The organism is Amycolatopsis sp. PSD-21 (assembly GCF_055561455.1).
Genome location: NZ_CM145712.1, coordinates 8199043 through 8255909, shown reverse-complemented (window position 1 = coordinate 8255909; position 56867 = coordinate 8199043). Strand labels below are relative to the sequence as shown.

Genomic DNA, 56867 nt, shown 5'->3' with positions numbered 1-56867 from the left:
TTGGCGAACACCTGATGGCCGCCGAGTACGTCCGCGCACAGCTCGCGGATGACCTCGATCGATTTCTCGTCGCTCTCGCCCGGTGCCAGCGAGGTCGTGGCGATCTCGCCGAACGCGCGCTCCCAGACGTCCTCGTGCAGTTCGAGGATGAACGTGCTCGCGGTGTCGCTGTACGGATAGCCGTGGATCTGCATGATCCCGTGCGGGGTTTCGAGGACGTAGAACTTGAAGGCGTCGAACACGAGATCCGTGCCGAGCCAGATGTACTTGCAGCGCCGGGTCTGGAGGCTCGGCCGGAAGCTCTCGGCGAGCGCGTTCCGGGTCGGGGAGTTGACGCCGTCCGCCGCGACGACGAGGTCGTACTCGGCGCTCGCTTCGGCCGCGCTCGGCGCCTCGGTGCGGAAACGCACGTCCACGCCGAGCTCCGCGCAGCGTTCCTGGAGGATGCCGAGCAGCCGTTTTCGGCTCATCGCGGCGAACCCGTGCCCGCCCGAGGTGTGCACCGTGCCGCGGAAGTGGACGTCTATGTCGTCCCAGCGCGCGAACTCGCGGCGCATGGCGGAGTGGATCACCGGATCGGCGTGTTCGATCCCGCCGAGCGTCTCGTCGGAGAACACCACCCCGAAGCCGAAGGTGTCGTCGGGCGCGTTGCGCTCCCAGACGGTGATCTCGTGATCGGGATGGAGCTGTTTCGCCAGCGTGGCGAAGTAGAGCCCCGCCGGGCCGCCGCCTAACACCGCGATACGCACGTCGCTCAGGGTATGTCGCGGTATGTACGACCGTCAACGATACGGGATATGGTGACCCGTATGGAGCGCATCAACCCGCCCGGGCTCGGCCGTCCCTCCGGCTTCTCGCACGCGGTCGCCGCGACCGGGAGATTCGTCTTCCTCGCCGGTCAGACGGCGTTGGACGAGGAGAACCGCATCGTCGGCGACGGCGTGGTCGAGCAGTTCGAACGCGCGCTGTCCAATCTGCTCACCGCGTTGCGCGCGGCGGGCGGGAAACCGTCGGACCTGTGCAGCGTGACCATCTACATCGTCGACATGGACGACTACCGTGCCCACGCGCGCGAGATCGGCGCGGTGTGGAAACGGCTGGCCGGGAGCGAGTACCCCGCGATGGCGGGGATCGGCGTCAGCCGGCTGTGGGACGCGGAGGCGCTGGTGGAGGTGCAGGGCTTCGCGGTGGTCTAGGGCAGCGTGCGCGAGACGTGGGCGGCCGCGGCCTCGCCCAGCCGCGCGTGCAGCGTGAAGAACAGGTCCGCCGCCCGGATCCCCGCCCAGCCCGGCGGCAGCAGTTCGGCGGGCAGGCCGGGGTCGAGGTAGGGCAGCCGCCGCCAGTCGGTCAGCACGCGGACGTAGTCGGCGAACGCTTCGGCCTCGTCCGTGGTCTTGCGCCGCTGCCAGCGCCGGAGCGCGGCGGCGTGTTCGTCGAGGAAGGCGGTGTACAGCGACTCGAGCTGGTCGAGGTCCCACCAGTCACGGATCTTCTCCCGCACGTCGCCGAACGCGAGGTGCTCGGCGTGGAAGAGATCGGCGTACCCCTCGAGTTCGAGCCGTCGCAGCATGTCGGAGGTCGCGTCCCGCAGATGCGCGGGCGCGATCCAGACCCCGGACGACGCCGTCCCGAAGCCGAGCCGGGCGAGCTGCGTGCGAAGAACGTGCCTTTTGTGCCGTTCGGCTTCCGGGACGGAGAACACCGCGAGCAGCCAGCCGTCGCCGGGGGTGGCGCGTTCGCGGCGGAAGATCCGCTCGTCGCCCTCGCGCAGGATCGCCAGCGCGGTTTCGGAAAGTTCGTAGCCCGCGGCCCCGTTCCGGCGTACCGCGGAAAGGATGCCGCGTCGTTTCAGCCGGGAGATCGACGACCGGACCGCCGGTTCCTCGACGTCCACACCGGCCAGCAGGTCGATCAGGGAACGGACGGAGAGCCAGCCGCCCTCGCCTCGTGAGTAGAGGCCGTACACGGTCACGATGAGCTGGCGCGGTTGCGCCGTCCGCCCCGCGCCGTCGACTTCGGTTGCCTCCGACACGGCCGTCACCCGGTCACCATAACAACGACGATGAGCTCACGTTTCGGCCGTGACCGAAGCGTTCCGCACTTAGCGTCACGGTATGGACGATCCACTGATCGAAGCCCCTGTCCCGCCGGTGCCCCAGGACGTCGAACCCGGAGGAGTCCGGTGGTTGCGGGCGAACGTCGCCCGGTTCAGCCGCCCGGAGGACCACCCGCGGCGGCGGGCGCTGGTGCTCGCCGAGCTCGCGCCGATGGGATCCCTGCGGGACAAGGCTTTCGCGCTCGCGAGCGAGATGCGGGACGGCCCGGTCGAACGCACCTTGTGGACGGTTCCGGTGGCCGTGCTGGCCGCCGAACTCGGCCTGCCGGACGTTTCCCGCGACGTCGCGACGGTTTCCGGCGCCTACCATCCGCACACGGAGATCGGGGCCGACGCCGAGGAGGCCGTGCGGCGGCTGATCGAAGCCTGCGGCGAAGTCGACGAGCGGACGGCCGCGCGGATCGGGCTCCTCGTGCAGGCCTGTGACGCCACGGCCAAGCTGCTCGGCAAGGCGCTGGCCGCCCACCTGCCCGGTGAGGACGTCGAGGATCTGCTCGACCGGGTCCTGCGTGACGATCCACCGGTCCGGGTCACCCGGCGGTGGTCCGGCGGCGAAGTGGTCGAGGTGGACCTGGCGGAACGTCCGTTCGGAGCAGGGCCCAAGCGGTGCCCCGGGGAAACGCAGGCGCGGCAAGTGGCCGCGGGAATTCTCGACGCCCTCCTGTGCTAAGACTTACCCCGGTCATCTGGAACTGGGGAGTCTTTCGATGCTGTATTTCAATGGTTTCTTCGGCGTTCTCACGCTCGGTCTGTGGATCTTCTGCATCGTCGACGTGATCACCACGGACGAGGGATCGTGCCGCAACATGCCCAAGGGGATGTGGCTGCTGCTGGTGCTGCTCGTCCCGCTGATCGGCTCGATCGTCTGGCTGGTCGCCGGGCGCCCGCAGCATGCCGCCCGCGCCCCGCGCGGCCGCTTCGAACGGGAGACGCCGTCGTTCCCGGAGTACGACCGGCCGGGCCGCTTCGCCGCGACGAGCGCCGCGGACGACGAAGAATTCCTGCGCAAGTGCCGGGAGCGCGCCGAAGAACAGCGCCGCAAGGCCCGTGAAGGCTGAGTAGCCTCGGTAACGAGAAGATCGACACTGGAGGAAGAGTTGTCCGAAGCGCTCGACTGGAACAAGAACATCATCAAGGAGTTCCGCGAGAACGAGGGGAAGGTGGGCGGCCCGTTCGAGGGCGGCTCGCTGCTGCTCCTCACCACCATCGGGGCGAAGAGCGGCGAGCCTCGCACGTCGCCGCTCGCGTACGCGGAGGAGGACGGCAAGTACGTCGTCGCCGCGTCGTACGCCGGGGCGGACAAGAACCCGGCCTGGTACCACAACATCCTGGCGAACCCGAAGGTCACCATCGAGGTCGGCACGGAGAAGTTCGACGCGACCGCGACCGTCGTGCTCGAAGACCGCGCCGAGCGTGACCGGCTGTACGCGAAGATGGTCAGCCTGATGCCGGGCTTCGCCGACTACGAGAAGAAGACCGACCGGGTGATCCCGATCGTCACCATCTCGCGCTGACCCACCCCGCATCCAGTCCTCTGGATGCGGTACTTGCACGCGCGACTACCGCATCCAGAGGACGAAACGCGGAAGGTCAGCGGGCTCCGGCTTCGACGGCTTCCGGGCGCTTGAGTTCGGCCTCGGCCGCACGCAGCGCCTTGCGCTCCTGCCGGCGCGCGATCAGCTTCTTGCCGACGAGGATCATGGGCTGCTCGACCCAGCGGTGGATCAGGTCCGCGATCGCGAGCCCGACCGCGAACACGGTCAGCGCGCTGATCATCCGGTGCTGGCCCAGCGGCGGGATCGCCTCGACCACCACGAAGTGCACCGGGCCCTGCAGCAGGTAGAGCGAGTACGAGCGCTCACCGACGAACCGCATCACCTTCGTGGCCAGCAGCCACCGCAGCGGCCCCGGGGACACGAGCACGACCAGCAGCAGCGCGGAGAGGAGGCCGTAGGCGATCAGCAGCCCGAGGTTGCTGCCGCTCTCCCGCCACAGGCTTTCCATGTTGACGTGCAGCACGGCGAACGCGCCGAACACCGGGATCGCCGCGAGCGGATGGGTCAGCGGTTTGACCACCGCGTAGGACCGGCGGTAGTGCATCGCGACCGCCAGCACGCAGCCGATCAGCAGGATCGCGTAGTGCACGGTCGACTCGTAGATCGGCACGTTCGGCCCGGGGACCCAGCCGCCGGTGACCCCCACCAGCCCGGCCATCACGGCGAACGCGGCGAAGGCCAGCGCGAGCTTGCGCCAGGCCGCGGCCAGCCCGACCGCGCCTGCGACCACCAGCAGGAACGGCCAGACGAGGTAGAACTTCTCCTCGATGCCGAGCGTCCACGAGCCGCTGAAGAAGTTGTCCGCGCCGTTCGGCTTGCTGCCGGGCAGGAACTCGTTGAAGAAGGTCAGGTAGTACTTCAGCGCGTGCGGGAACTCGCGGGTGAAGAACTCGCCGCGCAGCCAGACGAACACGATGATCCCGCCGAGGATCACCAGGTACGGCGGCAGGATGCGGAACACGCGCCGCAGGTAGAAGGCCGAAAGCGAGATCCGGCCGGTCCGGTCCTGTTCACGCAGCAGCAGCGTCGTGATCAGGAAACCGGACAGCACGAAGAAGATGTAGACACCGACCCAGCCGGACAGCCAGCTCCACTTCGGACCGGCGAAGTGGAAGAGGATCACGATCGTGGCCGCGATCGCGCGCAGGCCGTCGAGCGCGGGGAACCGGCGCATGGCGAGGAACTCGTCATGGTCCAAAGTGCGCACAGTGCCCCCTAATGGCGGTATCGGCCCGGAAGTATACGGGTGCCGTTCACTGCGCCTTCGCCCCGTGTCGAGGCCTGCTACCTGCGATTTTCGGAGATCACCCAGCGTCACGCGCCGGTTCGACGTTATGCGTCAGCCGGAACCGGTTCGCCGGATCGACGGCCGCCTTGACCTCGGCGAGCCGCCGCAGATCGGCCGGGGAGTACACCTTGGACGCTTCCTCGCCCGCCCCGCTCTCGCCGTAGACGAAGGTCAGCAGTTTGCCGGTCGACCAGGGCTTCAGCGCGTCGAACAGCTTCGCGTGCGCGCTCCGGATCTCGGCGATCGAAGCGTCGTCCACCACGGACAGCGCCCGGACGGTGAAGCTCGCGTCACGGTCCCAGCCGACGCCAGGGTGCTCGGGTGCGTCGGACAGCGCGCCGCCGAGCAGGTCCAGCAGGAGGACGGTCGGCACCGGGGCGTCCGGGCCGGCGTGTTCGAGGATCGCGTCGAGCATCGTGTCGTTGAGCTCGGACACGGTGGCGTTGTCGGCGCGGTAGCCGTGCGGGAAGGGCGGCTCGTTCGCGATCTTGCCCGATTCGGTGAACGGGATCTCGGCGAGCGTGTCACCCAGCAGCGGGGCGGCGGCACGCAGCGGGGCGACGAGGCGCTCGCCCTCCGCGGCGTCACCGAGATAGGCGACCCGGATCTGCGCGACGTGCTGCCCGCGCAGCGGCTCGGGCACCATCGGCAGATCCGGCATCGGAACCATGCCCAGCGACGACGTCATCCCGCGCGGCATCTCGGCCGCCCAGTCCCGCCAGGCGCGGAGCACCGCGGCCAGCGATTCGGTGCCGAACTGCAGGCTGCCGCCGTACAGCCGGGTGACCGGGACGAGGCGGAACTCCAGCGCGGTGACGATCCCGAAGTTGTCACGCCCGCCGCGCAGCGCCCAGAACAGGTCGCTTTCGGTGTCCGGGGTGGCGCGGCGGAGTTCGCCGTCGGCGGTGACGACCTCGATCGCGGTCACCTGGTCGGCGGCCAGACCGTACTTGCGGCCGATCAGGCTGAACCCGCCGCCGAGGGTGTAGCCGACGACGCCGACGCCGGGGAAGGAGCCGCTCAGCGGCGCGAGCCCGTGCTTCGCGGCCGCCTCGATGACCGCACCCCAGCGCACGCCCGCGTCGACCCGTGCGACACCGTCTTCGATCCGGATCCCGGTCATCCGGTGAGTGGTGACGAGGACGCCACCCTCGAAGGGGACGCCCACGCCGTGCCCCGTCGAGTGGACGGCGATCGGGAGGTCGTGCTCGACGGCGTGACGGACGGCCTCGACGACGTCGGCGGCCGACGCGGCGGGCACGATGACGTCGGGACGGCGGGGCACTGCGGTCTGGAAACCGGCGAGTTCGTTGTCGTAATCCGGGTCGCCGGAGCGGAGCATCGTGGTCATGCCACCAGCGTGAGCCCGATTCGGGCAGAAGTCCAAGATCTGGTTTGTCTGGTAACTAGAATCATCGGTTATGGAACTGCGTCAGCTCGAATACTTCGTCGCGGTGGCCGAGGAAGCGAACTTCACCCGCGCCGCCGAGCGGCTGCACGTGGCGCAGCCCGGGGTCAGCGCCCAGATCCGCCGTCTCGAACGCGAACTCGGGCAGCCGTTGCTCGACCGGTCGGCCAGAGCGGTCCGGCTCACCGAGGTCGGCGCCGCCGCGCTCCCGCACGCGCGGGCCGCGCTCGCCGCCGTCGCCGGGGTGCGGCAGGCGGTCGACGATCTCACCGGCCTGGTCCGCGGCCAGGTCGCGATGGGCATGGTGTCCTCGCGGGGCCCGGTCAACCTGCCGGATCTGCTCGCGCGCTTCCACGAGCGTCACCCGGCGGTCGACATCACGCTCGCCGAGGCGACCTCCGACGTCCTGCTCGCGGGGGTCGCCGACGGCCGGTTCGACGTCGCGCTGATCGGGGTCTCCGGCGAGCCGCCGCCGGGGATCGGCCTGGAGGTCGTCCTCGACGAGCCGCTCGTCGCCGTCTCCGGACCGGAGGATCCGCTCACCGGGCAGGCCACGATCACGCTGTCGGAGCTGGAAAGCCGTTCCCTGGTGAGTCTGCCGAAGGGCACCGGCATGCGCGCGATCGTCGACGCGGCGTTCCTCGCCGACGGCGCCCAGCCGCGGGTGACGCTGGAGGCGGGCGACCCGAACGTCGTCGCCGAACTGGTCGGACGCGGGCTCGGCGTCGCCGTGGTGCCGATGTCGCTGGCGACGCACTACACGGAACTGCACGCCATGGAGATCACGCGGCCCGCCGGCCTGCGGGCGAAACTGGCGCTGGCCTGGCGGACGGAGGGGCCGGTCAGCCCCGCCGCCCGCGTGTTCATCAGTCAGGCACGGGCGTTGCTCGGGCTGTGAGCCGCCACAGCGAGGTGATCTCCTTCGGGTCGGCGCGCGGATGCCTCGGCCGGATTTCCTCCCTGCCGACGACTTCGAGGCCGGACCGCTCGAACGCGGTGAGGAGTTCTCCGCGCGTGCGCAGGTCCAGCAGTTCGGCGAGGTCGGACAGGATCAGCCACGCCTCCCCGCCGGGTTCGAGATGCCGGGGCAGCCGGTCGAGGAACGCCTTGAGCATCCGGCTTCCCGGGTCGTAGACGGCGCGTTCGAGCGGGGTGTGCGCCCTGGCGGGCAGCCACGGCGGATTGCAGACGACCAGCGGCGCGCGTCCGGGCGGGAACACGTCCGTTTCGAGGGTTTCGATTCCGGTGAAACCCAGGCGCTCGAAGTTCTCCCGCGCGCAGGCGAGCGCGCGCGGCTCGTTGTCCGTCGCCACCACGTGTTCGACTCCCCGGTGCGCGAGGACCGCGGCGAGCACGCCGGTGCCGGTGCCGATGTCGAACGCCAGTTCCTTGGCGGGCAAGGGAGTTCGCGCCACCAGGTCGACGTACTCGCCGCGGACGGGGGAGAAGACCCCGTGATGCGGATGGATTTTCGCGCCGAGTGCCGGGATTTCGACGCCCTTCAGCCGCCATTCGTGCGCGCCGATGACGCCCAGCAGCTCACGCAAGGAAACCAGCGACGGGGTTTCGGAAGGTCCGAAGACCTCGGCGCAGGCCTCGCGCACGTCCGGCCCGCGGCGCAACGGCAGGACGTGGCCGGGGTCCAGCGGGACCAGCAGCCTGCCGAGGATCCGCGCCCGGCGCGCCCGATGGTTCCGCTGGTCCCGGAAGGGTTTCCCGGCCGCGATACCGCAGCGCCGGGACATCGCGGCGAGAAGGTTCCGCGCGCCGGGGAAGTCGCCGTGCCAGGCGAGCCCGGTGCCTGCCGCGGCGAGCCGGAACGCCTCGTCGGCGGTGACGCGATCGTCGATCGTCACGACGGTGCGGGGCATGTTCGTGCCGACGGTGGTCAGCCAGCGCCGACCACCGTCCATTATGGACTGGGGGTTCATGTTTCCGTTCCTGTTTTCGCCCGCGGCGAAGAGACCCCGCGGGCTTCGTGGGGGTGTTGTCAGGAACGGCGGTTAGTGGACCACCGCGGCATGAACCGGTGTCGACACGAAGCCGAGTCTAGCGGAACGACGCGGCGTGCTCGGCCGCCCAGACCTCGAAGTCCAGCCCCGGCCTGCCGGTGACGTCCTGGACGGTGGAGGTGACCTCGCCCGGTTTCGTCACCAGCCCACGGAAGCCGCCCAGCATCGTGTCGACGATGAAGTTCGGCATCTTGGTGAGCAACTCGGCGCGTGCCTCGTCGAGCGGGATCTCCTCCCAGCGCGCCGGACGGCCCGCGGCGTCGCCGATGATCCGGACCTGCTCGGCCTGCGTCATCGGGCGGGTGCCGGTGAGCACGTACTTCGCCCCCGCGTGGCCGTCGCCGGTCAGCGCTTCGACGGCCACCGCGGCGATGTCCTTCTCGTGGATCAGCGGCATCGACGCCTCGCCGTACGCGCCGCGGACGACGCCGTCCGCGCGGATCGACGGCGCCCAGCCGAGGGTATTGGCCGCGAATCCGTGCGGCCGCAGGAAAGTCCAGTCCAGCCCCGCGGCCTCGATCGCCTCCTCGACCGTGCGATGCCAAGCACCGATGGCGTTGTCCTGCTCCGTCAGGGAATCGTCGACGGCGCCCGAGGACAGGAACACCACGCGCTTCACCCGTTCCCCGAGCAGCGACACCGTGGGCACCAGCGCCTCGGCGGAACCGTTGAGCATCAGGAACACCGTGTCGACGCCGTCGAGCGCCGGTGCGATCGTTTCCGGTTTCGCCAGGTCACCGCGGACGCCATCGGCCGGCGGGTTCCGGCTCAGCGGCCGGACCGGGACGTCTCGCGCCCGCAATTGGCCGACTACTTGCGAGCCGACGTTGCCCGTCGCGCCGGCGACCAGGATCGGCTTCATGCCGCCACCGCCGAGAAGACCGGGCGGTACCGCTTGACCGACCCGCCCGACATCCCCGGGTAGGTCTGCACCTTCTTCCACACATCCGTCGTCCCGATCCCGTCGGCGCCGGGGGCCGCGAGCGCGGCGCGGTGTGCGTCCGCGCTGGCCCATTCGGCGTAGTTCAGCACCCTCCTCCCGTCGGTGCTCACGTGGAAGAACCCCGAGATCCCGCCTTCGGGACGCGCGGGTTCGGACGCCAGTGCTTCGAAGACGAGGTCGATCCAGTCGCGTTGCCGCCGCTCGTCGGGCCCTTCGAACTCGACCGAGACGATCACGAGGCAGCCAGGCGCGCCCTCGCCGCGCTGTCCGCGGTAGAGGCGGAAGACCGGCGCGCCGTCCAGCCCCTGGATGGCGTCTTCGCTGGTCCACTGCTCGTAGGTGAAGGCGCCGTCGTGATCGATGCCTTCGTACGCGGTGAAGGAAACGAGTCCTTCGTGGCTCTTGAAGGCCGCCCGCGCCGCGTCGGCGTCCGGCCATTCCCGCGCCACCACGACCGTCGCCCCGTCCGGTGTCGGCCAATGTCCCTTGTGGATGGTCATTTCGGAGGTCCCCTGTGCTGTCATGGCTCCAGCATGAAACTTAAACAAGGGTTCAAGTCAAGCTAGGATCGTGACCATGTCCGAACTGCCGTCCGAACTCACCATCGGCGAGCTGTCCCGGCGCAGCGGCGTCGCCACCTCCGCCCTGCGGTTCTACGAACGCCAGGGCCTCATCAGCAGCAGGCGGACCAGCGGGAACCAGCGCCGCTACCCCCGCAGCGCGCTTCGTCTCGTCGCGTTCATCCGCGCGTCGCACCATCTCGGCATCCCGCTGGAGGTGATCGGCGGCGTGCTCGACTTCCTGCCGGAGGGCGCCGCGCCGGACCAGGCGTTCTGGCAGCGGGCTTCCCAGTGCTGGAGCGCCGAGCTGAACAAGCGCATCGAGCAGCTGGAATGCATGCGGGACCGGTTCACCGAATGCATCGGCTGCGGCTGCCTGTCCTTCGAGCAGTGCGTGCTGGTGAACCCCGGTGACGTCCTCGCCGCCAAGGGGCCCGGCCCGGCGCGGCTGATCACGGACTGACCGCGGCCAGTTTCCGTTCCAGCAGCCGCCGTTCGGCGCTGTTCTCCGCTCGCGCGATCGCGGCTTCGTAGGCCCGCGCCGATTCTTCCGGCCGGTCGAGGCGGTGCAGCAGATCCGCGCGGATGGCGTGGTACAGGTGGTATTCCGCCAGTTCGAGGCCGTCGATCACGGCGAGGGCCGCTTCGGGGCCGTCCACTTCGGCGACCGCGACGGCCCGGTTGAGCGCGACGATCGGCGTCGGATTCGCCGCCAGCAGCAGGTCGTACAGCTGGACGATCTGCGACCAGTCCGTGCTCGCCGCGTCGGCGGCGTCGCTGTGGACGGCGTTGATCGCCGCCTGGATCTGGTACGGCCCCGGCTGGTTCCGCCGCAGGCAGGCACGGACCAGCGCCTGCCCTTCGGTGATCAGCTCGCGGTCCCACCGCGACCGGTCCTGCTCCGCCAGCAGCACGACCTCGCCGTCCGCACCGGTGCGGGCCGCGCGGCGCGACTCGGTGAGCAGCATCAGCGCCAGCAGCCCGGTGGCCTCCGGTTCGTCGGGCATGAGGGCGGTCAGCAGCCTGCCGAGCCGGATCGCTTCCGCGCACAGGTCTTCCCGCACCAGCCGATCGCCCGACGTGGCCGTGTACCCCTCGTTGAACACGAGGTAGATCACGGCGAGCACCGAACGCAGCCGGTCCGGCAGGTCGGCGTCGTCCGGGACGCGGTACGGGATCTTCGCGGCGCGGATCTTGCCCTTCGCCCGGACCAGCCGCTGCGCCATCGTCGTTTCGGGGACGAAGAACGCGTGCGCGATCTCGCCGGTGGTCAGCCCGCCCAGCAGTTTCAGCGTCAGCGCGACCTGCGCGGTGATGGCCAGCGCGGGGTGGCAGCAGGTGAAGATCAGCCGTAAGCGGTCGTCACGCACGGGACCCTCCTCCACCGGTTCGTCGCTCGCGCTGATCAGCGCGGCCTGGGCGTGCTTGTCGTCGCGCGCGGCTTCCCGGCGCAACCGGTCGATGGCCTTGTTGCGGGCGGTCGTGATGATCCAGCCCGCGGGGCTGGGCGGTGGACCGCTGGACGGCCAGCGGTCCACCGCCTCGGCGAAGGCGTCCTGGACGGCTTCCTCGGCGATGTCGATGCTGCCGAAGACCCGGACCAGCACGGCCACGGCGCGGCCGTACTCCTCGGTGAAAACGCGTCCGATTTCCTCGGTGGTCACACGCACGAAGGACCTTCGTCGCCCTGGAACGGCCGGACCTCGACCGGAAGGTAGGTGATCTCGGTGACCCGCTTGGCCCATTCGAGCGCGGCGTCCAGATCCGGCGCCTCGAGGATGGTGAAACCGCCGAGATGTTCCTTGCCCTCTACGTACGGGCCGTCGGTCATCGCGATCTCGCCGTTCTCCTTGGCCCGCAGCACGGTCGCCGTGGTCGGCGGGTGGAGACCGCCGGCGAAGACCCAGACACCCGCGGCCTTCATCTCGTCGTCGAGCGCCTGGATCTTGCGCGCGATCGGCTCCAGGAACTCCGGCGGCGGAACGGGACCGTCGGGCTGGTACAGGCTGATCAGGTACTGGGTCATGGCGTCCTCCTGAAGTCGGAGCGGCTTGTCATCACCTACACGAAGAGCGTCCCGCCGATTCGACAGCCGGCGGGAATTATTTTTCGTGGCCACATCGTCGCAGGTCGAGCCGGGATCCCTGGGTGAGACAGGCCGCGATCCGGTGGACCTGCTGGCCGTAGCTGCGGCCCTTCAACGCCTTCACGGTCCCGTTCCGGCCGACCTCGCACGGGTTGCCTTCGGTGCAGCGCTCGCCGTCACGGTTGTGGGTGTTGTTGATGCCCATGACCGTGTTCCCGTCGCGGGACAGCAGCACGGAACCGGAGTAGCCGGGCCCGCTCACGCAGGTGTCGCTCGGGGCGTAGCGAACCGCGTCGTCCTGCTGGTATCCCGCCTCTCGCAGGTGCGGCACCACGGCCTCCACGGTGCAGCTCGGCCTGCTGCTGGAGTAGGCCATGAGGAGCCGGTCTCCGGCGCGCATCGGGGTGGTGGTCAGCCGGAAGACCTTCGCGCCTTCCCTCGCCAGCTGCGCGTAGGTCTTGTCCAGCCGGTAGAGCGCGATGTCGGTGCCGGTCATCGTCGCGTAGACCAGCCGGGTGGCGCGGGCACTGGTCTTCGGATAGCCCTCCCGGTCGGCGATGGTGACCGGACGGGGCAGATCGGCGGGCCGGTCGACCAGGGCCTTCCCCGGTGCGGGCCGCCCGCTCGGCACGCAGTGGCCGTTGGTCAGGGCCAGCGCCGGGTCTTCGGGACGCGCGGTGGCGGCACGCACCACCGCGCCCTTGCACTCGCCCACCGCGGCCGTGCCCTCCACGTTCGGGACCGGGGTGTCCGGGGGAACGTCGGTGCCGGTCACGATGCCGTTGATCCAAGCGGCGTTCTTCGAGACGTCGGTGTACATGTCGGGGAAGTCGGCGCCCCTGATGCCGGGGCCGATGACCGTTCCGGCCAGCGCCCAGCCGTCGCCCGAACGGATCAACGCGGGTCCGCCGGAGTCCGTCGTGCCCGGGCCGACGGGCGGCTCGGCGCGGCCGACGCACAACGGCAGGGTGTGCCCGTCGTCGTCCCAGCACCGGTCGAGCGGCACGATCTCGGTGTCCGCTTCACGCAGCTTGCTCGGAAAACACTTCGGGTCCTTGAAGTCGTCGCAACCGGTCGCGGCCGCGCCCCAGCCGAGGATGCGGACCGGGGTGCCGTCGGCGGGAGTGGCGCCGGCGAGCCGGATGGGCTTGGCGCGCACGGGGTTTCGCAGATGCAGGACCGCGATGTCCTCGCCGGCCGGGTTGTAGGAGTTGTGGCGCCGGTAGAACTTGTCGACCTCGGTGACTTCGCCGCCGGTGGTGGTGTCCAGCGAACCGACGCGGACCTTCCAGCCGCGGGGGACCCCGGCCGTCGAACCGGTCGGGGTGTTGGCGCAATGCCCGGCCGTGACCGCCCATTGGGGCGCGATGAGCACCGCCCCGCACCGGTGTCCGTCCGGGCGGGGCGAGTCGTACTGGAGCGAGACCATGAAGTCGTAGGGCCTGGTGGACTCGGTGCCGCCGATGACGGCCGACGCGGGGGCCGCGGTAGCCGTCATCAAGGCCAGCGCGAGCGCGAGGGATCGGATTCGCATACGGATCACGCTGGCCGGTCGGTGTCCGCGGAACTCGATGAGCGCGTAACAGTTCCGTGCCCGCCTTGATCGGTACTGCTGACTGGTACTGCCGGACCCAGGCTGAACAGACCGTGCCAGCTCCTGGGAAAGCCCGGTTTTCTGGACTCGTCACCTCGTGAACGAGTCCACTTAGGAGAAACGCAAATGACGAACTCGCACGCGAACAGGGTCGCCGTCGTCACCGGAGCGTCCAGCGGGATCGGCGAGGCGGCCGCTCGGCGGCTCGCCGCCTCCGGTGCTTCGGTCGCGCTGATCGCCCGCCGGGCGGACCGGCTGGAAACGCTGGCCAAGGAGATCGAGGCCGACGGCGGTACCGCGCTCGTGCTCGCCGTCGACGTCGCCGACGCCGCGGCGATGCGGGCCGCGGCGGCCGAGGTCGAAGCGAAACTGGGCCGCGCGGACCTCCTGTTCAACAACGCCGGCGTGATGCTGGCCGCGCCGATCGACGAACTCGCCACCGAGGACTGGCAGCGCATGATCGACGTCAACCTGACGGGCCTGATGAACGCGATCGGCGCGTTCGTCCCGCATCTCGTCGCTTCGGCGGACGAGAAGGGCGTCGCGGACCTGGTGAACACCTCGTCCATCGGCGCGCAGGCCGTCTTCCCGTCCTTCGCCGTGTACGTCGCCTCGAAGGCCTACGTGACGCACCTGTCGAAGAACCTTCGCGCCGACCTCGGGCCGAAGGGCGTTCGGGTCGCGGCGATCGAGCCGGGCCTGGTCGAGACCGAACTGCAGGGTCACGTCACCGACGCCGGCGCTCTGCGGTGGCTGGACGGCGTGCGCGAGTCGCTGACCTGGCTGAAGCCCGAGGACATCGCCGAGACCGTGGCGTTCCTGACCTCGCTCCCGGCGCGGGTGAACCTGCAGCAGGTCACCGTGATGCCCACGGCGCAGGTCTGATCAGGGAAAAAGGATCCTGGCGATCGCGCGGGCGGCGGTGTCCGGATCCTCCTGAAGCTCGGCGCGCAGCGCGCCGGTGAGCCACAGGTTCGCGAAGCCGTGCATCAGCGACCACGCGGCGACGCCGGCCATCGCGTCGTCGCTGACCGATGCCGCGCCGCTGGTCAGCAGGGCTCCGGCGCGGTCACGGGCGGCGGTGAGCGCCGTGTCGTCCTCGCGGTGGAGTTCGGGGCGGAACATCACCTCGAAATGCGCGCGATGCTCGATCGCGAAGCGCACGTACGCCACCCCGACCTCGACGAAATCCCGATCGCTCTCGGCCGCGAGCGCGTCCGCGAGCAGGTCGAACCCCTCGGCCGCCAGCGCGGTCAGCACCCCGGCCTTGTCGCCGAAATGGTGCACCGGCCCGGCATGCGAGACCCCCGCGCGCCGGGCGAGGTCGCGGAGGCTGATCCCCGCCGGGCCGTGTTCGGTGATGGCCGCGACGGCGGCGTCGAGCACGGCCCGGCGGAGGTCGCCGTGGTGGTACGGACTCATGCCGATGAATCTAGCCATTGACAAGATGGCCCGCAACAGCGCATCTTGTCAGTGGAAAGATTCACTTGGTCGGAAGGCATGGTCATGGATCCCGGTCTCGCACCCGTACTGATGCTGATCGCCGTCACGGCGACGTTGTTCCTGCTGGGCGTCTTCGGCGTCCAGCGATTCAAGCCCTGGCCCGTCGCGGTGCGCGGCGGCGTTGCGGCACTGTTCGTCACCACCGGCCTCGCGCATTTCATCGGCATGCGCGAGGAACTCGTCGCGATGGTTCCGCCCGCGCTGCCCGCGCCCGGACTGCTGGTGACCGTCACCGGCGTCCTCGAACTCGCGGGCGCCGCGGGCGTTCTGTGGTCGCGGACGGCGCCGTGGGCGTCCGCCGGGCTGACGCTGTTGTTGCTGGGGATGTTCCCGGCGAACGTGTACAAGGCGCTGCACGGGCCGGTGACTTCGACGATGGACGAACTGGTGCCGCGCAGCCTGATGCAGGTGGTCTTCCTCGCCGCGACGGTATCGCTGGTGGTGTATTACGCGCGTACTCCGGACAGACCCTTTGCCCAAAGGAGACCTTAAGTCTTTCCCAAGTTCGGGCCCCGCTCGCGGAAACGGCACTACCCTCTGAGAATGAAGATCTCATTGTGGATCGGATTCTGTGGGCTGTGCATCCTCGCCGGGCACATGCTTCTCGGTGCGGTCGGTGTCGTGCTGCTGATGAGCTGTCTCCCGGCGGGGCGCGAACACGAATCCGGTGACAGAAAAGGGAAAACGTCCGCGCGGCTGGCCTGAACTCAGCCCAGCGCGCTCACGAAGGCGAGCGCGCCGAGAAGCGGAACGGCGATCGCCGTGAACAGCATCGTCCGGCGGCTCGGTTTGGGACTTTCCAGTAATGCCCGGATACCGGCCGGAACCAACGCGACACAAAGTCCGGCGGTGCCGATGATCGACACGAATTCGGTACCTTTCAGAACGCCGAGCGGCAGAAGCCCCATCGTCGCCATCCCGATCGACCCGGCGACGCCCAGCACTTTCGCCCGATAGGCGGCGAAAGCGAGCACGTACCAGCCGAACATGATCGTGAACGACAGAAAACTGAACAGATGCAGGTCCTGATACGACTCGCTGACCACGCTCTCGGCGAACCCGGCGCCGCGGCGTTCGGCGAGTCCCAGTGCCGCCTGGTCGATCCCCGCGTGGAAGGTGCGCTCGAAAAGTCCAAAAAGGACGAACAGGCCGCCCCAGGCGGCCAGCGCGGGTTTCGTACGGCCGATCTTCGTGGCGAGCGCGACGATCGCGGGCCACAGCAGGACATTGCCCGCGAGGAAACACGTGTACGCGGCGGTCATCAGCGTCGGATGCACGCTCATCGCTTTGAGCTGGCTCGGGAAGAAGAAGTCGAAGGGCGACCTGAGCAGCGTTCCGGTGAGCAGCAGGACCGGGCCGAGGACCATCGAGACCGCGGCGACGCGGCGGCCGGGGAAGACGTAGTCGGTTTCCATACCCGGTGAGCCTGCCGCGCTTGGTGGTGGTGCGGATCGGATCAGGGGCCGGTCTTCGGGCTCAGACCGTGGGTGGATTCCCGTGGGGCGGTTTGCGATGGGCTGTGTGGTTCTTGGCTGGTGGATCGCTGTGGCCGCGGGGTATCTGGGGGAATCGCTGTCTGGTGGGCGGGTTGTTGCCGATTTTCGGCGAGGCCGGCGGTTGCGGTTCGGTGGTTGGTGATCGATCTGAGCGTGAGCGGGATGTCGCCGTTTCTTGGCGACGGGGCACAGTGTCTGGAGAGCTTGCCGTGGTGTAGGTGGGTTGTCGCCGGTTTTCGGCGAGGCTGGGGCTGCGGTTCGGTGCTTGGTGAACGGTCGGGTTGTGCACGGCTGTGGCCGGTTTTCGGCTATGTGCCGGGCATGGTGACGCGCGGTGTCTGGAGAACTTGCCGTCGGGTGGGCGGGTTGTTGCCGATTTCCGGCGAGGCTGGGGCTGCAGTGCGGTGCTTGGCGAACGATCAAGGTGTGCACGGCTGTTGCCGGTTTTCGGCTACGTGATGGGTACGGCGACGCGCGGCGTCTGCAGCCCGCCGCCGCGTGGGTGGGCTATCGCCGGTTTTCGGCAAGGCCGGGAGGCTGCGGCTCGGTACCTGGTGGACGATCAGCTCACGAGCGGCCCTCGCCGCTAGCGAATTCGCCCTCATGAAAGGACGTCGCCGTTTTCCGGCACCGCCGCCTAGAACGGCGGCGGTTCATCGGCGCTAGGCACCGGCGGCCGGGGTTGATGGAGCGGGGGTGGTGTACTGGTGTGGGTCTGTCCGGTGGGGGTGGTGATGGTGAGGGTGCCGTCGGCGGCGAGGTGGTAGGTCCAGCCGGGTTCGTCTTTGAGGCGGTGATCTCGTCGGCAGAGGTCGATCAGTTCGTCTGCGTTGGTATGGCCACCGTGTTGCCAGGGCAGCGAATGGTCGATATCGCAGGCCTGGGCAGGACGGTGGCAGCCGGGTCTTCGGCATTCCCGGTCCCGGACCCGCACGAACTCGCCGAGGCCCGCGCTGGGGCGGTAGCGGTCCCGGCCGAGGTCGAGGACCTGCCCGGACAGCGGGTCCGTGATGATGCGGCGCAGCACGGTGTTCGGGCCGGTGGCGATGTGCCGGGCCAGCGCGGCGGGGACAGTGCCGTGTCCAGCGAGCTCCGCGGGATCGTCGTTGAGGCCAAGATAAGTGAACAGATCCATGTACAGGAACACTTCGGTGCGTTCACTGGTGCCGCCTTGTCCGCCGAGCAGAAGGTCGAGCGCGACGTCGGCGCGGAGCTGCTCCAGGGTGCGAGTCTCCTCACCGGTCTTGAGCGCCCGTGCTTCCCGATCGATGCGCCGATAGGCTGCGGTGACTTTTTCGACCGGCCCGTCTTCGACCTCGATCGACGCCACTCCCGTTTCGCCTTGCCGCAAGGTCAGGCGGCGGCCTTCGCGATGCCGTTCGGCCCGTGCTTCGGCGCCCTCGCGGTCGACGGTGATCGCGGCGTGGTTGGCGGCTTTCCGGATCTGATCAGGGTTCCTGCCTGGTAGCCGATCTTCCAGGAGCGCATCGACGGTGCGGGCGTCCTCGTCCGACAGCCACGCGGTGGCCGCGGCGACCTTCATCGCGCCGAAGCCGCTCACTTCTCCTTGGTCCATCAGGGACAGCGTGCGCGGCAGGCGGGTGGTCAGCGCGTCGGCCGCAGCGACCATCGCACCGGCATGATTGTCCACAAGAGACAGCGCGAAGGCGACCTCCTGTGTGACGCTGCGGGCGCCGTCGCGATGTCGGTTCAGCTGCGCCAGCGCCCGGAACCGGACCGCTTCCAGCCGTGCAATACCGGCCGACGCCGCTTGCGCGAGCGCGACGGAATCCTTGTCGTCCAACGAATCGATGACAGCGTTCACCGCTTCCAGCAGCTCGGGGCCGGTGAGGTTTTCGAGTAGCGCCACAGGCGCGGAATGTGTGTCCACCCCACGACCATACGACCGGCCACCGACAGTTTCCGGCCTCACGACGCGGGGCGGGATTACCGATTTTCGGTAATGAGGATTCGGTGGGGAACTGCCGAGAACGTGGTTGACGCCGATCTTATTGATCACCTTATGTCTGAAGTGGCTGACGAGATGATCGTGAAGGTCCGCGATGGCCACGCCGTGCGCGATAAGCCGCCCACATCGCCTTGGGTGCCGATCTGGACGGTGGGGATAGATCTACGCCGAGTTACGCAACCGCGGAATCCTGGACGTGCCGATCGTGTGCTGCGACATGAACACCACTGCCCGGTGCCCGGCCAAGGACCGGACACCGAAACAGCGGCGTTCCCCGCTCAGTTCGTGTCGAGTGCGACAGCGATATCCCCGACAGGCAAAGGAAAGTCGCCGATCTTCGTCGCCGCGCCGGTCAGCAGATCGACCGAATGGAACGTCGACGGCCCGGCGGCCGGGTTGAGTACGGCGAACGCGCTCACCGAGGTCGTCTTGCCGTTGGTCAGGTCGCTGTAGATGTCGAAACCCGCGATCGGCCCGGTGTCGACGCCGAGCGCGCCGGTCGGGCTCAGGAACCCGGCGTTGGCTGGCGCCTGAACGAGCACCTGGTCGGTCACCGTGCCGATGTCGAACAGCGTGGTCGCGGTGTCGGGATTGAGGTCGTTGTTCGTGTAGGCGGCGGCCGTGACGCCTCTGGTCGGCCCGCCCGCCGGCGGAGTGGTGAGAATGGTGTCCTCGACCGTGACGTGGTCGGCGAGGTTGTGCCGCAGGTTCTGGCCGTAGTCGCTGATCACCCGCAGCCGGTCGGCGGCCGGGTTGAAGTCGACGCCGAAGTTCGTGCCGTACAACGGAACGCTCAGTTGCGAGACCTTCGTGACGACGACGTCGGGGGCCGCGGGCGGGAATTTGATCGTGTAGATACAGCCTTTATCGCCAACGCCGTACAGCAATCCGTTCTGTACCCGGAAATCGATCCCGATCAGCCGGGTCTCCCCGCAGGTGAGTCCCTGTACGAGCCGCACCCAGTCGAGGACCTGGGGCTGGGCGGTCCAGTAGGTGGCCATCAGCTTGCCGTCCGACGAGATCGCGAACGCCCGCAGCCCGGCAGGCTGCGCCGAGGCGGCGGTCGCGGTCCCGGCGACCAGCATCGCTGTGACGGCCACCGCGGTCATGACCTTCTTGAGTCGTGCCCTCATCCGTACTCCCCTCAGCGGAAACTGTGCGAGCACAAGCTATTCGGCGGCACTGGACGGGCATTGGACGTCGGTTGGATCCGGCGTCCGGCGGCTTGCGGGCGCGAAGGACCGGCGGAACAGTGGAACGATGAGAGTCAAGAATGTCCTTGCCTGCTCGATGATCCTTTGCTCCGGTTTCACGATCACCGCGCCCGCTGAAGCAACTCCGGAATGCGCTTCCGGCGTCAAGGTCATCAAGCCGGTGGTGCTCGAAGACCCGGGCCGGTGGACCTACACGTTCGACCTTTCGTGGTGCGCGGACGACGGGACGATCCGCTGGGCCGAGCCGGCGGTGACGGCGCGGGTGCACAGTCCGGCCTGTCGCTGGGCCGGCCGGATCGAGGAGTCGCTGACGAAAGCACCGGACAGCGAGGCGTGGAGCGCGTTCGACATGAGCGAGTTCTCCTGCCAGGACGGCGCGGGCAAGGAACACGGCGTCAACCCGTGGGTCGTCGTCCACTTCCACCCGACGGGCGCGTACGACACCAGCAGCGACATCGCGGCTTAAGCCCGCAGGATCGCTTCGATCGCGGCCACCGCTCGTTCCCGCAACGCGCGATAGCCCGCCCGCTCGGCGAGGGCGAGCGCCCGGCGGGCCTGCCCGAGGTCGCCGGTCGCGGTGGCGAGCCCGATGAGCGCGTCGATCTCGGGATACCGATCGCCGCTCTCCCGCAGCAGGGCCAGTGCCTGCCGGTACCGGCGGACGGCGTCCTGCCGATGGCCCACGCGCTGATGCACGCCCGCGAGCGCGACGAGCGCCTCGCCCTCGCCGCGTGGTTCACCGGTCGCCCGCGCGAGCCGCAGCCCTTCGCGAGCGTGGTCGAGCGCGTCGGTGAGACGGCCGAGATCGCAGTACACCGAGGCGAGCCTGCCGAGGGTTTCCGCTTCCCCGGCCCGGTTCCCGGCCTCTCGGTGTAGCGCGAGGGCCTTGGCGAGCAGGCCTGCCGCCTCGCTGACCCGGCCGCGGGCATGCTGCACCTGCCCGAGGTTGGACAGGTTGATCGCCTCCCCGTAGCGCGAGCCGATCCCGCGATACCGGCGCAGCGCGCGGACATAGTGCCCGGCCGCCCTGGCAAGATCGCCCATCTCCCAGTGGACGAGCCCCAGATTGCCCAGCGCGACGGCTTCCCCGGCGTGGCTTCCGGCGCGTCTGCTCAGCTCCAGGCCCCGGGAGAACCGCACCGCGGCGGCCGGAAGCCGCCCCGACTGCCAGTAGACGCAACCGAGGTTTCCGAGCACCGCGGCCTGCGCCTCCACCCACCCGGCCCGACGCGCGAGCACGAGCGCGCCGGTGTGTCGCCGGACGGCCTCCCGGTACCGGCCTTGGCGGAAACCCAGGTCCGCCAGGCTGAATCGGGCGGACACGCGTGCTCGGAGATCGCCGTCCTCCTCAGCGGCGGCCAGTGCGGCCCCGGCGGCAGTTCGCCACTCCACCTGGCGTGATGACAGCCAGAAGTAGCCGCGCAGCGAGTCGGCCAGCAGCCAGGCCACCGGCCCCGGAGCGTCCTCGACGACGGCGACGAGGTTGCCCAGTTCGGTCTCCAGCCATTCCGCCGCGTTCTCCTTGGCCGCGGCGGGAACCGGCCCGTCCGGCACCGAAAGCGGCATGCGGAACATGTGCGGGTAAACGATTTTCGCCGCTTGGTCGGCTCCCCGTAGATACCACTCGTGCAGGCGGCGCCGGGCGGATCCGGTCTCCGCCGGGGATTCGAGCAAACGGTCGGTGGCATAGCGGCGGAGCAGGTCGTGGAAGTGGTAGCGGCCGGGCGCGTGCTGTTCGACGAGATGCGCGCTCGCGAGCGTGTCCAGCATCGGGCCCGCCCGCTCCGCGCCGGTCAGGATCTCGACGGCCTCGACGCCGATGTCGTTGCCCGGCACCAGGCTCAGCAGCCGGAACAACCGGCGCGTTTCCGCGGGCAAGGCCGCGTAGGACAGATCGAAGGCGGTCCGGACGGCGATCTGCTCGTCGCCCGGCACGGTCAGCGCGCCGAGCAGATTACCCTTGCGTAGCTCGATGGCGTAGTCCTCGATGCCTTTTCCGGGATCTTCCGCGAGGTTGGCCGCGGCGATCCTCAGCGCCAGCGGCAGATACGCGCACAGCCCGGCCACTTCGGCGGCCGCTTCGCGCTCGGCCCGGACCCATTCGGGGCCGAGTACCCGGGCGAGAAGGTCCAGCGCCTCACCGGGTTCGAGCATGCCCAGCGTGAGCCGGCGGGCGCCGTGGAGGGCGACCAGCCCGGCCATCCGGTCCCTCGCGGTGACCAGCACCAGGCATCCCGGCCCCGCGGGCAGCAGCGGCCTGACCTGATCGACGTCGACGGCGTTGTCCAGCACCACCAACGCTTTCCGGTCGGTCATCAGCGTCCGGTACAGCGCGGACGCGGTCTCGGTGTCCGCGGGGAGGCGTTCGGCGGGGACGTCCAGCGCGGCCAGGAACCGGGTGAGCACTTCGAGCGCCGTCGCGGGCGCACCGGTGGAATGGCCGCGCAGGTTCGCGTAGAACTGCCCGTCGGGGAACCGGTCCTTCACCCGGTGCCCCCAGTGCACGGCCAGCGCGGTCTTCCCGGCCCCCGCCGGCCCGGTGACGGCCACGAGCGCCACCGCGCCACCGGTGCTTCCGGCGCGTGGCACCAATTGGTCCAAAATGGACAGCTCGGCCGTCCGGCCGGTGAACCCGGACGGTTCGGCGGGCAGTTGCCGCGGGACGCGTGCGGCGGACCGCGGCGCCGGGAGCGGTTCCTCGTCTTCGAGCAGCGCGGCGTGCGCCGCGGCGAGCTCCGGCCCTGGTTCGACGCCGAGTTCCTCGACGAGCCGCTGCCGAACATCTTGGTAGAGCCGGAAAGCCGTCGCCCGCTGGCCCGCGCCGTGGTACGCCCGGATCAATCGGGCCTGCGCGGGCTCGTCGAGCGGTTGATCCGCGGCGGCTTCGGCCAAGTCGCCGAGCACCTCGACGGCGGCGCCGATCGCGAGCATCGTGTCGCCGTAGCGGGCGAGCAGCGCACGACGTTCCGCCTGCAACGCCAAGACCTTCGGATGCGTTGCGAGCGAAGGGATATCGGCCAACGGCCTGCCCCGCCACCAGCGCAGTGCCTCGCCGAACAGCGCCGCGGCACGGCCGGTCTCGCCGTCGCGCAGGGCGTCGTTCGCCTCGGCGACGAGCCCGCGGACGTGGGGCAGGTCGATCTCGACGGCGTCCCAGCGCACCGCGTAACCGCCGCCGACATGCGGCAGGATCTCGCTCCCGGACCGAGCCGGACGACCGGGTTCCAGCAGCCGCCGCAGGTGTTTGACGTGCGTCTGGAGGACGTTCACCGCACTGCGCGGCGGCCGCCCGCCCCACAGCGCGTCGACCAGTTCCTGCTTGGACATCGCCTCGCCGCCGGCGAGCACGAGCAAACCCAGGACGGCACGGCGACCCGGTGGGCCCAGCTCGATTTCCGTCCCGGCCAGCCAGACGCGCAGCGAGCCCAGCACCTGGATCCGCACAGCCACCGGCAGGAACGTAGCGAGCGGTCCCGCGCCGCACAAGGAAGAACGGCGGAAAGAACCCCGCTGCGCCCGGCTTTGGGGCCGCTCAGGCTAATGCCCGGCGGGCAGGAGGTCGTGACCGTTCCAGGTGAACCGGGCCGTGGTGACCGCGTCGTCACCGTCGCCGCCGGTGATGAGCTGGTGGATCCCGACGCCGCCGAGTTCGGCGTAGGTGCACCATTCGTGGTCCGACGTCAGCATCAGGTCGAGGTCGAGTTCGGACAGCAGGCCGAACACCTGCCCCCGGTTGGTCGTGTCGACGCCGACGAACACCTCGTCGAGCAGGATCACCCTCGGCGCCTCGGGCGCGGCCTGGTAGTGCGCGGCGACGGCGGCGAACAGCGGCAGATGCAGCGCGATCGCCTTCTCCCCGCCGGACAGCGCGCCGTGCAGCTTCTTGGTCAGCAGCTGCCAGCCCGCCCCGTTCGCGCGGTCCACCTTGACCACGAACCGGTGCCAGGACGTGTAGTCGAAGACCTGCGCGAGCTGCTGCTCCCAGCTGGTCGCCGTGTCGTCCGCCTTCGCCTGCTCGACGCGCTCACGGAAGAACTTGTGCAGCGACACGCGATCTTCGGCGGTCAGCTGATCCGGATCCTTCAGCAGCAGATCCCGCGCGGTCTTGGTACCCGGCGGCAGATCGGGGGAGACCTGCCAGACCAGCCGGACGGCCACCCTGGACGCGGTCCGCACGCGCTCCAGCCGCGCGTTCATGCCGTCGACGAGGTCGTTGGCCTGCCGGATACGGGCCGCGAGATGGCGGCGGGTGTCACCGGTCAGCGTCTTGTCGAACAGGTCGCTTTCCCGGTCGGTGATCTCGTGCCTGCTCTGTTCCGCTTCCGCGTAAAGGATCTTCAGCAGTTCGGCCGCGCCGACCCGCAGCCCGTCGACGACGGCGGTGAAGATCTGGACGTCCTCGTCGGTCTCCAGATCGAGTTCCGCCCGCGAACTGAGCGTGTTCCGGCAGGTGTGCACGGCTTCGGAGAGCCGGTGCAGTGCCTCGCCGAGGTTGCTCGGCGCGTGCGGCACCGACGGCCACGCCGCGGCGACCAGCCGGGCGGTTTCGAGCGCCGAGCGCACCCCTTCGGAGGCGGACAGGGTGGCCTGGAACTTCGGCAGGTCCTCGATCCCGCCGTCGGCGGGGAAGACGCCGGTCGCGAGCTTCCGGAACCGGAGCGCGGCCGCGTCCTGCTTCTTGGCGGCGTCCTCGCGGGCCCGCGCGTCGGTCGTGCGGCGGACGCCGAGCGCGCCCAGCGACACCGCGAGCTCCTTGGCGTCGGCGTTCGCGGCGCGGAGTTCGCCCGAGAGGTCACGGAGTTTCGTGCGCAGCCCGTCGATTTCCGCGAGCACCTCGCGCTGGCCGCTGCCGGCGGTTCCTTCGATCGCTTCGAGCATCGCCGTGAGCTTGACGCGTTCGGCCTCCGCCTCGGCAGCCTCGTCCTCACGCCGGACCGCGTTCGCCTCCGACCGGTCGGCCTGTTCGGCGCACAGCTCGGCGCGCTGGGTCGCGGTGAGCAGGTTCCCATGCTCGTACAACCAGTTCTCGCCCTGGTCGGAGTAGGTGCGCAGGGCCGTGGCGAGCGCGGCCAGCGGCGCGCGTTCGGTCGGCAGCCCGCTCTCCGAAGCCTGGGCGGTCAGCTCGTGCAGCGCGGTCTTGGCCTCGATCTCCAGCGCGGAGACGGCGGACTCCAGATGCCGGACGGCGGCGTCGGCGGCGGTCAGCTCGGCCTCGGCCGCGGTCAGTTCTCCCGTCGCGGCAAGGAGATCTTCGTGGCTGGGACGGGCGGCGCGTTCGATCTTGATCAGCTCGCGCCTGCCGCGCAGCGCGGCCAGCTCGCCTTCCAGTTCGGCGACGGTCTTCTCGCGAAGAGAGATTTTGTCCCGGAGTTCGGCGATCCGGCGTTCCCGCGCGCGGAGGCGGGCAGAGGCGCCGATGTACGCCGGAGCGTCCTTCGTCCAGCTGCCCGACAGGCCGCCCATCCGCCAGCCGCCGTCCGCGCCGATCGCGGCGGGTCCGGCGGGGAGCGTGTCGTCGAAGGCGATCACTTCCAGGATCCGGCGGATCTTCGCCGGGGAAAGCTCCGCGTCGAGTTCCGGCACGAGGACGTCGGCGAGGGAACGGCCGGTGGCCACCGGCAGCGTCCCGGTCTCGGCGAGCACGTCGTGCCCGTCGACGACGCCGTGGGAGTTCACCCAGGCGTCCAGCAGACCGGCACCTTCGAGCGCGGCCTCGATCCCCGCCTGGGCGCTTTCCGGGACGGAGCCCGCGAAATCGACCAGCCGCCACAGCGGCGCGCCGCTCATTTCGGTGCGGTCCGTCGTGCGGGTGCGCGGCGGCTCGGGCGCGAGGACGTCCTCCGTTTCGAGCACGCCCGCCTCGACGAGCAGTTCATCGTGCTCGGCGCGCGCGGCGGCCAGCGCGGCACCGGTCGCCGCCTCCCGCCGGATGATGTCTTCGAGCACGGTCTCGGCGACGATGCCGAGCCTGCCCAGGAGCGCGACCTCCGCCTCGGCGTCCCGGACGACCGCCTCGACATCGGGGAACCGCAGCTCGCGGCAGCCGATCGCCCATTCGGCGAGCCGGGTGCGCAGATCGCTCAGCGCGAGTTCCCGCGTCGCCGTCGTGAGGTCCACTCGCTCCTGCGCGGCCGAGAAATCCGACCGCGCCCGGTCGAGATCCGCCTCGGCCTGATGACGCCGGCCGACCGCGCGTTCATGCTTGTCCAGCGCCCGGCCGAGCGTCTCGACCTGGTCGCGCTTACCGCGCACGGCGGCCTGCAGCAGCGGACGGAGGCGGGCCGGTTCGTTCAGTCCGGCGACGAGTTCGTCGTGCACCCCGGCCAGGTTCGCGCGGGTCGCGGCGGCGCGGACCTCGGTCTCCAGCGAACGCACGAGGTCGGCCTGTCGTTTCGCGACCTGCTTCGCCGCCCGCGAGCGCTCCTCGTCGGCGTCCGCCTCGGCGCGGAGCCGATCCGCGTCCGCACGCAGTGCTTCAGCCTTCTCGCGCGTGGACAAGGCCCGCTGCCGCAGCTTGTCGAGCTCCTGGCCCTTGCGGTACGACTCGGATTCGGTCAGCCCGGACAGGCGGGCTTCGGTCTCCTCGACGTCCTTTTCGAGCTTCGCCGCCAGTTCCTCGGCGGCTTCCTTCTTCGCGGCGACCTCGTCGTACTCCTCGGCCGAACGGCGGGCGGCCGCGGCGAGTTCGTCGAGTTCGGTGGTCGCGGTGATGAGGTTCGCGGCGCCCGCGCGCAGCACACGCTGGGCGTAGGTCTTCTGCCGTGCGGCGAGCGCGCGGGTCGCGTCGACCTCGGTCTCCAGCGAGCCCAGCCGTTCGCGTTGCGCGTCGAGCCGCTCGAAACCCTCGGCGAGATCCGCGATCTCCTGCTGCCCCAACGGCGGAAGCGCGCGGGACAGCAGGTTGGACAGCAGGCTCGGGTCGAGCCGCTGCGAGAGTTTGGGCATCCGCAGCTGGAGCAGCGCGGTGATCAGCGCGTCGTAGCGCTGTTCGCTCAAGGTGGGGAACAGTTTCGCGCGGATCGCCGCACGGTACTCGGCCGCGCCGTCGTGCACGGTCCCGTGCTCGCCGAGGGCTTCCTCCAGCGCGTTCTTGGTCAGCGGCTGGCCGGCCTCGTTGACCAGCGGCAAGCCGTCGCCCACCCGCAGATCGGTGGTGAAGAAGTCGGCGTGCACCGTGCTGGTGTGCGTGCTGGCCTGCAGCCGAGCGCCGCAGGTGAACCACTTCTCGCCGGCCATGCCGAATTCGAGCCAGACGTACCCGACGCGCGTGGCGCCGGAAGCGCCTTCACCCATCAGGTTCCAGTGCATGCTGCGTTCACTGGTGCCGAAGGTCGACAGCCGGTTCGCGCGCAGGCTCGCGTCGAACAGGAACGGCAGCAGCAGCTCCAGCGCCTTCGACTTCCCGCTCCCGTTGGGGCCGCGCAACAGCAGGCGCCCGTCGTGGAACTCGAAGATCTCGTCGTAGTAGCGCCAGATGTTGAGAATGCCCGCACGGGAGGGGATCCACCTCGTCACGGTCACGGCGCCTCCTCGGTGCGGTCGGTGTACCTCGCGGCGGCCGGGAGCGGCCGGACGAGTTCGGCTTCGGTGCAGACCAGGCCGAAGCCGGTCAACACGGCGAGCGCGTCGACGGTCAGCCGCCGCACCCCGTCCCTGCCCCGGTACGTCTTGGCCCAGCGCGGGAAGCGTTTCAGCAGCTTGGCGGTGGCCTTCTGCAGGTAATCGGTGGTCCGCGGCTCGTCCAGCACGTCGAGCAGCAGGAGCGCGGCGACCTTGGCGTTGCTGCCGTCGTCCGGGAACTTCTCGTCGGTGGCCAGCCCGTCGACGTCGACGAGCAGCACGCCCTCCGCGCGTTCTTCGAGGACGAAACCGCCCTGCTCCGCGGCTCGCCGCAGCAGCTGGCGCCCGGTCGGCGTGCCGAGGTACGCGCGCTCTTCCGCGGTCAGCTCGGCGAAGTACAGCACCGGATCGTCGACGAGACGACGGAAGACCGTGTGCCGCAGCCACAGGTTCCGCTGGACGTCCGACGCGCTCGGCGTGTCCTCGTGGCGGCCCGACGAGAGGCCGTAGCGCTGCTCGTGCGACACCGCCTCCAGCAGTTCCTCGAACCGCAGCGCGACGTCGTCGGCGGGCACGGCCAGCTGGGACGGACCGACCGGCGCGGCGAGCAGCCGCAGCAACAGGGTCGCGTCCACCCGGAAGAGCACCTTCGCCGCCGGATCGTCCACAAAGGACTCCGGGTCGCCGTCGGCGGCTTCGAGGACGCCGTAGGACTCCAGGAGCTTGAGGACGTCCACGAACGCGAGACGCTCCGCCCTGGTGGCGACGTCGAAGGTGGTGACGAGGTCGTCGGCGGCGCTCGCCTGCGCGACGCGGCCGGCGAGCAGGCCGATGGTGGTCACCGGCACGGTCAGCAGTTCGGCGGCCACCACGCACAGCAGGACGTAGCGGCGCCGGTCGAACGCCGCGCGCCCGGACCGCAGCCGCCGCGCCGGGCGCGTGGGATCGGTGGCCGCGCGGACCTTGACCAGCCGCGCGTAGCCGAGCCGTGGCTCGACGGTGAGCGTCCAGCCGCAGTAGTAGTCGAACCACTGCCGGATGGGCTCGCGGCGGCGGCGGATGAGGTCGAAGGTCTCGGGGGAGCCGCGTTCGCCGATCAGCGGGGTGGCAAGCAGGGCCCGGATCCCGCGCGCGACCTCTTCGCGTTCCGCGATGACCAGTTGGTTGGTGAGGCTCACGCACCGCCTCCGGCCGTACTGATCTCGATTTCGAAGTCGGGGCCCCGGAAGACGCCGCTCGTGGTGGTCAGGCGGGCGACCGCGCCGGTCCGCGGCGGTCGCAGGACGATCTCGATCTGGCCGTCCGACGTCGTGCTCCGCCGGGTGCCGTCCGCGCCGACGGCGCTGCCCAGCGCTTGCCCCATGAGGTCGAGCAGCCGCTCGAAAACGCTGTGGTCGAGCTTCTCGAACGCCGAAAGCCGCACAACACCGCCGGTGTCGAGCATGTTCCACGCCGCTTCGAGTTCGGCGCGTTCCTGCAGGGCCTTTTCGGCTCTCGCGGCTCTGATCGCGCTGACGTCGCGAATCCGGCCGGTCCTGGTGAACCGCTCGGTGCGGCCCGCGGAGCGAAGCAGTTCCGACACCTCGACCGGCGGCGCGTCGAGCCACGACGCCGTCGTGCTGACCACTTCCGGGTCCGCGTGGGCGAGGTGCGCGTGCCGCGCGGAACTCAGCCCGAACATCGTGGACCACAGGCGATGCAGGTCCTCCTGCGCCGGGACGACGGTGAACCACCGCGCCAGCTCGCGGAAATCGGCGACCGCGCTGCTCGCGCGCCGCCGCGATTCGGTGATCCGGTCCAGGACCTGGAGAAGCGTGATGATCGCCCGCCGCGCGAGGTTGTGGAGGTCCTCGACCCGCGGCGTCGTCCCGTCTTCTGGCAGGAACCACGCGCGAAGACCGTCCCAGCGCGCCTTGCGGACGTCGATCCAACGCGCATCGGGGTTCGGCAGCGACGCTCCGTTGAGCGCCCGCCGGTGCACCCGCTCGACGCCGTGGTCGTCGATCTCCTTGATCCGGGTGGCGATCGTATGCGTGTGATGTTCCAGGTCGTTCAGGAACTCCTGCAGATACGTGACCGTCGCCGCCTTGACCTCGTGGAACGTCGCGAGGTCGGCTTCGGCGTGCAGGAGGCGCTGGAGGTCGCCGTTGAAGCGCTTGGTGTTGTCGCGGAACGCTTCGAGGTGGCTCTCGACTTCGGTGAGCGTGCTGAACACGCGCCGGTCCGTGCCGTCTTCGAGCTGCTTCACGAGCTCGCCGAGCCGCTCACCCAGCGCCTCGAGCGTCGCCGTCTGCAGCGCCCCGGACGCGTTGAGTACCTCGTTCGCGCGGACAACCCCCGCGTACGCCGCTTCGCCCTGCCGGCTCAGCGAGTACTGGAGATTGCGGCGCTCGTACTCCGACGCCGTCCGGTAGTCGCCCGCGTGGCTCTGAACGGTTTCCAGATGGCCCTGGTCCTTGAGGTGGTCCAGCGTTTTGACGAGGTCATCGTCGTCGAGCGTCTCCAGCCAGCCGACTTCACGCAGCCTCGTGCGGACGTCGTCGATCCCGAGCGCCGTCTCCAGCCGCTCGTTCGCCTCGCCGAAGGCGTGCAGGATCGCCAGGGGGAGCCCGGATCTGCTGCCGTCGGTGAAACGGAACATCTCGGGCGGAACACGGATCGGATCCATGCGTCCTCCGGCGGCTGGTGCGTGGAGCTACACGTTAGGGGGTCACCCAGACGAGTCCGAACGGCCCATCTTTTTCACGCAGAGTGCTCACGTCGTGAAGAGTTCGAGGCGCACCGTGGTCCCCTCGACGGTGACCTTGCGGTAGACGTGACGCCCTTCGACGACCCGGTCGTCGTTCATCACCCCGGGCGCGAAGCCCGACGCTTCGAGCAGCTTGGGCACATCCTCCGCCGGAAGGGTCGCGACGACCACGTATCTCGTGTCGATACCGCGGTCGTGCTGCGTCTCCAGCACCTTGCCGCTGGCAGGCATCGAGATCCCGCCGAACCGGAAGGCTTCTTCCGGTGTCGGGCTGGGCGGGTTCGTCGCGCAGCCGGCCAGGAGGAGGGCGAGGACCGCGAGCAGGGTTTTCACCTACCGTGAGACGCACGGTGGACGTAAGCGTTCCGTCACACTTGGACGGGGATGACAGGGACGGTGCGACACGTTGTACTGGGTGTCAACGACCGAAGGAGATCCACAGTGACGGAAAAGGCTGTTCTCGCGGGCGGCTGCTTCTGGGGTATGCAGGACCTGTTCCGCCGGCACCCCGGGGTCGTGTCCACCAGGGTCGGCTACACCGGCGGCGACGTGCCGAACGCGACCTACCGCAACCACGGCTCGCACGCCGAAGCCATCGAGATCGTCTTCGACCCGGCTCAGCTGTCGTACCGGCAGATCCTGGAGTTCTTCTTCCAGATCCACGACCCGACGACCCGCAACCGCCAGGGCAACGACATCGGCACGAGCTACCGGTCGGCGATCTTCTACACCGACGACAAGCAGAAGCAGGTCGCCGAGCAGACGATCGCGGACGTCGACGCCTCCGGCAAGTGGCCGGGCAAGGTGGTCACCGAGGTGACCCAGGCCGGTGACTTCTGGGAGGCCGAACCGGAGCACCAGGACTACCTGGAGCGCATCCCGAACGGCTACACCTGCCACTACGTGCGGCCGGAATGGCAGCTCGGCGAGCGCTGATCGTCGCGCTGCACGTCTCCGCGGTGCACGCGTACGAGGGCCGTCCCTCCTCGGGGGCACGCCCTGACCCGTCCCCAGTCTCGCGCGACCATGTCGAGGTGCGCGCGGGACTGGGGCTGGTCGGGGACCGGTACTTCAACCATCCCGCACATCGTTCCGCCGCGGTGACGCTCTTCTCTGCTGCTGTCCCCGGTGATCCGCTGCTGGCCCGGCGGAACATCGTGCTCTCGGGCTTCGACGTGGACGCTCTGCCGCGGGGTTCGGTGGTGGCTTTGGACTCGGGCGATGGCCCGGTGCGCTTCGAGGTCCACCGGCCCGCGAATCCCTGCGCTTGGATGGACGTCGTCTACCCGGTTGGTACTTTCCGTGCTTTGCGGAGCCGCGGCGGGAAACGGTGCGTGCCGCTGGACGACGGCGTCTTACGCGTTGGGCCGGTAGAGATCTCCTAGGGTCAGGCGTTGGTTGGCGCCGTCCAGGTCGAAATGCGCGGGATCGAACTGGCCAGGGTCGTCGAGACCGAGCCAGCCGAGTACGTCCTGATGTTCCGGGTGTCCGGGATCCTCGAGGATCTGGATCAGCCGCGCATACCCTCCGGTTCCGCCGACGTCCTCCGGCGGGCACGCCGCTTGGCCCGCGATGCACCGCGGGTAACGCCCATCGGACGTGGCGACCGTGGCTTCCTCGACTAGGATCTCGTGGTCCCAGCTATCGCCGAAGTCGTAGTTGTACACGAGGCGGTCACCGGGTTTCACCAGGTCGTAGAGCCGAACTTCCCGTTCGTCGCGGTATTGCAGCTCAGGCTCGGCTTCGCCGTAATAGGTCTTACCATCGAGGAAGTAGTGCAGGTGGTAGTTCCCCCAGCCCATCGCGGCCTGGATGACGACGTGCAGCCGGTCGAGCGGGATGGCCGCCGGAACCAGTACTCGTCGCCACACCGGGAGACCTTCGATTTCCAGCAGAGTGATCTTCACCTGGTAGATCGGATCACCGGCTTCCGCCTCGCCCAAGATCCGCCGCATACCGGACCGGCCGAGTTCGGTCAGCTCGGCTGAGTCGCCGCGGAGGGTCACTGCTCCCAATCGCTGTAGGACCTCGAGCGTTTCCTTGGTGTCGCGGTCGTTCGTGCTCCGCAACATCTCAGACTGGAATTCGGTGAGGTCGTCCAAGATGTAGGGCGCGCTGACGACATTCCGGACGGTCGTGCACAAGTTCGCGATCGGGACAGCACCGTCCGCGCCGTACAACGACGCCAACGCGGCGCGGCTGCCGTCGGCGAACTCCCGGCGCAGCAGTGACTCGCTGAATCCGCTGTGCAGGAATGCTTGGCCGAGCTGGTCGAACCCGGTGAACAACGCGAACCACAGCTTCTGCGGGTCATCGAGAAGCGCCTGATTCTTCTTCACCGGCACCAGCCGTTGCCCGGTCTTGCGGACCAGCCGCGCCACCTTGGCGCACTCCACGACGAGCATCAGGTTGGGCAGATGCTCGCTCGACCTGGTCCGGTACACGTGGTCGCCGATGGTCTGCTCGAGCGCGTCACCGGTCTTCAACAACGGCACCAGTTCCTTGGCGTCAGCCAGGGTGAGACGCCCGGTCTGGGTGAGCTTACGTCCCGCGCCCACCCATTCGGTGAACGTGCACACCTGCTCGACCAGTTCGGACTTCACCGCGAGATCCATGCCACAGGACACTAGTCATCCAGCTGGCACAGGTCGCTCAAGCCGGCCTTGATCTGTTCAGGCGTCATGCTTCGCCGCTGGTAGACGTATTGTGCCGCCGCCAGTGGCGCGAGCAGCGCGTCGGCCCTGAAATGCGCGTCCGCTTCCGGCTCGATCTCGCTGATCAGCGCGACCAGATGACTGTGGTGCAGCCGGTACGCGCCGGTTACGAACCGCGCCATCGGCGTCTCCGTCTCCGCGACCATGAGCAACTCGCCATGCGTCTCGAGCCGGTCGACGTACGCTTCCAGGAACGCCCTGAGTCGTTCTTTTGGTAGCGCTCCGGGCCCCAACGGCGGCGGCCCGCTGATGAACGCTTCCTGGAACTCGCGCTCGTTCTCGTCGAGCAACGCCTGCGCCAACGCGCCCTTGTCCGGGAAGCGGCGATACACGGTCCCGATACCGACGCCCGCCTCCGCCGCGACCTCGTCCAACGCGAGCCCGTCGATCCCTTTGGCCGCCACGAGCTTGGCCGCCGCGCGGACGATCTTCTGCCGGTTGCGAGCCGCGTCGGCCCGCTCTATCGGCCCGGACCCTGCGATGGGAAGCACTCGGTCAGCCTAACCGGTGGACAAGTGGAACTTTCTCCAGTTAACTAAGTGGAAGAAGTTCCACTTAAGGAGACTTGCATGTCCGTCGAACACTTCACGAGCGACGACGCTTCGACCTGGTTCCAGCGGCTCGACCAGCGGATCTTCCTGGCCGACGTCGTCGCGCAAGACAGCGGCGCGGCCATGTCCGTCGGCTTCGCCCGCTACGGAAAAGGGGAGAAGAACCCGTGGAAGATGACCTACGACGAGGCGCTGGTCATCACTTCCGGCGTTTTCACCGTCGAGGGCCCATCGGGATCGGTGACGGCTCGGGCCGGTGAGGTGATTTACCTGCGTTCCGGCACTGAGGTGGTCTACGTGGCCGATGAGGACACGGAACTGGTCTATGTCACCTATCCGCATTGGCTGGCCGCTACGGAATCTTCAGTCGAAGCCCATCGTCTCGGCGATTTCCACGAGGCCTAGCGGAGATCCTCCAACAAGGCGGGAAGGACGAGTTCCTCTTCGACGCGCACTCCGCGTCGCTCAAGTGCCGGTCGCAGGTCCGGATCCCAGGTCGCGTCCGCCGGCCTTCCAGCCAGCGGACCGCCTGCCATGGTCGTCGTGGAGTACGCCGAGGCATCGAAACGCCAGGGCTCCCAAGGAAACCGGTCACGCAGAGTGTTTCCGATCCGGATACCGCCCCAGTCGAAGTCGCCGTGATACCGGAAAGAGGCACCGTCCGCCGCGAGCAGATCTAAGAGACGCCACACCGCGGCGGACGGCTGGCCGTTCACACAGACGAGAGGAGGGCAGCCAGGGCCCAGCTCATCGGCCGCGGAGGCAAGGACGATCGGGTTTTCGCAAACCGACACCAGCCCGGCTCCGAAGCCGAGCCTCGCGGTGTTCAACTGGCGTAGTGTCAGGACACACGGTTCGCCGGATTCCTTCGCCAGCGCGAGCATGCGGCCGGTCACAGTCTCCACGTCACCGGGCAGACCGAGGCACAGCACGGACGAGGACAGATCGTCACGGTGTACGCCCACCGCCGCCCAGGAAGTTCGCCGTTCGCCCGCTGTTCCATCTCCGGCCGGCGGTCTGCCACGGAGGGCCCTCACCGCCGAGAGGACGAGCGTCGCCAAGGGGCGTCCATCGTCCAAGCTGTGTGCGTCGCCGGTGGTCTCCGCCGCGAGCCTGCCCAAGGCGATGCCCCGCGAGGGTAACTCGGCGAGAACGTTGACCACTGCAGTGATCAACGCCGAAGCATGCTCCGGCTCGGAAGCCAACCTCCGGACCATGCCGGTGGAGTCCAACCACGCGCGCCACGTCGCCAGCGTCGGACGTCGCGCGACCAGTTCGTCCAATGGCCGGAAAGCCGCCGTCCAGGCCGCGGCTTCCGTTGCCCGGTCCGGCACGGGCCCGATCAGCAGTCTCGTCGCGTCGGCAAGCCCGTCGGGGGCCGAACCGCTGCGACGAAGCACCGCGTCGACTTCGTCGAGCGAAACGCTCAGGGAGATACCGGTACCGGCTCGCCTGCCGAGCAAACGTTCGATAGCCCTGCGCTGGTCGTGCGTCGCCGAACTAAGTGTGACGACTCCGCTCAACGGCCTGCCGGCGACCATCCGCCGGCGCAAGCGGTCGAGCAGCCACGCCGTGTCTTCGCCGCCCAGGAGCCTGCGGAGCCGATCCGGATCGGCCATCAGGCGCTCGGTACGTAGGGAAGCGGCCGTTGCCGCTGCACACGCTCGCGGCCGTCCCAGCGCCAAGGGGTCACGAGAACGGCGTCGATTCCGTCGCGCCGGGTGAGTTGTGCGATGGCCAGCCCCGGCACCTGCGGGTAGCAGCCCCATTCGCGTTCGCTGGTCATCACGACGTCGAGGTCGAATGCGGCGAGCAGACCTAGGCACTTGGCCCGTGAATCGTCGTCGACGCCGGCGAACGCTTCGTCGAGCGCGACCAGACGTGGCGTGTGGGGATTGGCCGAGGACGAGTAGAAGGAGGAGGCCGCGGCGAAAAGCGGAACCGACGCGGCGAGCACCCGTTCACCGCCGGACGCCGGTCCGGTCGCCGACCGCCACTGACCGTCCTGGTAGCGCTGAATGGCGAACTCGTGCCAGGTCCGATAGTCCAGCGCGCGAGTCAATTGTTCGACCCAGCCGCCGGCCGCGTCTTCGGCGTGCTCGCGGTTGATCTGCTCCTGCAGGAACCCGCCGACGGCGGTCCGGTCCTCGGCACTCCAGGCGTCCGCGGTCTGCCGCAACAACCGGTCTCGTACTCGATCGAGCCCAGCAGGCGCCGTTCGCGAAGTACGCCACTGCAACCGTAGACGCATTCCGGTCGACGTCGGCCGGGCTTCGAGGTCGGTGTTGATGGACCGGACCTGATCCTCGGCGTTCCCGATCAATTCTTGCAGCGTGCCCGCGACTTCGTTGATGAGGTGGTTCTCGAGGATCTCGCGTTCCTTCGCCGAAAGCAGGCTCGCCCGTTGCTCGTTCTCCATCTCCAAAGCGGTCACCAACGTCGGAATGTCCTGGGCGCGCCCTTGGAACAGCACATCGACGACGATGATCCCGTCTCGTACGGTCATACCGACCGAGTGGCCGTGCCTGGACAGCGCGTCGGTCAGCAATTTGTGCTCAGCCGACACCTTCTGCTGAACCAATTCCCACGGCCGGTCCGCGTCGTCCACGCCGTCCAGCGCGGCGTTGATCGCCCGCGCGAGAGCGACCGCCGGATTGGGAGCCCACTCGTTCCCGGGATCGGGGGACTCCAATTCGGGAATTGCTGTCGTCAACAGCCCTGTCTTCGCGAATGCCCGCAGCTCACTGATGGATTGCTCACGCTCGGCCACGGCGGTCTCGATCGAATCGCCAAGCGTGTCACGCCGTCCGATGGCCGTGCCTCGCTCTTCGTGTAAGACCCGTTCTTCTTCTCGCACCCGTTTCTCGCGGGCGTCCCGCTCGTCCGATTCCCTCGCGACCGCGGCCAGCTTCCGGTAGAGCTCCTCGACTCCCGCGCCCGCGGTCTCCACCAGGACGCGATGACGCTCGGCCGTGGTTTCGGCTTCAGCGCGGGCTTCGGCGGCCGACTCTCGCGCTTCGTCGTGGCGTTCGGCGGCCTCCCGCTTCTCGTGTTCGGCCTTGGCCACATCCGCTTTCGCCCGAGCCAGCGCTCGCGCCGCGGGCCAGAGCCCGGCAAGGGCCACCCGGTAGTCGCCGACCGCCTGGTGGACGCGGGCCAGTGCCTCGGGGTCCGTCGGCAGACCGACATCACCGGCGAATTCGATGGCCTTGCCGCGAGACCGCTCGGCTTCGTCGGCACACTCGGCGGAAACTCCGACGGCTTCGCCGAGACGGCCGTCGATCCGGCGCTTCTCCTTGTGCTCGCCGGTGAGCACGGAGTGGGCCTCGCGGAGATCGGTGTCTTCCGGCCGCGCTTGGTGTTCCGCGGTGAGGGCGGTCCGCTGAGCGGCCAGGCCGTCCGCGGCTTCCGCCAGCTCGGCAAGGCGCCGGGACATCCGGCCGCTCGCCTCCCGCAGCTCCTGGATCCGTTCCCTGCGCGCGGCTTCCCGAGCACCTTCACCCAGGTAAGCCGCGGCGTCCTTGCGCCATGTTCCGGTCAGCACGCCGATGGCGAAACTGCCGTCCACCGCGACCCAGGTGTCCGCGCCAGGACCGAGACCGATCGCACGCAAGACCGCGTTCACCACAGCGTCGGTCAGGGCCGAGGCCTGAGGGTCGGCCCGATCCACCGCCGGCGCGAGGACAGCGGTGAGGCCGCCTGACGGCGCGGCCTCACCGGGTTCGACGATTACGTCGCCGGTCCGCGTGCTGTGCAGTTCACCTTCCGGGGATACCCAAGCGTCCAGAACGCCAGAGGCCTCCAATGCCGCTTCGAGCCCGGCGCGGTGCCGCTCGTCGACGCCGGGGAGGAAGTCCACGACTTTCCATAGTGGAGCACCAGGACGGCCGGTCCGTGCGTCCTCGTCACGCGTGTGGGGCCTTGGCGGACCGTCGTGCCCGCCCGATTCCAGTCGTGCGATCTCGTCGGTGATCGCACGCCGCTCGTTTTCCGCCGCTGTTCGTTCTGCATCGAGGGTCGCTTGCCTCCGGGCAAGCTCGGCGGTCGCCCGCAGCACGGCCTCCTCGACGGCCGATGCCGCCGGATTGACGCCGATGAGTGTCTCGGTCCACGCGTCGAGGGCGTCGAGCACTTCGTCCATATCGGACAGTACGAACTGCTCGGTGTTCGCCAGGTAGGACCGGTAATCGTCGACAAGGGCGGCACCGCGCCCGGCGACACTCTCCTCGGCCGCGGTGATCCGCTCGGCGGCGCTCTGCTGCTCAGCGGTGATCCGGTCGACGCTCGCCCGCGCCGAACGCAATGCCGCCTCGGCCTGCGACGCGGCATCGATCAACCGTCGAAGCCGATCGACCGCCTTGGTCCGCCGTTCGATGATCGCCTGCCCGGCTCGCTCGTCTTCGTCGGCGATGACCGCGGAATGTCCATCGGCCAGGTAGGCGGCATCGGCGGCCTCATACGCGATCTCTTTGGCCTGTTCCAAAATCTCCGCATCGGCGCCGGCCGTCCGCCGAGCCGTCTCGGCTTGCTCCTCACGGAGGCGCAGGGTGCCGGCTGCCGACACCAGGTCGCGCTCCCGCAGTTCCGCGAACTCCCGGAGCTTCGCGGCTTCCTTCCCCACTTGTTTCAGAGTTTCGGCGTCCCGCATTTCGGGGCTGCTCTGCAGCGCGGCTCGGCGCGTGTCCAGCTGGGCTTTCGTGGTCGCCAGTTCCTCGAGCAGACTTTGGGTCTCCTCGAGCGCCAGGGTCGCTTTCTCGTACGCGGCCTCGGCTTCCCCCAACTCACGTCCGAGCTTTTCGTACGCGCTGTGCGTATGGCGAACCGGTGCCGCACGGCGTTTGGCCGCGATCCGGGAGTAGCGCCGGTAATGTGCGAGGAACTGTTCGGCCGCCGTCTTCGCCTCCGCGAGGGCGCGTAAGGTCTCGCGTTCCTCGTCCAGGCCACGGAATGCCTCCGCGACCGTGGCCACCAAGGCCGGGTCGAGCGGCGGGAGTGCTTCGGTTAGTGCCCGGGACAGCAGTTTCTCGTCCGGCTTCTTCGACAGCTGCGGTTGCCGCAGCTGGATCAGCAGATTGACGAGGGCTTCGTAGCGGTGGTTTCCCAACCCGAAGAGCGCTTCGTCCACTGCGCGTCGATAGTCCGACGCGGTGTCGTACACCAGGCCATGCCCGACGACGGCGTCCTTGAGCTTCTCCCTGGTCAAGGCCACCCGGGTCGGGCTGACCAGGGAAAGGTCCTGTCCGACGCGCTGGCCGGTGACGAAGAACCAGTGCTTGGCGATTCCGCGCCCGGCGACGGCCTTGAGACCACAGCCGAGGGTTCGATACTCGGCGCCCCCGCCGGGAAGGGCACGACCGAATTCCAGCCAGGTATAGCCAAGGCGTTCGTTGTGTGGATGTTTCCCGCCGAGCAGCAGGTTCCATTCCATGCGTTTGTTGCGATCCCCGTCGGGCTCCACCCGGTGTGCCGAGAGTTCGCCGTCGAGGAGGAACGGCAGAGTCAGCGCGAGGACCTTGGATTTCCCGGTTCCGTTGTTGCCGCGCAACAGCAGACGGCCGTCGTGGAAGTGGAACTCTTCGAGGTCGTAGTAGAACAGGTCGACAAGGCCTGCCCGGAGCGGTTGCCAGCGGGCTTTGTCCGGGACGGGCAAGGTCATTTCCCGGTCTTCCTCTCGCGGATGGTGGGCGCGTCGAGCCGGTACCGACCGATCGCGGGCAGCGCGCGCACCATCGGAGGATCCCCGACGGAATCCTCGACGAGCCGCAGTGCACGCAGCTTGTGCAACGCGATGGCGAGGAGTTCCTCGTCAGCGCCTTCGTCGGTGACTCCGCGACGCCAATAGGAGGCATGCTCACGGGCGATCTTCCTGACGTACGCCAGCATCCGCTCGATCGGCACCGGGCCGTTCCGCGCCGCGAGGTACTCGGCGACGAGCAAGGTGGCGTGGCCATCGGTGCGCTGCTCCGGCATGCGCACATCGGTCAGGTCGTCGGCGGGATCGACCATCGCGATGCCCTCCGCGCGGACCTCGGCGACCAGCCCGGTGGCGGCCTCGATCCGGTGCGTTATCGCATGCCGCTGGCCGGTCAGGTACGCCCGTTCATCGTCGGCCAGCTCGTCGTAATAGACCACCGGATCATCGAGGAGGCGGCGGGTCAGCCGGTGGCGCAGCGCCCGATTGCGCAGGTCGTCGGTGTCGGCGACCGGCTCGTGGGCGAGTTCTTCGAGCCTGGTTTCGAAATCGGCGGCATGGATCGTCGAAGGGCCACGCGGGCTGGTCAAGAGCGTGGCCAGCACCCGGCGCTGCACGTCGTACAAGACGTCTCCGTTGTCGCTCAAATAAGCGTCTTCCTCACCGGCGACACGTTCGAGGACACCCCACGAGAGCAGCAATCTGACCGCGGCGACGAGATCCGAACGCTCGTCCCGCCGGCTCATCGTGAAGGACACGCCCGCGTCGACGAGTTCGGGTTCGCCCGCGGCGGTGAGTACGCCTTCAGCGAGCCGTCCGAGGGTGATCTGCGCGTCGGCTCGCTCCAGGACAGCCAGCGCCAAGCAGAGCAAGACGTACCTGCGGCGGCCGAAAGGTGGTTTGCCCTTGCCGTCTCTCGCTGGATGAGTCTGGTCGGCCAACGTGGGCGCGGTTTTGAACAGGCGCGCGGATTCCGCACTGACCAGCAGCCGCCAGCCCGTCTCGGTGGCCAGCCAGTCACGCAGCTCCGGCGTGTGACGTCGGACCAGGCGCAGTACTTCGTCGTCCGTTCCGGCTGTCAACAGCGGCTTGGCAAGGAGCGCTCGCAGGGCTTTTCGTTTCTGGGCGACGGCTTCCTCGCCGAGCACGGTCACGCGATCGCCTCCTCCCGGCCGTTCCCGATCAGGTCGATGATCTCGATCAGGTGTTCCGGACCGTGCAGAATCCCGTCTTCGGTGTGGATGCTCACCGTTCCCCCGCCACGTACGAGAGTCAAGCGAACCTCCATCGTGCCGTCGCCCGTGGTGGTCCGGACTTCGTGATCGCCAGGGGCACGCGCCGACAGCGCGTCGCCGAGAAGACCGAGGAAGAGCCGGAACGCCCGCGCATCGAGTTCGCCCAGAGCCGATAGACGCGTCGGCCCTGGTGTCGCCAGCCGCTCACGTGCGGCGGCGACCTGCTCGGCTTCGAGAACCGCCTGCTCGGCCAGGATTCGACGCTGCTCGGCGCGGTCCGCGACCCGGTTGGGCTGGCCGCGCCGCTCGTAGGAGCCCGTCCTGCGCAACTGCGGGCTTATGTGCACTCCGGCCGCTTCCCGCCACGGCGTACTCGGTGCGGGTTGCTCTTCCTCCCACGCGGCAACGGTTTCGTTGTCGACGGTAAGGTGCCGCGCGGAACTGAGCCCGAACGCCGTCCGCCACAAGCGATGCGCCGCGTTGTCGTCCGGTGCCTCCGCGAACCAGCGAGCCAAAGTCCGGAAGTCGGCCGAGCGGTCGGAGCGTCCGGAACGGCGTTCGTTGAGCGCGGCCACCGTGTCGATGAGCTGCGTGATGGCGGTGACCGCGGCTCCGCGCAGCAGCCGCGCCTGTGACTGATGCCGAGAGTCGGCCGAAACGAACCAGTCGTGCAGTCCTCGCCACCGATTTCGCCAGATTTCGTAGCGGCTCTCGACGGCGGTCGCGTTTTCGCGGTCGTCAGGTGCGACATCGGCGGCTTCGCGTTTCGCCGCCACCATGAGGATGTCCCTGACTCCGGCTCGCTCAATCTCGCCCAGCAGGGTGGCGATCTCCGCACCCCGGTTGGCGAGGTCCGCGATGAAGCGGTTGACGTAGTCGATCAGCCGCTGCTTGTAGGCGACGAACGCCTCCACGTCCCCATCGGCGAAATCGATGACACGGCGGAGCGATGCCATGAACGCCTGCGCGTTGTCGGCCAGGCCGGTGAACCGCTCGGCGAGCGCGAGCAACAGGAGGTGCACCTTCGCCGGGTCGAGCTCCCGTGCCCCGGCCAACTCCACAAGCGCTCGCAACTGCGCGGCGATGTCCTCCAACGCCACCGACTGCAGCGATCCGCGGCGGCCAAGAGCCTGGTCGTAAACCGCGAGCGCTTCCTCGGCGGCCTGGCCGGCGGCCGTGAGCTGGTACAGGTACCGCGCACGATGGAAGTCGGCGACACTGGTCACCCGGCTCGTATCCGGATCGGCCCGCAGGTTGCCCCAGTCGACGAGCTTGTCCAGCGCGTCCGCGACCTGCTCGACGTCACCCGGCCTGCCCAGGTCCGCCGCCACGTCCTCCGGCCGCATGTGAACGATGAACCGGTCCCTCGCCCGCGCGAACGTCGACAGGACGTCGCGATAGAGCGCCGCGTTCGGAGCACTGAGGTGCGCGAACGGCTGAGGCTCCTGGTCGGTGGGCACGATCCCATTATGGGGAGGGCACCGACAGTTTCGGTGGGACCCCTCCGGACGCCTGGTCAGCACGCGATCGCCGCCGTCGGCGGGGCGACTTGCCGCTCGGTCATCTCGGCCGCGGAAGTAAGCGTCGCGGCAAGTTCCCGAGCCTCGTCGGACGTCATGTACCAGCCATGGTCGGTTTCACCCTTCCCGCACCAGATACGTGGCTCGATTTCGCGCACACCTTGGACAAGATGCACGGTCGCATACTCGGGTTGGTACGACAGGCCGGTTCCCATCTCGTCGCCGTCTTCCAGGACGAGAGGGACGTTGCCCGTCCACTTCGACATGTGCCGTCGGTCTCCGGCACGATCGTCATCGCTGTGCCATCCGGAGTCACACCACCATGGGCATGGCCGGGTCAGCCAGAAGACGGAATCCGTGCATATGCGCGCGTGCTCATCCGCACAAACGACGAGGTCCGCGCCATCGAGGCTCTGTGGGTTGAGCGGGACACGTCCACAGCGGGCGCAGACACTCCCTTGCTTCTGCGCTTCACTCAGCGTGGCGATCTCTGCCGGTGGGAAATTCGAGTTGCTCATGAAGGCGGCTCCCGCGTAGCTGCTTCGGATGAATACAGGGACCGCATGTCATGCCGCGGAACTACCTGTCTTCAGGTATCCGGCGAGATGCCGGGTGGCGGAATCCAGCTGGCACGACACCTGGTAGCGGCTGATGCCAAGACGGTCAGCTGCCACTGACCGCTCGTCGTGGTCCAGAAGCACATCGGACACCAAATCGGCTTGTGCCGGTGTCACCGCACCCGCGAGCATGGCACCGGCCAGGACAAGATCCGGATGTCCCGTGGCCGAGCTCGTGGTGGCTATGGTGTCGTCGAGCTCAGATCGGGACATCGCGAGCCGAGTCTCGCGGTTACACGCTTCGTACGCGCGTCGGAATGCGGCCCAGTAGAGCTGCCCGTACACCTTCTGAGCTCCATCGTCGGCGAGGTCCAGTGCTTGCAGGAACCCTTCGAGGATCTCGGAATCCAGGTCGTTTCGCTCGCCCGGATAGCGAGACCTGAGCTTGCTGCCGATGTGCTTCAGACCGGGCATCATCATGGCGGCGGCCACGATGATCCACGGGTCAGGCGTCGCATGCGCCCGCCTGACCAAGTCTCGCCAGACGGCGTTCTTGGTAACCCAGCTCGTCTGCCTCTTCAGGAGCAGTACTCGCACCTCGTCGATGGGTTTCACTTCCGCGGGCAGACCGCAGCCGAGCGCGGCGCAGTCAAGCGTCAGCGCCCGTGGGCCGGCGGCCAACGCCAGGAACTGCCGCTCGATCACGTCCAAGTCCGACGGGGAGTACGTCATTGTGGGGAGCCTTTCGGGGTAGGCGGGCAGTCTCACTCCCCAAATCACCTCGGGCGGCACCGTATGCAAAGGATTCACTGCATCGAGTGACATGTCGGTTCTTGCAAAGTGAGAATCTTCAGGTGGGGAGTGATGTGCTGGGCAAGTGCGATCAGCTGTCGGGGGAGGGCCGCACCGAGCAGGTGATCGTCGGCCGCGCGATCGCCCGAGCCAACCCGAGGGGCTGGCGAACCTGGTGGAACAAGCCGTCAAGGACGGGAAAATGGTGGTCATCAACAAAGACGACACCCTGGTATCGTCAACGCATAGCTCCTGGAGAGACCAGCGCCCACGGGCAATCCGGGGCGCGATGACCCCGGCGAACGTCGGCGAATCCGGACCAATGCTGATCATGCGCTTGATGGTGGCCCTGCTCGCTCTGCTCGCTCTCGTGGCGGGCTGCGGCATGAGCCCCCCAAGAGTCGCGGTCGAATTCGACGAAGGCCTCGAAAGAATCATCGGCGAGCTCGTCAGGACAGGTGGATCGCGGCCGCTCAAGGCGCTGGTGCCCGGCGATTGGACCTCGGTACAGGTCCTCACCGGACCCGCTTCAGGCGAGCGAATCGAACGCGAGCTCGGCCGTCCTGTCGCGGTCGAGGGCGATGGTACCCACAACGGGGATTACGTCCAGGACGGCGATCTGCTGGTGTTCGACAGCGACGGCGCGACCACGCGGATGGTCAGCCTCGGCACTCTCGCAGTGCTCGGCGAGGGTAAGTACCGTGCCGATGTGGTGCTGCAAACGCGGGATGGCGCCATCACGATGACGGACCCGGACGGCCGCCCCGCCGGCGGCTGACGTGGTTTTGGGCGAGCTGGACCAACGACGGGAGGCGCCGAGTGCGGCTGTAGGTCGTCCGGCGTCGGCGACCCTTGCCACCTAGGAATCAATACCGAGACGGTGTTGCTCGGCGAGAATGATCCGCTGTCCCATCGGAACCGCGTCATCGTCGAGGACGGCTGGGCGGTGTTCCCTGATGTCGATGGAGCGGCTGTCCGCTTCCTTGGCATCGCTCTTGCGCGCGAATTCGGCGAACAGGAGGCTCTTGCGCTCCTGGATTTCGCGCATCCGTTCGTCGACACTGCCCTTCGCCAGCAGGCGATGGACCTGGACCTTACGGATTTGACCCATCCGGTACGCCCGGGCGATCGCCTGCTCCTCGATGCTGGGTTTCCACTGCGGTTCAGCGATGATCACGATGGATGCCGCCTGAACGTTCAGTCCCACCCCGCCTGCCTCGATCTGGCTGAGCAAGACCGCATGTCCTTCTCGCCGGCTGAAGGTGTCGACCAGCTGCTGGCGTGCGACAGGCGGCACCGAGCCAGTCAGTGGCCCGACGACCGCTTGCCCCAGCCTTTCGTGGATGGCCTTGAGTACATCGAGGAAGTTCGAGAACACTACGACCTTCAGGCCGTCTTCACGCGCCTCGTCCACGATTTCCGCAAGCCGTTCGAGCTTTGCGGAATCCGTCGAACGGAAGGCGCTTTGGCGCATCTGCATGAGATTCTTTTCGCGCACTGTCCTCGCGTATTCGACATTGTCGTCGCGGGTGAACTGCACCCAATCCTCGACTTCGATCTTGTCGGGAAGTTCGGTGAGCACGTCTTCTTGATTGCGCCGCAAGTAGGTCGAAGCCACAGCTCGTCGAAAGCGCTTGGCTCCGGCCAACGCGTCGGTCGCGTCCAAGCTTCGTGCGACGCGAGGCTGCAAGTAGTGGACCAGGTTCCGAAACTCCTCGACTCGGTTCTCCATGGGCGTACCGGTGAGGAAGAGCGCTCGCTGAGCCTTGTCGACGACGTCGGCCACGAACTTGGAGCGCTGAGAAGTGGGCTTCTTGATGTAGTGCGCCTCGTCCACTACGAGCATCGCGATGCCGGCCGCGGCGATGTCGTCGAAACGGCCGAGGAGCGTGAACGTGGTGACGGCGACTCCTCCTGTGCGCAGCCACTTCTGTGCGGCGGCATCTCGGCCGGCGCCGTGCAGGTTGTGTGCGGTGAGCGAGGTGTGCTTGCCGATCTCGTTGATCCAGTTGATCTGCACGCTGGCCGGGCAGACCACGAGGAAACGATTTTGGCCTTTCGCGGCCATGTGCGTCATGGCCGCGAGGGCCTGCACGGTCTTACCGAGCCCCATCTCGTCGCCGAGGATCGAACGCTCCTGGTGAATCGCGTATTGGGCGCCGAAAACCTGGTACTTCCGTAGTGTCGCCTTCAGGAGGCCGGTGTCCAGCGGGACCGCGGTGATCTTCTGCCGGAGCTCTTCCGGGAGGAAGCCCTCTGAAGCCTCGGAGTCGTCGGCTTCACCGTGGCCGCCCAGGGTGGACAGCAGGGCGTTGAAACCCGCAGCCTCGTTGGCGTAGTCCTGCCACAGCTGAGCGGGAGTGTACGAAGCTGGGTCGACGGCTCGCTCTTGCCGCTCCACCGCCTGGTGCAGCTCGATTACGCGAGGGTCGGCGAGGATGGCGTCGAGCGTGGCCAACGCGCTCAGCGCTACGTGTTTCTTCGCCTTGCGACGGAAGAACATGGCGGATCGACTGGTCGTGGGCTCAGCCTGGCGCACGAGTGGATCGGCCTGTTTGGCGAGCTGCCGGAGTGGGCCTTGCAGCGCTGCTCGTGTGCTGTCGGCGTACCGGGCGGCCGCGAGCGTGGCGAGCAGCCGCGTTTGCCCGGGCATCTGGCGGTCAGGGTCGAACCGGACACGGGTGTCTCGGCGTACTTCGCCAGCCAGCCGGTTGGCGGCCACCGAGACCTGTTGCGCAGTTTGGGGACCAATGCCCGGTATCGCCTGTAACTGATCGGGCGTAGCCCTGAGTACGTCGGCGACCGTCCGGTACCCCGCATCGGCCAAGGCGCCCAGCCGGGCACCCTTGCCGGCGAGGGAACGGAGGTCAGCGACAGGCCGGGCTTGCATGACCGCGAAGGCCTCTTGACCAGCGAGTGTGTCAAGCTGTTGGCGGGCACTTTCGCGGAGTGAGTCGGCTGCCTGCAGGAGAGCTGTCGCTCGCCGGGCGAACGCTCGGACATGTTCGAGAGTCGCCTTCGCTGCCGGTCCCACCTTCGCTTTCGCGAGGCTGATCGCCGCGGCATCGGTGATTGCGACAGTGCTACCCCGTGCAGGCTGTGGTGTGCCCACCTGGTCCCCTCTCGCCATGGGTCAGCCCAAACCGGACCTGCGCATTCGTCACGCCACGCTAGCCACAGAGAAATGCGTGGCGATCCTCATGTCGTTTGTCGACCTAAAGATGTTTCCACTCTCGTCGCCGAGAACCTCACCCCGTCACAGCGTGCAGTTCTGAGACGAGGCCATGCAGATGCCGGGCTTCCGCTGCCGGCGGCCGCCAAACCGCACTGAGGCCGACCCGAAAAGCGCCGAAAATCATGGCTTCGTCGCTGGCAGCCATCGGGCGACTTGCGAACGAGCGACACCTTCATCGACGTGCCAAAGCTTGAGTCCCCCGTCCCACCGCGCGTTGACCTCGCGTTTGGCCTCTTGCCGTTCCTCGTACGGTACCTGCAGATACAACCGTCCGTTGACCACGTCGCCAGGGTTGACTTGCCGAGTGGTGGTGGCTTGCTGCTTGGAGCTGTTCCGAAACCGGGGCGGCGCCAGCGGTCGTTCCCTACGTGCAGTCGTCATGATCCGCTGTACACGCTTACACGCGCTAGCGTCGGTGATCCGCATCATGAGGTCTGTCGGTCCGGTGTTGGCCAGGAGGTTGAGCGAACCATGCCACAGCACGGTCTCGTCCACGATCATGACCTTCTCGTGCATACGTTCGCGGAACGACACCTCACAACCGGCGCCTCGCAAGTCTTCCACGAGCTGGACCGCGGCCGTGCCTTCTTCAGGCGGTCGTGTGTGCACAGTGACCTGAATCCCGGCCCCCAGGCGTGGGGTGAGCCGAAGGAGCCATCGGCTGACGGCACGCCGATCAAGGAAAGGTGAGTAGATCTCGAGGCTGCGTTCGGCGTGGTCGATATCCCATTCGATCGCGCGAGGTACCTCATCCGCTGGGAAGAAGGCAGGGCGGGCCAGCTCCTCTTTGGATAGACCGGACAGATCAGCGGCTTCACGCACAGGCACCAGATCGTCGACCGAGATGCGGTGTGCGTGACGCACCAAGTGGTCGAGCATGTGTGCGGCTTCGCTGCCGGGTTGCAGGCGCTTGCCGAGGAACTCCGCATCCGCGACGACGACGAGGTGGTCTTGTGCCCGGCTCAAAGCGACGTTCAGCAGGCGACAGGTTGTCGACGACAATCCGGATTCCGCGTAGAACATGCCGAGCTTGTCACCGGCGCCGGCGACCGTGTCGATGACCACGACAGGGCGTTGGCTCCCCTGAAACCGGTGAACCGTGTCCACCAGGCCTTCATACGCTTCGCCGAACCGGTATCGGAGGCTGGCCTTCAGCGCCCGCACTTGGTCTTTGTATGGCGCGATCACGGCGAGGCGATCGGTGGGGCGTTCGCCGTCCGCAGCGGTGTCGGCCTTCCGGCCCGGCAATACGGTGTCGTACTGCAGTCCGCGGATGTACTCGTGGATCACGGCTTCGTGCACAGGATTGGTCTTGTGCGCGCCGTAGGTGCCGCGAGCGTTGGGGACACGCCGGGCCGATGTGTCGACGAGCACGAGTGCCCCTGTGAGCAAGGGCGACTCCGGCACCCGGCTCATGTCGTTTCGCAGAGTGCGTAGCGGGCTGTCCGGGTACGCCACCGCGTTCACCACCGCGCAGATCTCCGGACGCATCCGGTACTGCGAGTCGAGACAGATCATCCGAGAGTCGGGTTTCGCCGCACCGGAGGCATCGACGAGGCCCGCCGCGGTGAACGTGTCCCGGTCCATCCATCGCTTCGAGTGCTCGCGTTCGGCGGAGGTGGCGGTTCGGCTGGTCGAGCCATGCGTTATCGGAGGAAGCTGCCGGAAGTCTCCGGCAAGTACGACTCGCTTCGCCGCCAACCCGGCCGCGTACCAGGCTGAAGGCAGGTCGACCATCCCCGCCTCGTCGATGATCACGACGTCGATCGCGGGCATCAGCGCAGCCGACTGCACGGCTTTGGAGACGGTCGTGCCCATGACCCGGCAACGGTCACGCACTGCCGCCTCGATGTCTGCTCTTTCCTTTTCGGCGTGGGTCAACACATCCAGCAGGTCGCGTTCCGCCGCGCGGAGGTGGGAGAGGGGGTGAATGCCCGCTAACCTGGGCCACAGGTTCTGCAGCCGCTGAGTCACCGTATCCAGGTCTGCCTTACAGCCTGCAAGTTCATGATCACTGGCTTGGCGCGAAAGGCGGAGCTCGTCGGCCGTTGCCGAGTGGTTGCCTGCCCTGACCCGCAAGGCGCGGATCTTCTCTTCACGTCGTGCCGGGAACAAACCGGTCTGACCTTCCAGCCGGTCTGCTCGTGCTGTGCATTCGGATGCCGCCAGGTCCTCCTGTCTCGATCGGAGTTCGTGTTCGGAGATCACAAGTTCCAGTTGCTGTGCGCGTTTCTCCAGCTCGTGACGCTCGACCGTGGCGGTCTGGATCTGTGTGTGCAGCTCGATGTCGGCACGAACGTCCTTGAGCCGCGCAGTGGTCTCGTCGATGCGGGCGGTCAGCTCTGTCGCCAACCGAGCCGTGATTTCGCTCGATCTGATCGCCGGACCGTAGCGCCGCTCCAGCGATGGGACGGCGATCTCACCATTGCGTTGGACGAGGCCGGACATGAAGTGGTCCTCGCGTTCGAATAACTCGCAGACGCGCTCCAAAGCCTGGTCGACCGCGACATGGGTAGGCGCCAAGAACAGTACTCGCAGGCCCTGCCTGTAGCAGCCTTCGATGATGCGGCTGATGACCTCTGTTTTCCCAGTACCAGGGGGTCCCCAGATGAACGTGATCTCGCTCCCCAGGGCATGGTCGATCGCCAGACGTTGCCTGCTGTTCAGGCCGAGCGTTTCGTAGCCGCGTACGAACCGATCGATCTCGGTGCAACGTCCGATCCTCGGGGAGCCCTCTCCGAGGATCCACGACGCCGTCGTTGTATTGAACGATTTGGGATCTTCACCGATGGCCGCGATTCGGTCGGCAAGCAGCTCGAGTGTCACCGTGTCGTCGGCGCGGATTTGCATGCTGCCCGGGTTCTGACCCAAATCGGTCGTGGAGGTCAGTCTGACCTTTCCATCGGGCATGAGCGAGGCGGTCGCTCGTGACCACTGTTTCGGTGACCGCGACGGCCTTAGCAGGTACCGATTGCGCGGCGCGGGCTGCCACTTCTGGGCCGAGAAGACGTAGTCGTAACCCGCATCCGTGGTGGCCAGCAGGCTTCCATCACGGAGTGAGGTCTTCTCCGAATCTGTGCCGCTCGCGGAAAGTATGGCAGCGATCTCCTGCCGGATCGCCGTGACCAGGTTGTCGATCGGGTAGTTGCGTGTCACCATTTCACCACCGCCACCATGCACGCAGGCGTTCCCGCCAACCGGTTCGGGCCGCCTTCGCCGCAGGCTGTGCCGGCTGTGGCTGGGGCGGCAAGTGAGCAGGTGGAGCCGGTGGTGGGGCAGGAGGCTCTGGTGGTGCCGGCTGCGGTGGAGCGGCGGGAGTCGTCGGGCGAATGAAGCTCGGAGACGAGTAGAGCTGATCGAGGCGACGGGTGAGGTCGTCTTCGGCGCTACTCGGTTTCGGGGGAGCCTTCCATCGGTAAACCCCGGAAGTGGGAGGAGTGTCTTCCTGAACCGGCTCAGGATCGGGCTCGGTCTGCATTGGCGGGGGCGGCAGCGTCGCCGTGGCGGCCTTTGGCGCCGGCGGTGGTGACAAATACGTCTTGGCTTGCGACTCGCTGATAACGCGGAGTGTCTGGAAGCGCTTCAGCTCGATCTGCGGGCACGGAGCATCGCTTCCCTGGGAGTGGAATTGCATGACCATACCGCTCAACATGACCCAAGACCCACGCAAATCTTCGGCCTGCTTTCCGAACTTGGCCTCGATCTCTCTGTTGATCTTTCCCCAAGCGATGATCCGGGAGGCGCCATGGCGCCAGTTGCCGAAGTTGATGAACGTCGTCGTGGTCCGCTGGCCGTGGGCGATACGAGTGTCTGTCACCTGGCCGACGATCGTGACCTGGTCGCCGATGCGAGCTATGAGTGCATCGCGGTCATGCGCGTCGAGTGCGCGAGGACCACTTGGCCGGTGCAGCGTGGTCTGGGTGCTCCGTCCGGTGGTGCGTTCGCCGGCGAGAATGGCGGGCACCGCGGAAAAGCTCGCCTTGCACGCGTCCATGAGCCGCCGGGTCCGGTCGGCCAAGGGAGCGATCTTGAGAAGCTTGCCGAAGACCTCCGACCTCGCGGGGTCGGCGAAGTCTTCGGCTTCGAGGAGGAGATTCTCCCCTGTGTTGTACTCCTTCCAGAGCGAGGGAGTGTGCGTCAAAGCATCCAACGTCAGGTCGATCACAGCGGTTGCGAAGATGTCCAGCCGATCGTCGTAGCTGCGACCACGATCGGGGTGCTGGTAGTTGCGATGTCCGTACTCTGCCGCGCCGAAATCCGCCAAGGCGGGAAGGTACATTCCGTCGTAGTCGACCAACTGGATACGGTCCGACCTGTCGACAAGTATGTTGCCGTGTTGCAGATCGCCATGGGCCGCGCCTGCTGCGCGTAATCGCGCGGCCGCGGTGACCAGCTGCTTGCCGACCCGATCGAGGCGGTGCGGTTCGTGCAGGTGGCCTTCTATCCAGCTGTCCAGTCGTTCCCCGTTGACCCACGGCATTCGGACGATCGGAAAGACGCCGCCGTTCACCCTGATGCCCTCTGGCACATAGGCGACGTCGGTCAGGAAATCGAGATCACCTCGGTGTCGTCGCACGAACTCGGCCACCGCGGTGTACCGCTCGTGCAAGCGCCTGCTCTGTTTATGGAAGCAACGAACCGCGAATCGGCTGCTTCCGGCCCGGACGTCGAAGGTGAGGGCGAACCCACCGCTCGCCACAGAGGCTTGTTTGAAGGGTGTGAGCGCGGGTTGGCCGTTCCGCAATACAGGGTCGGTGAACATCTTCGCCTCAACGGCCTGCTGGTAGTCGATGAGCTGCGGCAGCTTCACGTCCACACCGCGCACACTGTCGAGTCGTCGTTCTCCAAGCCATGTTCCCGGGCATGTGCAACGAACTTGATGAACTGCTCGTCATCCCCGAGATGATCCAGGATGGCGGGCAGCTCTCCTGTTTCGTGGTGCTGCCGCAGCAGGTGCTTCGCCACGGCGTCCGTCGCGAGCAGCAAGACGTCTCCGTCGCGGATCGGGCCGCCTCCCGACCAAATGTGCTCGAACGGTACGGGGCTGTCCGGGGAGGTGTGCACGAGCTCGGGAAAACGGGAGAACTCCCGCCAGTCTGTGAGCGGGGCGACGAGTACCAACTCGCGATCGGAAACGTGAAACAAGCACGAGTCTCCGACCGCCGTCACGGTGTAGCCGTTCATGTCGACCCGCACGCCCAGGAAAGTGGCTGCTGAACCCTGCGCCAGCTTTTCCTTCGCGTACCACGCCAAATCTGGAGCACTTACGCGTTCTCGCCAGCTCCGCCGCAGTGCGGACAACGTGCTGCTTGCGAGCGGGTCAGCGCCACTGACGAAGGCTTCGGTGAGAAGCCGGCTCCAGACTTCGGCGCGAGCAGCAGCCGAAGCGCCATCTGACAGGGCGAATCGGCCTGCGTCGATGTTCTCGGCTGCGCTGTCCTCGTTCTCGCACGGTCCGCTGTCCCGCTTGGCCGTCGTACGTATTGCGACGCGCAATGGACGGACGTCTCGGTGCGCCGGAGTTCGGGTCATGCCGAGGGCAGCTCCGGGAAACCGCCCGGGTTGATCGGCCGGGTGCCGATGTCGAGGAACTCGATCACCGAGGTCGCTTTCGCGTTGTAGAGGAAACCCCGGGTGCCTGGGCGCACCTTGTAACCGAGCCCTGCGGCAGCTTCCGCCATCTGTACGGGTAACTCGCTCGACATCGAGAACAGCATCGCGGCGTAGTCGTCCGGAAGAGTGTCCGCGGCGTTCGGCAGTACGATCTCGTTGACCACGGCGTTCGACAGATGCACGTTGAACATGAGTGCGGGACCGTCGTTGGTTCGGACAGCACGAATCTTGTCCGCCGCTACACGAGGGTCGCCGTCCGTGCTGACGCCATCGGTCAGGTTGATCACGATCGGCGGAAAGCTGCTCTGATGCTCTGCGCACCAAGCCGATAGAACGCCTACGGCGACACGCAGCGCTTCGACCATTGGTGTCGGCCCGTTGGAGACCGGGTCGACCCATACCGGAAAAGACCTCGGAACCTGAATTATGCCGCCGGCTCCGTCGGATTCCTTTTGAAGCACTTCGTCGATGCGCAGCGGGCCGTCGGCGACCACGCTGATCGGCAGCAACGGCCGGTCGAGACCTGTTCCGTGCAGGGCGAACTGGACGTCGGCGCCATAGCCGATGACGCCGACCTCGAAGTAGTCGAGGATCTTGTTGCCGCCCTTGCTGCATTGGATGACCGCGTTACCGAGCAACCGGTTGACGCTGGCCATCAGGGCCTCGGCCTTGGAATGGCCTTCTGTGCCCCAGGGCTCTGACATGGAAAAGGACTGGTCGATGAGCAAAAGCAGGCACGCGGGCCGTCGTCGGTTGATCTCCGCTGTGTACAAAAGGACCCTCCCCGGTCGCATCAGCCGACAATGATAGCGGCGGAGAACGATCTTGTGGTTGATTACCTGAAGGTAACTTGATCCGGAGTTGGGCTGGGTGAGCTGACCAGGCTCGACCGCCCAGTGAATGAGGTTGGTACTCGTAAGACGATCAAGACTTCGCTAGGCTGGCCGCATTCCCTTTTACGGCCGGGGTCGACAGTCGATCGGTGGGGCGATGCGGGCTTGGATGGTGCGGTCGGGTAAGGCCGGCGAGCGCGAGCGGTGGGCTTTGTCCGAGGGTTACAGCGGTGGCGGATTCGGTGACATCGAGGACTTGACCGGTGCGAATACCCGTGAACTGGTCGTCGCGGCGCTCACGCGGGCATTGCCTGCGTCGAAAGACGGAGCCATCAGGACGTTCGCGAACCAGCTTTGGGCGTTACGTGGGGTCATGTCAAAGGGGGATCTTGTCGTGATGCCCTTGAAGTCAGGGCCCGAGCTGGCGATCGGGCGGGTCCTGGGCGAGTATCGGTACCTGGACGCCCCTGATCTCCAACGGCGCCATGTTCGCCCGGTCGAGTGGATTGTCACGGATCTGCCCAGAACGGCTGTGAGACAGGATCTTCTGCATACCCTAGGTGCTTTTTCGACCATTTGCGAGGTGTCGCGCAACGATGGAGCTCGACGGATCGAGGGACTGCTGAAGACCAGGCGGGATCCTGGTGTGAAGGTCGCTCCGGTACCGAAACCGGGGAAGTCGAGGACCGGACGTGCGACTGCTGCTGTCGATGACGATGATCCTGTAGCCGAAATCGAAATCGAGCAGTACGCGCGGGACAAGATACAGGCGCGAGTCGGTGAAGTGTTCACCGGTCATGGTCTGACCACGCTTGTCGCGGCCATCCTTCGCGCGAAAGGATTCACCTGTGATGTAGCGCCGCCAGGGCCGGACGGCGGGATCGACATCCTGGCGGGCACTGGACCGTTGGGTCTGGACGCACCGAGGCTCGTTGTTTCTGTCAAATCCGAAACCACTCAAGTGGGTCGACCGGTCGTGCAGCAGCTGCACGGCGCTGTTTCAGGGCAGAAAGCCGACCAGGGGCTCCTTGTCGCTTGGGGCGGGGTCACCCGACCCGCCCGCGAGGAGTTGAACGCCAACCGGTTCGTGCTCAAGCTTTGGAACGCAGACGACGTGTTGGCCGGTCTCTTTCGACATTATGCGGAAATGTCAGCCAGCATCCAGGCGGAGATTCCGCTGAAGCAGGTCTGGACCCTTGTCGAGGAATCCGGTTGAGGTCCACGACGAAGTCATTGGAGCAGGGGCATGGGTAGTCAGGCGGCGACTTCGGGCAGTGTTTCGGGAATGGTGTCGTGACCGTTCGCGGTCTCCGCGCCCGCGACGACCACCAGGTCGCGGAGTTGCTCAAACCTGTGGCGTGGGTACGCTTACGACAGAAGCCTTGGTGACCGAGATGATCGCGGAGTTGCCGCGGGCGTCGTCGGCTGTGAGCACGCTCGATCGAGCATCTTGCAAAGTACGGTGCTCCGCTTGAGTCGCCGATTTACCACTCCGCGACCATGGTCACGCTCCGGCGGAGACTACGAAGAAGCGCTTTCGCCTGGTTGCCGCCACCTGGGCTCTCGGGCAGCTCGGCACTGGTTGCGACCAACCTGCCGGGGCCCGGCTTTACCGAAGTGTGCCCCCGGCAGGATTCGAACCTGCGACACCCGCTTTAGGAGAGCGGTGCTCTATCCCCTGAGCTACGAGGGCATGTACTGCCAGGCGCAGCTTACCGGGTGACGCGAGCCGCCCGAGCGCGAGGTCGCAAGTCGCACCCGGGCGGACCAAGCGGCCGGCCCGGTGAACACCGCGAAACCCCCGAACGGCGGTTGCCCAAGAGCCCGCCGGCGCGAATGCGGCCGGACAGCGACACTGGCCGCCCAGTGACACCCGACCTGCGGATCCGTCGAGGACCAGCGACACTCTCCAGCAGGAAACCAGGGTCTGAATCGACGCCTAGATCGACACAGATGACCCGCGCGGGTCACTCGTACGTGTCTGGTTTCGAAACCCTGAACAACAGTAGGTAATCTTCGTTAACGGGACGCGAGACGCCGCTCCCCCGGCTGCCGGAGGGCTTCGTTGATCAAGCTCATGTTCGCCGACGACGAGGAACTGGTCCGTTCGGGCCTGCGTGCCATGATGTCGGGCGCTGCCGATATCGAGATCGTGGGCGAGGCGAGCGACGGGAGATCAGCGGTCGAGGTCGCCCGGAGGTACCACCCCGACGTCGCGTTGCTCGACATCAAGATGCGGGCGCCCGACGACGGCATTCGCGCGCTGAGGGCGATCCTGGCCCTGCCGGATCCGCCGACCGTGGCCATGTTGACCACGTTCGACATCGACGACTACGTCAGTCTCGCGCTCAGGCTCGGGGCCAACGGCTTCCTCCTCAAGGACATCGACCCGGCGGCGCTGCTCAGGGCCGTGCGCGACCTGGCCCGCGGCGGCGCGGTCCTGGATCCTGGGGTCGCGGCGCGCATGGTCCAGTCGCATCGGGACGAGCAGCGGGCCGCGCAGCCGGCGCGCAAGCTGCTCGCGTCGCTGTCCGAGCGGGAGCGTGAGGTCGTCGGGCTGATCGGGCAGGGGCTGTCCAACGCGGAGATCGGCGGGCGCCTGCACCTGTCCGAGGCCACGGTCAAGGGGTACGTCTCGGCTGTCCTGTCCAAGATCGGCGCGGCGAACCGGGTGCAGGCCGCGCTGCTGGCCTACCGCGGTGGCCTGCTCGACCAGTAATGATCCTCACCGCGCTCGAGTTCCTCGGCTTGATCGCGTTCGCCGCTTCGGGGGCTCTCGCGGCGGTGCGGGCCAGGTTGGACGTCTTCGGGGTGGTCGTCGTCGGGTTGACGACCGCGCTCGGCGGCGGGGTCATCCGTGACGTCCTGCTCGGGATCACGCCGCCCACGACCCTGCGGACCTGGCCTTATCTCGCCGTTTGCGGCGGGACGGCGCTGGTCGTGTTCGTCTTCCATCCGCAGATCGCGAAGTTGCGGCGCGCGGTGCTGCTCGCCGACGCGCTCGGGCTCGGGGTGTTCGCGACGGCGGGGACCACGATCGCGTTGAACGCGGGCGCCACTCCCTACGCGGCGTGCTTGATCGGCATGACGACGGGTATCGGCGGCGGCGCTGTGCGTGATCTCCTGCTGCGGGAAATCCCGCTCGTGCTGCGGAAGGAGATCTACGCGGTCGCGGCGCTCGCGGGGGCCGTGCTCGTCGTGATCGGTCACGCTCTGCGACTGTCGCCGGGGCCGGTGACGGTGGTAGCAGCCGCCGCCGTCGTGGGGGTCCGGATGCTCGCTTTGTGGCGGAGATGGAACGCACCTGTTGCGAAAGGGCCCGAGACCGGCTGAAACGTCTTCCGGATCGCCGGATTTCCTTTGTTGGTTCTGTGTGTGTTCTTAGGCGAGTCTCAGCACTCTGCGTAAGACTGTCGCCATGCGCATCCTCGTAGTGGACGACGACAGGGCCGTCCGTGAATCACTCAGGCGATCCCTTGAGTTCAACGGCTACCAGGTGGAGCTGGCCGGGGACGGCGCGCAGGCCCTCGAAGCGATCATCGCCAACAGACCCGACGCGATGGTCCTCGACGTGATGATGCCGCGGCTCGACGGCCTGGAGGTCGCTCGGCGGCTGAGAAGCACCGGTGACGACCTGCCCATCCTCGTCCTCACGGCGCGGGACACCGTCTCCGACCGGGTGTCCGGTCTCGACGCGGGCGCCGACGACTACCTGCCGAAGCCCTTCGCGCTCGAAGAGCTTCTCGCGCGCCTTCGCGCGCTTTTGCGCCGGGCGATCCCGGATCCGCAGGCCGGACAGAACGCCGAGGTCCTCTCGTTCGCGGACCTCACCTTGGACCCGGGGACGCGCGAGGTGCGCCGGGCCGGGCGGGAGATCAGTCTCACCAGGACCGAATTCGCCCTGCTGGAGCTGTTCCTCTCCTACCCCAAGCACGTTCTGACCCGCAGCCGGATCCTGGAGGAAGTGTGGGGATACGACTTCCCGACGTCGGGCAACGCGCTGGAGGTCTACGTCGGCTATTTGCGCCGAAAGACCGAGGCTGGGAACGAACCGAGGCTGATCCACACGGT

At 67.8% G+C, this 56867-nt stretch carries 50 protein-coding genes and 1 tRNA gene (2 of these 51 only partly in view); 18 read left to right on the top strand and 33 right to left on the bottom strand.

Translation table 11 applies throughout. From position 1 onward, the window contains the following. On the bottom strand, positions 1-749 hold the 5' end (the start) of the coding sequence (locus tag ACZ1DY_RS38735; protein ID WP_465482612.1) for a bifunctional salicylyl-CoA 5-hydroxylase/oxidoreductase. It extends 1603 nt beyond the left edge of the window; only the first 749 of its 2352 coding nucleotides appear in the window; its start codon is at positions 747-749; its stop codon lies off the left edge, out of view. Between the two features lie 48 nt (positions 750-797). On the opposite strand from ACZ1DY_RS38735, the gene ACZ1DY_RS38730 reads away from it, so the two are divergent. Continuing rightward, on the top strand, positions 798-1196 hold the full coding sequence (locus ACZ1DY_RS38730) for a RidA family protein (protein ID WP_185926975.1): 399 nt from the start codon (positions 798-800) through the stop codon (positions 1194-1196). Here ACZ1DY_RS38730 and ACZ1DY_RS38725 read toward each other — a convergent pair. Beyond that, positions 1193-2041, bottom strand: a complete 849-nt coding sequence (locus ACZ1DY_RS38725) for a PaaX family transcriptional regulator (RefSeq protein ID WP_126730600.1) — start codon at positions 2039-2041, stop codon at positions 1193-1195. The two genes, ACZ1DY_RS38730 and ACZ1DY_RS38725, sit on opposite strands and share 4 nt — an antisense overlap. A 73-nt stretch (positions 2042-2114) precedes the next feature. On the opposite strand from ACZ1DY_RS38725, the gene ACZ1DY_RS38720 reads away from it, so the two are divergent. From ACZ1DY_RS38720 to ACZ1DY_RS38710, 3 genes are read left to right on the top strand one after another with little or no spacing between them, the layout of a single operon-like run. After that, positions 2115-2786, top strand: coding sequence for a cytochrome P450 family protein (locus ACZ1DY_RS38720; RefSeq protein ID WP_465482611.1), 672 nt, complete (start codon positions 2115-2117; stop codon positions 2784-2786). Between the two features lie 37 nt (positions 2787-2823). Next, complete coding sequence (locus ACZ1DY_RS38715; RefSeq protein ID WP_126730603.1) at positions 2824-3174, top strand: PLDc N-terminal domain-containing protein; 351 nt, start codon at positions 2824-2826, stop codon at positions 3172-3174. Positions 3175-3213: 39 nt separating this feature from the next. Continuing rightward, complete coding sequence (locus ACZ1DY_RS38710; RefSeq protein ID WP_126730605.1) at positions 3214-3630, top strand: nitroreductase family deazaflavin-dependent oxidoreductase; 417 nt, start codon at positions 3214-3216, stop codon at positions 3628-3630. 76 nt (positions 3631-3706) lie between these two features. On the opposite strand, the gene ACZ1DY_RS38705 is transcribed toward ACZ1DY_RS38710, so the two are convergent. Both ACZ1DY_RS38705 and ACZ1DY_RS38700 read right to left on the bottom strand, forming a co-directional pair. Beyond that, entirely contained in the window at positions 3707-4879 is a 1173-nt protein-coding gene (locus tag ACZ1DY_RS38705) for an acyltransferase family protein (RefSeq protein ID WP_257484136.1), read from the bottom strand. Positions 4880-4976: 97 nt separating this feature from the next. Next, positions 4977-6311, bottom strand: a complete 1335-nt coding sequence (locus ACZ1DY_RS38700; RefSeq protein WP_465482610.1) for an FAD-binding oxidoreductase — start codon at positions 6309-6311, stop codon at positions 4977-4979. A 70-nt stretch (positions 6312-6381) separates the two neighbouring features. Between ACZ1DY_RS38700 and ACZ1DY_RS38695 the strand changes: the two genes are divergently transcribed. Then, positions 6382-7266, top strand: coding sequence for a LysR substrate-binding domain-containing protein (locus ACZ1DY_RS38695; protein WP_126730608.1), 885 nt, complete (start codon positions 6382-6384; stop codon positions 7264-7266). Here the strand turns inward: ACZ1DY_RS38695 and ACZ1DY_RS38690 are convergent. The 3 genes from ACZ1DY_RS38690 to ACZ1DY_RS38680 form a co-directional block, all read right to left on the bottom strand. Continuing rightward, positions 7235-8299: a methyltransferase gene (locus tag ACZ1DY_RS38690; protein ID WP_465482609.1), complete on the bottom strand. Its 1065-nt coding sequence runs from the start codon at positions 8297-8299 to the stop codon at positions 7235-7237. The genes ACZ1DY_RS38695 and ACZ1DY_RS38690 overlap by 32 nt on opposite strands. Before the next feature lie 118 nt (positions 8300-8417). Then, entirely contained in the window at positions 8418-9242 is an 825-nt protein-coding gene (locus ACZ1DY_RS38685) for an NAD(P)H-binding protein (RefSeq protein WP_465482608.1), read from the bottom strand. Then, entirely contained in the window at positions 9239-9847 is a 609-nt protein-coding gene (locus ACZ1DY_RS38680; RefSeq protein ID WP_257484140.1) for an antibiotic biosynthesis monooxygenase, read from the bottom strand. Before ACZ1DY_RS38680 ends, ACZ1DY_RS38685 begins: the two co-directional genes overlap by 4 nt. A gap of 52 nt (positions 9848-9899) precedes the next feature. Here ACZ1DY_RS38680 and soxR point away from each other — a divergent pair, with 52 nt between their 5' ends. Further along, a complete protein-coding gene (soxR, locus tag ACZ1DY_RS38675; RefSeq protein WP_126730613.1) occupies positions 9900-10346 on the top strand; it encodes a redox-sensitive transcriptional activator SoxR in 447 nt (148 codons plus the stop codon). On the opposite strand, the gene ACZ1DY_RS38670 is transcribed toward soxR, so the two are convergent. The 3 genes from ACZ1DY_RS38670 to ACZ1DY_RS38660 all read right to left on the bottom strand — a co-directional run bounded on the left by ACZ1DY_RS38670 (position 10336) and on the right by ACZ1DY_RS38660 (position 13503). After that, the gene (locus ACZ1DY_RS38670; RefSeq protein ID WP_465482607.1) at positions 10336-11553 is read right to left on the bottom strand and encodes an RNA polymerase sigma factor; all 1218 of its coding nucleotides are present in this window, start codon (positions 11551-11553) and stop codon (positions 10336-10338) included. The genes soxR and ACZ1DY_RS38670 overlap by 11 nt on opposite strands. Further along, the gene (locus tag ACZ1DY_RS38665; RefSeq protein WP_126730616.1) at positions 11544-11909 is read right to left on the bottom strand and encodes a YciI family protein; all 366 of its coding nucleotides are present in this window, start codon (positions 11907-11909) and stop codon (positions 11544-11546) included. Before ACZ1DY_RS38665 ends, ACZ1DY_RS38670 begins: the two co-directional genes overlap by 10 nt. A gap of 76 nt (positions 11910-11985) precedes the next feature. Beyond that, positions 11986-13503, bottom strand: coding sequence for a serine protease (locus ACZ1DY_RS38660; RefSeq protein ID WP_257484142.1), 1518 nt, complete (start codon positions 13501-13503; stop codon positions 11986-11988). Positions 13504-13689: 186 nt separating this feature from the next. On the opposite strand from ACZ1DY_RS38660, the gene ACZ1DY_RS38655 reads away from it, so the two are divergent. Continuing rightward, positions 13690-14448, top strand: a complete 759-nt coding sequence (locus ACZ1DY_RS38655) for an SDR family oxidoreductase (protein ID WP_126730620.1) — start codon at positions 13690-13692, stop codon at positions 14446-14448. Here ACZ1DY_RS38655 and ACZ1DY_RS38650 read toward each other — a convergent pair whose 3' ends face one another. Then, positions 14449-14985, bottom strand: coding sequence for a TetR/AcrR family transcriptional regulator (locus ACZ1DY_RS38650; RefSeq protein ID WP_465482606.1), 537 nt, complete (start codon positions 14983-14985; stop codon positions 14449-14451). A gap of 78 nt (positions 14986-15063) precedes the next feature. On the opposite strand from ACZ1DY_RS38650, the gene ACZ1DY_RS38645 reads away from it, so the two are divergent. Both ACZ1DY_RS38645 and ACZ1DY_RS38640 read left to right on the top strand, forming a co-directional pair. Then, complete coding sequence (locus ACZ1DY_RS38645; RefSeq protein ID WP_465410927.1) at positions 15064-15558, top strand: DoxX family protein; 495 nt, start codon at positions 15064-15066, stop codon at positions 15556-15558. A 51-nt stretch (positions 15559-15609) separates the two neighbouring features. Beyond that, positions 15610-15771 (top strand): hypothetical protein, encoded by a 162-nt coding sequence (locus tag ACZ1DY_RS38640; protein ID WP_257484144.1) that lies wholly within the window; start codon positions 15610-15612, stop codon positions 15769-15771. A gap of 2 nt (positions 15772-15773) precedes the next feature. Here the strand turns inward: ACZ1DY_RS38640 and ACZ1DY_RS38635 are convergent, their stop codons facing one another. The 3 genes from ACZ1DY_RS38635 to ACZ1DY_RS38625 all read right to left on the bottom strand — a co-directional run bounded on the left by ACZ1DY_RS38635 (position 15774) and on the right by ACZ1DY_RS38625 (position 19664). Next, positions 15774-16481 carry a hypothetical protein gene (locus ACZ1DY_RS38635; protein WP_465482605.1) on the bottom strand — a complete coding sequence of 236 codons (708 nt, stop codon included), beginning with the start codon at positions 16479-16481 and terminating at the stop codon, positions 15774-15776. Positions 16482-17199: 718 nt separating this feature from the next. Next, positions 17200-18432 carry an HNH endonuclease signature motif containing protein gene (locus ACZ1DY_RS38630; protein WP_465485767.1) on the bottom strand — a complete coding sequence of 411 codons (1233 nt, stop codon included), beginning with the start codon at positions 18430-18432 and terminating at the stop codon, positions 17200-17202. Between the two features lie 377 nt (positions 18433-18809). Beyond that, the gene (locus tag ACZ1DY_RS38625; protein ID WP_465482604.1) at positions 18810-19664 is read right to left on the bottom strand and encodes a DUF4394 domain-containing protein; all 855 of its coding nucleotides are present in this window, start codon (positions 19662-19664) and stop codon (positions 18810-18812) included. Between the two features lie 127 nt (positions 19665-19791). On the opposite strand from ACZ1DY_RS38625, the gene ACZ1DY_RS38620 reads away from it, so the two are divergent. Then, on the top strand, positions 19792-20211 hold the full coding sequence (locus tag ACZ1DY_RS38620; RefSeq protein WP_465482603.1) for a hypothetical protein: 420 nt from the start codon (positions 19792-19794) through the stop codon (positions 20209-20211). Here the strand turns inward: ACZ1DY_RS38620 and ACZ1DY_RS38615 are convergent. From ACZ1DY_RS38615 to ACZ1DY_RS38595, 5 genes are all read right to left on the bottom strand, one after another. Next, positions 20208-23195 (bottom strand): AfsR/SARP family transcriptional regulator, encoded by a 2988-nt coding sequence (locus tag ACZ1DY_RS38615; RefSeq protein WP_465482602.1) that lies wholly within the window; start codon positions 23193-23195, stop codon positions 20208-20210. The two genes, ACZ1DY_RS38620 and ACZ1DY_RS38615, sit on opposite strands and share 4 nt — an antisense overlap. Before the next feature lie 87 nt (positions 23196-23282). Next, the gene (locus ACZ1DY_RS38610; protein ID WP_465482601.1) at positions 23283-27266 is read right to left on the bottom strand and encodes a TIGR02680 family protein; all 3984 of its coding nucleotides are present in this window, start codon (positions 27264-27266) and stop codon (positions 23283-23285) included. After that, positions 27263-28483 carry a TIGR02678 family protein gene (locus ACZ1DY_RS38605; protein WP_465482600.1) on the bottom strand — a complete coding sequence of 407 codons (1221 nt, stop codon included), beginning with the start codon at positions 28481-28483 and terminating at the stop codon, positions 27263-27265. The genes ACZ1DY_RS38610 and ACZ1DY_RS38605 overlap by 4 nt, the downstream gene beginning before the upstream one ends. Beyond that, complete coding sequence (locus ACZ1DY_RS38600; protein ID WP_465482599.1) at positions 28480-29973, bottom strand: TIGR02677 family protein; 1494 nt, start codon at positions 29971-29973, stop codon at positions 28480-28482. The genes ACZ1DY_RS38605 and ACZ1DY_RS38600 overlap by 4 nt, the downstream gene beginning before the upstream one ends. Before the next feature lie 87 nt (positions 29974-30060). Continuing rightward, positions 30061-30387, bottom strand: a complete 327-nt coding sequence (locus tag ACZ1DY_RS38595; RefSeq protein WP_465482598.1) for a hypothetical protein — start codon at positions 30385-30387, stop codon at positions 30061-30063. Positions 30388-30495: 108 nt separating this feature from the next. Between ACZ1DY_RS38595 and msrA the strand changes: the two genes are divergently transcribed. Both msrA and ACZ1DY_RS38585 read left to right on the top strand, forming a co-directional pair. Then, positions 30496-30990, top strand: coding sequence for a peptide-methionine (S)-S-oxide reductase MsrA (gene msrA / locus ACZ1DY_RS38590; protein WP_126736822.1), 495 nt, complete (start codon positions 30496-30498; stop codon positions 30988-30990). Beyond that, on the top strand, positions 30969-31439 hold the full coding sequence (locus tag ACZ1DY_RS38585) for a molybdenum cofactor biosysynthesis protein (protein WP_465482597.1): 471 nt from the start codon (positions 30969-30971) through the stop codon (positions 31437-31439). The genes msrA and ACZ1DY_RS38585 overlap by 22 nt, the downstream gene beginning before the upstream one ends. Here the strand turns inward: ACZ1DY_RS38585 and ACZ1DY_RS38580 are convergent. Together ACZ1DY_RS38580 and ACZ1DY_RS38575 are read right to left on the bottom strand one after the other, a co-directional pair. Then, a complete protein-coding gene (locus ACZ1DY_RS38580) occupies positions 31410-32669 on the bottom strand; it encodes a plasmid pRiA4b ORF-3 family protein (RefSeq protein ID WP_465482596.1) in 1260 nt (419 codons plus the stop codon). The genes ACZ1DY_RS38585 and ACZ1DY_RS38580 overlap by 30 nt on opposite strands. A gap of 11 nt (positions 32670-32680) precedes the next feature. Continuing rightward, a complete protein-coding gene (locus ACZ1DY_RS38575) occupies positions 32681-33259 on the bottom strand; it encodes a TetR/AcrR family transcriptional regulator (protein WP_465482595.1) in 579 nt (192 codons plus the stop codon). A 78-nt stretch (positions 33260-33337) separates the two neighbouring features. Here ACZ1DY_RS38575 and ACZ1DY_RS38570 point away from each other — a divergent pair, with 78 nt between their 5' ends. Then, positions 33338-33724: a cupin gene (locus ACZ1DY_RS38570; RefSeq protein WP_465482594.1), complete on the top strand. Its 387-nt coding sequence runs from the start codon at positions 33338-33340 to the stop codon at positions 33722-33724. Here ACZ1DY_RS38570 and ACZ1DY_RS38565 read toward each other — a convergent pair. The 6 genes from ACZ1DY_RS38565 to ACZ1DY_RS38540 are packed head-to-tail and all read right to left on the bottom strand — an operon-like array spanning position 33721 to position 43055. Continuing rightward, the gene (locus ACZ1DY_RS38565) at positions 33721-34938 is read right to left on the bottom strand and encodes a TIGR02679 family protein (RefSeq protein ID WP_465482593.1); all 1218 of its coding nucleotides are present in this window, start codon (positions 34936-34938) and stop codon (positions 33721-33723) included. The genes ACZ1DY_RS38570 and ACZ1DY_RS38565 overlap by 4 nt on opposite strands. Beyond that, a complete protein-coding gene (locus ACZ1DY_RS38560) occupies positions 34938-38975 on the bottom strand; it encodes a TIGR02680 family protein (protein WP_465482592.1) in 4038 nt (1345 codons plus the stop codon). Before ACZ1DY_RS38560 ends, ACZ1DY_RS38565 begins: the two co-directional genes overlap by 1 nt. Next, complete coding sequence (locus ACZ1DY_RS38555) at positions 38972-40165, bottom strand: TIGR02678 family protein (RefSeq protein ID WP_465482591.1); 1194 nt, start codon at positions 40163-40165, stop codon at positions 38972-38974. The genes ACZ1DY_RS38560 and ACZ1DY_RS38555 overlap by 4 nt, the downstream gene beginning before the upstream one ends. Continuing rightward, the gene (locus ACZ1DY_RS38550; protein WP_465482590.1) at positions 40162-41706 is read right to left on the bottom strand and encodes a TIGR02677 family protein; all 1545 of its coding nucleotides are present in this window, start codon (positions 41704-41706) and stop codon (positions 40162-40164) included. The genes ACZ1DY_RS38555 and ACZ1DY_RS38550 overlap by 4 nt, the downstream gene beginning before the upstream one ends. A gap of 56 nt (positions 41707-41762) precedes the next feature. Then, positions 41763-42284 (bottom strand): DUF6907 domain-containing protein, encoded by a 522-nt coding sequence (locus tag ACZ1DY_RS38545; RefSeq protein ID WP_465482589.1) that lies wholly within the window; start codon positions 42282-42284, stop codon positions 41763-41765. Positions 42285-42332: 48 nt separating this feature from the next. Then, positions 42333-43055: a hypothetical protein gene (locus tag ACZ1DY_RS38540; protein ID WP_465482588.1), complete on the bottom strand. Its 723-nt coding sequence runs from the start codon at positions 43053-43055 to the stop codon at positions 42333-42335. Between the two features lie 262 nt (positions 43056-43317). Here ACZ1DY_RS38540 and ACZ1DY_RS38535 point away from each other — a divergent pair, with 262 nt between their 5' ends. Continuing rightward, a complete protein-coding gene (locus ACZ1DY_RS38535) occupies positions 43318-43893 on the top strand; it encodes a hypothetical protein (protein WP_465482587.1) in 576 nt (191 codons plus the stop codon). An 81-nt stretch (positions 43894-43974) separates the two neighbouring features. Here ACZ1DY_RS38535 and ACZ1DY_RS38530 read toward each other — a convergent pair whose 3' ends face one another. The 5 genes from ACZ1DY_RS38530 to ACZ1DY_RS38510 form a co-directional block, all read right to left on the bottom strand. Then, complete coding sequence (locus tag ACZ1DY_RS38530) at positions 43975-46227, bottom strand: DEAD/DEAH box helicase (protein ID WP_465482586.1); 2253 nt, start codon at positions 46225-46227, stop codon at positions 43975-43977. A 243-nt stretch (positions 46228-46470) separates the two neighbouring features. Then, positions 46471-49509 carry an AAA domain-containing protein gene (locus tag ACZ1DY_RS38525; protein WP_465482585.1) on the bottom strand — a complete coding sequence of 1013 codons (3039 nt, stop codon included), beginning with the start codon at positions 49507-49509 and terminating at the stop codon, positions 46471-46473. A 1-nt stretch (position 49510) separates the two neighbouring features. Next, entirely contained in the window at positions 49511-51166 is a 1656-nt protein-coding gene (locus tag ACZ1DY_RS38520; RefSeq protein ID WP_465482584.1) for a hypothetical protein, read from the bottom strand. Next, positions 51157-51882 (bottom strand): protein phosphatase 2C domain-containing protein, encoded by a 726-nt coding sequence (locus tag ACZ1DY_RS38515; protein WP_465482583.1) that lies wholly within the window; start codon positions 51880-51882, stop codon positions 51157-51159. Before ACZ1DY_RS38515 ends, ACZ1DY_RS38520 begins: the two co-directional genes overlap by 10 nt. Beyond that, positions 51879-52736 carry a vWA domain-containing protein gene (locus ACZ1DY_RS38510; protein ID WP_465482582.1) on the bottom strand — a complete coding sequence of 286 codons (858 nt, stop codon included), beginning with the start codon at positions 52734-52736 and terminating at the stop codon, positions 51879-51881. The genes ACZ1DY_RS38515 and ACZ1DY_RS38510 overlap by 4 nt, the downstream gene beginning before the upstream one ends. A 217-nt stretch (positions 52737-52953) precedes the next feature. On the opposite strand from ACZ1DY_RS38510, the gene ACZ1DY_RS38505 reads away from it, so the two are divergent. Next, positions 52954-54012, top strand: coding sequence for a restriction endonuclease (locus ACZ1DY_RS38505; RefSeq protein WP_465482581.1), 1059 nt, complete (start codon positions 52954-52956; stop codon positions 54010-54012). A gap of 404 nt (positions 54013-54416) precedes the next feature. Here ACZ1DY_RS38505 and ACZ1DY_RS38500 read toward each other — a convergent pair. Beyond that, a tRNA-Arg gene (locus ACZ1DY_RS38500) sits at positions 54417-54489 on the bottom strand. A gap of 372 nt (positions 54490-54861) precedes the next feature. On the opposite strand from ACZ1DY_RS38500, the gene ACZ1DY_RS38495 reads away from it, so the two are divergent. The 3 genes from ACZ1DY_RS38495 to ACZ1DY_RS38485 form a co-directional block, all read left to right on the top strand. After that, complete coding sequence (locus ACZ1DY_RS38495; protein WP_005155565.1) at positions 54862-55515, top strand: response regulator; 654 nt, start codon at positions 54862-54864, stop codon at positions 55513-55515. Continuing rightward, positions 55515-56129 carry a trimeric intracellular cation channel family protein gene (locus ACZ1DY_RS38490; RefSeq protein ID WP_465482580.1) on the top strand — a complete coding sequence of 205 codons (615 nt, stop codon included), beginning with the start codon at positions 55515-55517 and terminating at the stop codon, positions 56127-56129. Before ACZ1DY_RS38495 ends, ACZ1DY_RS38490 begins: the two co-directional genes overlap by 1 nt. A gap of 85 nt (positions 56130-56214) precedes the next feature. Further along, on the top strand, positions 56215-56867 hold the 5' portion of the coding sequence (locus ACZ1DY_RS38485; RefSeq protein ID WP_037340466.1) for a response regulator transcription factor. It continues 40 nt past the right edge of the window; only the first 653 of its 693 coding nucleotides appear in the window; the start codon lies at positions 56215-56217; its stop codon lies beyond the right edge, outside the window.

Bases quoted from the DNA above. Each gene is read 5' to 3' on its own strand.
- ACZ1DY_RS38600 (WP_465482599.1), bottom strand. From the start codon at position 29,973: ATGGATCCGATCCGTGTTCCGCCCGAGATGTTCCGTTTCACCGACGGC.
- ACZ1DY_RS38545 (WP_465482589.1), bottom strand. From the start codon at position 42,284: ATGAGCAACTCGAATTTCCCACCGGCAGAGATCGCCACGCTGAGTGAA.
- ACZ1DY_RS38660 (WP_257484142.1), bottom strand. From the start codon at position 13,503: ATGCGAATCCGATCCCTCGCGCTCGCGCTGGCCTTGATGACGGCTACC.
- ACZ1DY_RS38655 (WP_126730620.1), top strand. From the start codon at position 13,690: ATGACGAACTCGCACGCGAACAGGGTCGCCGTCGTCACCGGAGCGTCC.
- ACZ1DY_RS38565 (WP_465482593.1), bottom strand. From the start codon at position 34,938: ATGGCCGATCCGGATCGGCTCCGCAGGCTCCTGGGCGGCGAAGACACG.
- ACZ1DY_RS38645 (WP_465410927.1), top strand. From the start codon at position 15,064: ATGGTCATGGATCCCGGTCTCGCACCCGTACTGATGCTGATCGCCGTC.
- ACZ1DY_RS38570 (WP_465482594.1), top strand. From the start codon at position 33,338: ATGTCCGTCGAACACTTCACGAGCGACGACGCTTCGACCTGGTTCCAG.
- ACZ1DY_RS38620 (WP_465482603.1), top strand. From the start codon at position 19,792: ATGAGAGTCAAGAATGTCCTTGCCTGCTCGATGATCCTTTGCTCCGGT.
- soxR (WP_126730613.1), top strand. From the start codon at position 9,900: ATGTCCGAACTGCCGTCCGAACTCACCATCGGCGAGCTGTCCCGGCGC.
- ACZ1DY_RS38540 (WP_465482588.1), bottom strand. From the start codon at position 43,055: ATGACGTACTCCCCGTCGGACTTGGACGTGATCGAGCGGCAGTTCCTG.
- ACZ1DY_RS38515 (WP_465482583.1), bottom strand. From the start codon at position 51,882: ATGACCCGAACTCCGGCGCACCGAGACGTCCGTCCATTGCGCGTCGCA.
- ACZ1DY_RS38685 (WP_465482608.1), bottom strand. From the start codon at position 9,242: ATGAAGCCGATCCTGGTCGCCGGCGCGACGGGCAACGTCGGCTCGCAA.
- ACZ1DY_RS38560 (WP_465482592.1), bottom strand. From the start codon at position 38,975: ATGACCTTGCCCGTCCCGGACAAAGCCCGCTGGCAACCGCTCCGGGCA.
- ACZ1DY_RS38580 (WP_465482596.1), bottom strand. From the start codon at position 32,669: ATGGATCTCGCGGTGAAGTCCGAACTGGTCGAGCAGGTGTGCACGTTC.
- ACZ1DY_RS38635 (WP_465482605.1), bottom strand. From the start codon at position 16,481: ATGGAAACCGACTACGTCTTCCCCGGCCGCCGCGTCGCCGCGGTCTCG.
- ACZ1DY_RS38720 (WP_465482611.1), top strand. From the start codon at position 2,115: ATGGACGATCCACTGATCGAAGCCCCTGTCCCGCCGGTGCCCCAGGAC.
- ACZ1DY_RS38700 (WP_465482610.1), bottom strand. From the start codon at position 6,311: ATGACCACGATGCTCCGCTCCGGCGACCCGGATTACGACAACGAACTC.
- ACZ1DY_RS38625 (WP_465482604.1), bottom strand. From the start codon at position 19,664: ATGAGGGCACGACTCAAGAAGGTCATGACCGCGGTGGCCGTCACAGCG.
- ACZ1DY_RS38640 (WP_257484144.1), top strand. From the start codon at position 15,610: ATGAAGATCTCATTGTGGATCGGATTCTGTGGGCTGTGCATCCTCGCC.
- ACZ1DY_RS38490 (WP_465482580.1), top strand. From the start codon at position 55,515: ATGATCCTCACCGCGCTCGAGTTCCTCGGCTTGATCGCGTTCGCCGCT.
- ACZ1DY_RS38665 (WP_126730616.1), bottom strand. From the start codon at position 11,909: ATGACCCAGTACCTGATCAGCCTGTACCAGCCCGACGGTCCCGTTCCG.
- ACZ1DY_RS38505 (WP_465482581.1), top strand. From the start codon at position 52,954: ATGCGGGCTTGGATGGTGCGGTCGGGTAAGGCCGGCGAGCGCGAGCGG.
- ACZ1DY_RS38535 (WP_465482587.1), top strand. From the start codon at position 43,318: ATGGTGGTCATCAACAAAGACGACACCCTGGTATCGTCAACGCATAGC.
- ACZ1DY_RS38585 (WP_465482597.1), top strand. From the start codon at position 30,969: ATGGCAGCTCGGCGAGCGCTGATCGTCGCGCTGCACGTCTCCGCGGTG.
- ACZ1DY_RS38525 (WP_465482585.1), bottom strand. From the start codon at position 49,509: ATGGTGACACGCAACTACCCGATCGACAACCTGGTCACGGCGATCCGG.
- ACZ1DY_RS38650 (WP_465482606.1), bottom strand. From the start codon at position 14,985: ATGAGTCCGTACCACCACGGCGACCTCCGCCGGGCCGTGCTCGACGCC.
- ACZ1DY_RS38695 (WP_126730608.1), top strand. From the start codon at position 6,382: ATGGAACTGCGTCAGCTCGAATACTTCGTCGCGGTGGCCGAGGAAGCG.
- ACZ1DY_RS38680 (WP_257484140.1), bottom strand. From the start codon at position 9,847: ATGACAGCACAGGGGACCTCCGAAATGACCATCCACAAGGGACATTGG.
- ACZ1DY_RS38690 (WP_465482609.1), bottom strand. From the start codon at position 8,299: ATGAACCCCCAGTCCATAATGGACGGTGGTCGGCGCTGGCTGACCACC.
- ACZ1DY_RS38715 (WP_126730603.1), top strand. From the start codon at position 2,824: ATGCTGTATTTCAATGGTTTCTTCGGCGTTCTCACGCTCGGTCTGTGG.
- ACZ1DY_RS38730 (WP_185926975.1), top strand. From the start codon at position 798: ATGGTGACCCGTATGGAGCGCATCAACCCGCCCGGGCTCGGCCGTCCC.